52 protein-coding genes (2 of these 52 running past the window's edge) are annotated in these 57,671 nt (G+C 58.3%); 16 read left to right on the forward strand and 36 right to left on the reverse strand.

Annotated features, from left to right (window positions below; genetic code table 11):
• Window positions 1-183, reverse strand: the start of a protein-coding gene (locus BLV11_RS12335) for an HDOD domain-containing protein (protein WP_091814560.1). The gene continues 1,188 nt to the left of window position 1, outside the view; the window shows 183 of its 1,371 coding nt (coding positions 1-183); it begins with the start codon at window positions 181-183; the stop codon falls past the left edge of the window.
• 64 nt (window positions 184-247) lie between these two features.
• Window positions 248-2,893 (reverse strand): phosphoenolpyruvate carboxylase, encoded by a 2,646-nt coding sequence (gene ppc, locus BLV11_RS12340; protein ID WP_091814563.1) that lies wholly within the window; start codon window positions 2,891-2,893, stop codon window positions 248-250.
• An 84-nt stretch (window positions 2,894-2,977) separates the two neighbouring features.
• Between ppc and BLV11_RS12345 the strand changes: the two genes are divergently transcribed.
• Window positions 2,978-3,211, forward strand: a complete 234-nt coding sequence (locus tag BLV11_RS12345; RefSeq protein WP_091814566.1) for a hypothetical protein — start codon at window positions 2,978-2,980, stop codon at window positions 3,209-3,211.
• Window positions 3,212-3,381: 170 nt separating this feature from the next.
• Here the strand turns inward: BLV11_RS12345 and BLV11_RS12350 are convergent, their stop codons facing one another.
• The 5 genes from BLV11_RS12350 to cysM all read right to left on the reverse strand — a co-directional run bounded on the left by BLV11_RS12350 (window position 3,382) and on the right by cysM (window position 9,415).
• Window positions 3,382-3,726 (reverse strand): pilin assembly protein, encoded by a 345-nt coding sequence (locus BLV11_RS12350; protein ID WP_091814569.1) that lies wholly within the window; start codon window positions 3,724-3,726, stop codon window positions 3,382-3,384.
• Window positions 3,727-3,911: 185 nt separating this feature from the next.
• Complete coding sequence (mazG, locus tag BLV11_RS12355) at window positions 3,912-4,763, reverse strand: nucleoside triphosphate pyrophosphohydrolase (RefSeq protein ID WP_091814571.1); 852 nt, start codon at window positions 4,761-4,763, stop codon at window positions 3,912-3,914.
• Window positions 4,760-6,997 (reverse strand): GTP diphosphokinase, encoded by a 2,238-nt coding sequence (gene relA / locus BLV11_RS12360; RefSeq protein ID WP_091814574.1) that lies wholly within the window; start codon window positions 6,995-6,997, stop codon window positions 4,760-4,762. Before relA ends, mazG begins: the two co-directional genes overlap by 4 nt.
• A gap of 120 nt (window positions 6,998-7,117) precedes the next feature.
• Complete coding sequence (rlmD, locus tag BLV11_RS12365) at window positions 7,118-8,455, reverse strand: 23S rRNA (uracil(1939)-C(5))-methyltransferase RlmD (RefSeq protein ID WP_091814577.1); 1,338 nt, start codon at window positions 8,453-8,455, stop codon at window positions 7,118-7,120.
• 66 nt (window positions 8,456-8,521) lie between these two features.
• Complete coding sequence (cysM, locus tag BLV11_RS12370; RefSeq protein ID WP_091814581.1) at window positions 8,522-9,415, reverse strand: cysteine synthase CysM; 894 nt, start codon at window positions 9,413-9,415, stop codon at window positions 8,522-8,524.
• Window positions 9,416-9,677: 262 nt separating this feature from the next.
• Between cysM and BLV11_RS12375 the strand changes: the two genes are divergently transcribed.
• Complete coding sequence (locus BLV11_RS12375) at window positions 9,678-12,545, forward strand: ATP-binding protein (protein WP_091814583.1); 2,868 nt, start codon at window positions 9,678-9,680, stop codon at window positions 12,543-12,545.
• A gap of 22 nt (window positions 12,546-12,567) precedes the next feature.
• Here the strand turns inward: BLV11_RS12375 and pdxJ are convergent, their stop codons facing one another.
• The 13 genes from pdxJ to rpoE all read right to left on the reverse strand — a co-directional run bounded on the left by pdxJ (window position 12,568) and on the right by rpoE (window position 25,977).
• Complete coding sequence (gene pdxJ / locus BLV11_RS12380) at window positions 12,568-13,302, reverse strand: pyridoxine 5'-phosphate synthase (RefSeq protein WP_091814587.1); 735 nt, start codon at window positions 13,300-13,302, stop codon at window positions 12,568-12,570.
• A 10-nt stretch (window positions 13,303-13,312) separates the two neighbouring features.
• Window positions 13,313-14,020, reverse strand: coding sequence for a DNA repair protein RecO (gene recO / locus BLV11_RS12385; RefSeq protein ID WP_091814590.1), 708 nt, complete (start codon window positions 14,018-14,020; stop codon window positions 13,313-13,315).
• 7 nt (window positions 14,021-14,027) lie between these two features.
• Window positions 14,028-14,945, reverse strand: a complete 918-nt coding sequence (gene era / locus BLV11_RS12390; RefSeq protein ID WP_091814593.1) for a GTPase Era — start codon at window positions 14,943-14,945, stop codon at window positions 14,028-14,030.
• Window positions 14,945-15,634, reverse strand: coding sequence for a ribonuclease III (gene rnc, locus BLV11_RS12395; protein WP_091814597.1), 690 nt, complete (start codon window positions 15,632-15,634; stop codon window positions 14,945-14,947). Before rnc ends, era begins: the two co-directional genes overlap by 1 nt.
• The gene (locus tag BLV11_RS12400; protein WP_091814600.1) at window positions 15,631-16,020 is read right to left on the reverse strand and encodes a DUF4845 domain-containing protein; all 390 of its coding nucleotides are present in this window, start codon (window positions 16,018-16,020) and stop codon (window positions 15,631-15,633) included. The genes rnc and BLV11_RS12400 overlap by 4 nt, the downstream gene beginning before the upstream one ends.
• Before the next feature lie 27 nt (window positions 16,021-16,047).
• On the reverse strand, window positions 16,048-16,842 hold the full coding sequence (lepB, locus tag BLV11_RS12405; protein ID WP_091814603.1) for a signal peptidase I: 795 nt from the start codon (window positions 16,840-16,842) through the stop codon (window positions 16,048-16,050).
• A 7-nt stretch (window positions 16,843-16,849) separates the two neighbouring features.
• Window positions 16,850-18,652, reverse strand: a complete 1,803-nt coding sequence (lepA, locus tag BLV11_RS12410; RefSeq protein ID WP_091814891.1) for a translation elongation factor 4 — start codon at window positions 18,650-18,652, stop codon at window positions 16,850-16,852.
• A gap of 141 nt (window positions 18,653-18,793) precedes the next feature.
• The gene (locus BLV11_RS12415) at window positions 18,794-21,520 is read right to left on the reverse strand and encodes a bifunctional diguanylate cyclase/phosphodiesterase (RefSeq protein WP_091814606.1); all 2,727 of its coding nucleotides are present in this window, start codon (window positions 21,518-21,520) and stop codon (window positions 18,794-18,796) included.
• Window positions 21,521-21,661: 141 nt separating this feature from the next.
• Window positions 21,662-23,110, reverse strand: coding sequence for a DegQ family serine endoprotease (locus BLV11_RS12420; RefSeq protein ID WP_375176495.1), 1,449 nt, complete (start codon window positions 23,108-23,110; stop codon window positions 21,662-21,664).
• A gap of 63 nt (window positions 23,111-23,173) precedes the next feature.
• Complete coding sequence (locus BLV11_RS12425; RefSeq protein ID WP_091814612.1) at window positions 23,174-23,656, reverse strand: SoxR reducing system RseC family protein; 483 nt, start codon at window positions 23,654-23,656, stop codon at window positions 23,174-23,176.
• Window positions 23,653-24,651, reverse strand: coding sequence for a MucB/RseB C-terminal domain-containing protein (locus BLV11_RS12430; protein WP_245726021.1), 999 nt, complete (start codon window positions 24,649-24,651; stop codon window positions 23,653-23,655). Before BLV11_RS12430 ends, BLV11_RS12425 begins: the two co-directional genes overlap by 4 nt.
• A gap of 31 nt (window positions 24,652-24,682) precedes the next feature.
• Complete coding sequence (locus BLV11_RS12435) at window positions 24,683-25,255, reverse strand: sigma-E factor negative regulatory protein (RefSeq protein ID WP_091814615.1); 573 nt, start codon at window positions 25,253-25,255, stop codon at window positions 24,683-24,685.
• A gap of 41 nt (window positions 25,256-25,296) precedes the next feature.
• Window positions 25,297-25,977: an RNA polymerase sigma factor RpoE gene (gene rpoE, locus BLV11_RS12440; protein WP_091814618.1), complete on the reverse strand. Its 681-nt coding sequence runs from the start codon at window positions 25,975-25,977 to the stop codon at window positions 25,297-25,299.
• A 144-nt stretch (window positions 25,978-26,121) separates the two neighbouring features.
• Between rpoE and nadB the strand changes: the two genes are divergently transcribed.
• The 5 genes from nadB (at window position 26,122) to BLV11_RS12465 (ending at window position 30,431) form a co-directional block, all read left to right on the forward strand.
• Entirely contained in the window at window positions 26,122-27,726 is a 1,605-nt protein-coding gene (gene nadB / locus BLV11_RS12445) for an L-aspartate oxidase (RefSeq protein ID WP_175528349.1), read from the forward strand.
• Window positions 27,727-27,760: 34 nt separating this feature from the next.
• Window positions 27,761-28,015, forward strand: coding sequence for an FAD assembly factor SdhE (locus BLV11_RS12450; RefSeq protein WP_091814624.1), 255 nt, complete (start codon window positions 27,761-27,763; stop codon window positions 28,013-28,015).
• Window positions 27,999-28,445 (forward strand): hypothetical protein, encoded by a 447-nt coding sequence (locus BLV11_RS12455; RefSeq protein ID WP_091814627.1) that lies wholly within the window; start codon window positions 27,999-28,001, stop codon window positions 28,443-28,445. Before BLV11_RS12450 ends, BLV11_RS12455 begins: the two co-directional genes overlap by 17 nt.
• Before the next feature lie 60 nt (window positions 28,446-28,505).
• Entirely contained in the window at window positions 28,506-29,483 is a 978-nt protein-coding gene (gene ygfZ, locus BLV11_RS12460) for a CAF17-like 4Fe-4S cluster assembly/insertion protein YgfZ (protein WP_091814631.1), read from the forward strand.
• Window positions 29,484-29,597: 114 nt separating this feature from the next.
• The gene (locus tag BLV11_RS12465) at window positions 29,598-30,431 is read left to right on the forward strand and encodes an HDOD domain-containing protein (protein ID WP_091814636.1); all 834 of its coding nucleotides are present in this window, start codon (window positions 29,598-29,600) and stop codon (window positions 30,429-30,431) included.
• 18 nt (window positions 30,432-30,449) lie between these two features.
• Here BLV11_RS12465 and ung read toward each other — a convergent pair whose 3' ends face one another.
• The 13 genes from ung to ffh form a co-directional block, all read right to left on the reverse strand.
• Window positions 30,450-31,184, reverse strand: coding sequence for a uracil-DNA glycosylase (gene ung, locus BLV11_RS12470; RefSeq protein WP_091814639.1), 735 nt, complete (start codon window positions 31,182-31,184; stop codon window positions 30,450-30,452).
• Between the two features lie 2 nt (window positions 31,185-31,186).
• Window positions 31,187-32,725, reverse strand: a complete 1,539-nt coding sequence (lysS, locus tag BLV11_RS12475; RefSeq protein WP_091814643.1) for a lysine--tRNA ligase — start codon at window positions 32,723-32,725, stop codon at window positions 31,187-31,189.
• A gap of 41 nt (window positions 32,726-32,766) precedes the next feature.
• Window positions 32,767-33,862 (reverse strand): peptide chain release factor 2 gene (gene prfB / locus BLV11_RS12480; protein ID WP_139173236.1). Its coding sequence is split into 2 segments (ribosomal slippage): window positions 32,767-33,789 and window positions 33,791-33,862, totalling 1,095 coding nucleotides; the frame shifts between segments, so codons are not numbered across the junction.
• 168 nt (window positions 33,863-34,030) lie between these two features.
• Window positions 34,031-35,761: a single-stranded-DNA-specific exonuclease RecJ gene (gene recJ, locus BLV11_RS12485; protein WP_091814651.1), complete on the reverse strand. Its 1,731-nt coding sequence runs from the start codon at window positions 35,759-35,761 to the stop codon at window positions 34,031-34,033.
• A gap of 22 nt (window positions 35,762-35,783) precedes the next feature.
• A complete protein-coding gene (thrC, locus tag BLV11_RS12490; protein ID WP_091814655.1) occupies window positions 35,784-37,184 on the reverse strand; it encodes a threonine synthase in 1,401 nt (466 codons plus the stop codon).
• Window positions 37,185-37,196: 12 nt separating this feature from the next.
• Window positions 37,197-38,498, reverse strand: a complete 1,302-nt coding sequence (locus BLV11_RS12495) for a homoserine dehydrogenase (RefSeq protein ID WP_091814659.1) — start codon at window positions 38,496-38,498, stop codon at window positions 37,197-37,199.
• A 113-nt stretch (window positions 38,499-38,611) separates the two neighbouring features.
• Window positions 38,612-39,349 carry a DsbC family protein gene (locus BLV11_RS12500; protein WP_342707445.1) on the reverse strand — a complete coding sequence of 246 codons (738 nt, stop codon included), beginning with the start codon at window positions 39,347-39,349 and terminating at the stop codon, window positions 38,612-38,614.
• Between the two features lie 138 nt (window positions 39,350-39,487).
• Window positions 39,488-40,402, reverse strand: coding sequence for a site-specific tyrosine recombinase XerD (gene xerD / locus BLV11_RS12505; protein WP_375176486.1), 915 nt, complete (start codon window positions 40,400-40,402; stop codon window positions 39,488-39,490).
• Window positions 40,403-40,620: 218 nt separating this feature from the next.
• Window positions 40,621-40,977 (reverse strand): 50S ribosomal protein L19, encoded by a 357-nt coding sequence (gene rplS, locus BLV11_RS12510; protein ID WP_091814663.1) that lies wholly within the window; start codon window positions 40,975-40,977, stop codon window positions 40,621-40,623.
• Between the two features lie 37 nt (window positions 40,978-41,014).
• Entirely contained in the window at window positions 41,015-41,761 is a 747-nt protein-coding gene (trmD, locus tag BLV11_RS12515) for a tRNA (guanosine(37)-N1)-methyltransferase TrmD (protein WP_091814666.1), read from the reverse strand.
• Window positions 41,762-41,764: 3 nt separating this feature from the next.
• On the reverse strand, window positions 41,765-42,292 hold the full coding sequence (rimM, locus tag BLV11_RS12520; protein ID WP_091814669.1) for a ribosome maturation factor RimM: 528 nt from the start codon (window positions 42,290-42,292) through the stop codon (window positions 41,765-41,767).
• Window positions 42,293-42,320: 28 nt separating this feature from the next.
• A complete protein-coding gene (gene rpsP, locus BLV11_RS12525; protein WP_091814673.1) occupies window positions 42,321-42,560 on the reverse strand; it encodes a 30S ribosomal protein S16 in 240 nt (79 codons plus the stop codon).
• Window positions 42,561-42,702: 142 nt separating this feature from the next.
• Window positions 42,703-44,082, reverse strand: a complete 1,380-nt coding sequence (ffh, locus tag BLV11_RS12530) for a signal recognition particle protein (protein ID WP_091814676.1) — start codon at window positions 44,080-44,082, stop codon at window positions 42,703-42,705.
• A 164-nt stretch (window positions 44,083-44,246) separates the two neighbouring features.
• On the opposite strand from ffh, the gene BLV11_RS12535 reads away from it, so the two are divergent.
• The 5 genes from BLV11_RS12535 to BLV11_RS12555 all read left to right on the forward strand — a co-directional run bounded on the left by BLV11_RS12535 (window position 44,247) and on the right by BLV11_RS12555 (window position 50,374).
• Complete coding sequence (locus BLV11_RS12535; protein WP_091814679.1) at window positions 44,247-45,053, forward strand: cytochrome C assembly family protein; 807 nt, start codon at window positions 44,247-44,249, stop codon at window positions 45,051-45,053.
• Window positions 45,054-45,131: 78 nt separating this feature from the next.
• A complete protein-coding gene (locus BLV11_RS12540) occupies window positions 45,132-46,400 on the forward strand; it encodes an HlyC/CorC family transporter (protein ID WP_091814682.1) in 1,269 nt (422 codons plus the stop codon).
• A gap of 134 nt (window positions 46,401-46,534) precedes the next feature.
• Window positions 46,535-47,137 (forward strand): Yip1 family protein, encoded by a 603-nt coding sequence (locus tag BLV11_RS12545; RefSeq protein ID WP_091814686.1) that lies wholly within the window; start codon window positions 46,535-46,537, stop codon window positions 47,135-47,137.
• Window positions 47,138-47,342: 205 nt separating this feature from the next.
• Window positions 47,343-49,568 carry a DUF1631 domain-containing protein gene (locus tag BLV11_RS12550; protein WP_091814689.1) on the forward strand — a complete coding sequence of 742 codons (2,226 nt, stop codon included), beginning with the start codon at window positions 47,343-47,345 and terminating at the stop codon, window positions 49,566-49,568.
• 50 nt (window positions 49,569-49,618) lie between these two features.
• Window positions 49,619-50,374 (forward strand): energy transducer TonB family protein, encoded by a 756-nt coding sequence (locus BLV11_RS12555; RefSeq protein ID WP_091814692.1) that lies wholly within the window; start codon window positions 49,619-49,621, stop codon window positions 50,372-50,374.
• 43 nt (window positions 50,375-50,417) lie between these two features.
• On the opposite strand, the gene grxD is transcribed toward BLV11_RS12555, so the two are convergent.
• Window positions 50,418-50,744, reverse strand: coding sequence for a Grx4 family monothiol glutaredoxin (gene grxD, locus BLV11_RS12560; RefSeq protein WP_091814695.1), 327 nt, complete (start codon window positions 50,742-50,744; stop codon window positions 50,418-50,420).
• A 368-nt stretch (window positions 50,745-51,112) separates the two neighbouring features.
• Between grxD and argF the strand changes: the two genes are divergently transcribed.
• Complete coding sequence (gene argF / locus BLV11_RS12565; RefSeq protein WP_091814699.1) at window positions 51,113-52,027, forward strand: ornithine carbamoyltransferase; 915 nt, start codon at window positions 51,113-51,115, stop codon at window positions 52,025-52,027.
• Window positions 52,028-52,035: 8 nt separating this feature from the next.
• Window positions 52,036-53,103: an ABC transporter ATP-binding protein gene (locus tag BLV11_RS12570; protein WP_091814702.1), complete on the forward strand. Its 1,068-nt coding sequence runs from the start codon at window positions 52,036-52,038 to the stop codon at window positions 53,101-53,103.
• Between the two features lie 33 nt (window positions 53,104-53,136).
• Here BLV11_RS12570 and glpK read toward each other — a convergent pair whose 3' ends face one another.
• Complete coding sequence (glpK, locus tag BLV11_RS12575; RefSeq protein WP_091814707.1) at window positions 53,137-54,618, reverse strand: glycerol kinase GlpK; 1,482 nt, start codon at window positions 54,616-54,618, stop codon at window positions 53,137-53,139.
• Between the two features lie 164 nt (window positions 54,619-54,782).
• Between glpK and BLV11_RS12580 the strand changes: the two genes are divergently transcribed.
• Together BLV11_RS12580 and glpD are read left to right on the forward strand one after the other, a co-directional pair.
• Window positions 54,783-55,559, forward strand: coding sequence for a DeoR/GlpR family DNA-binding transcription regulator (locus tag BLV11_RS12580; protein ID WP_091814904.1), 777 nt, complete (start codon window positions 54,783-54,785; stop codon window positions 55,557-55,559).
• A gap of 101 nt (window positions 55,560-55,660) precedes the next feature.
• Complete coding sequence (glpD, locus tag BLV11_RS12585; RefSeq protein WP_091814711.1) at window positions 55,661-57,211, forward strand: glycerol-3-phosphate dehydrogenase; 1,551 nt, start codon at window positions 55,661-55,663, stop codon at window positions 57,209-57,211.
• 241 nt (window positions 57,212-57,452) lie between these two features.
• Here glpD and BLV11_RS12590 read toward each other — a convergent pair whose 3' ends face one another.
• On the reverse strand, window positions 57,453-57,671 hold the 3' end of the coding sequence (locus BLV11_RS12590) for an ATP-binding protein (protein ID WP_091814714.1). It continues 1,341 nt past the right edge of the window; the window shows 219 of its 1,560 coding nt (coding positions 1,342-1,560); the start codon falls outside the window, past its right edge; it ends in the stop codon at window positions 57,453-57,455.

Below are 57,671 nucleotides of genomic sequence, written 5' to 3' on the forward strand. Positions count from 1 at the left end.
GGTATGAACCACCATCAGGGCACCCTGCATATCGATCAGCAAGGTCGCCCGAAGAATCGCGCTCTGAGGCTCACCACAGGCAATCACCGCCGCATCAAAGCCAGACACCGGCTCCAGAGGCAGCTCGGTGTAGGCGATTCCCTTGTGATTGAAAAACTGCTGCAATCGTGGAGCCAGTGCCAAAGGCTATCTCCTGTTCAAAGATTGGCTGGGTTGCCTCGGATAGTACCAGTGACAACCTCCCTGTCTAGCCGGTGTTTCTCATTCCGGCGGCAATCCCCGCCATCGTAACCTTCAGAGCCTGCTCAACGGTTTCCGATACCTGTTCGCCCCGAGCCTCGCTCTCGCGATCGCGGCGCAGGAACTCGGCCTGCAGATAATGCAGCGGATCCGTGTAAGGGTTGCGGACCTTCATGGACTGCGCGAAGACCGGGGCACCGGCCAACAGTTCGTCTTCCTGCTTGAGCGCCTTCACCTGACGGATACAGACGGCCAGACGCTCGCGCAGATCCGCCCCCAGCACCCGCAGCGGCTCTTCCACCAGGGTCTGTTCGTAATACTCGGCAATGCGCAGATCGGCCTTCGCCAGCACCATTTCAAGCATATCGATGTAGGTCTTGAAAAATGGCCACTGCACCATCATTTCCCGAAGCCTTGGCAAAAGGCCGGACTCGGCCGCGTCTTCCAGCGCCACATCACTGCCCAGCCAGCTCGGCAGCATCAACCGCATCTGAGTCCAGGCAAATATCCAGGGAATCGCCCTCAGGCTTTCCACTCCGCCCGTGGCCTTACGCCGCGCCGGACGGCTGCCGAGGGCAAGCTTACCCAGCGCCTGCTCGGGAGTGGCCTGGCGAAAATAGGGCACAAAATCAGGATTTTCCCTCACCACATCACGGTAAGCTTTCAGCGAGCGACAGGTCAGCCAGTCCATTGCCTCCCGCCACTCCGGTTGCGCCGCAGGCGGTGGCGCCAGAGTCGCCTCGACGACGGCCGTGGTGTAGAGCGTCAAGCTTTGCTCCGCCAATCGCGGCAACCCGAATTTGAAACGGATCATTTCCCCCTGTTCGGTGATACGGAAACTGCCATTCACCGAACCGGGGGGCTGGGACAAAATTGCCCGGTTGGCCGGCCCACCGCCCCGACCAACGGTACCACCACGGCCATGGAACAGGGTCAGATGAACACCAAACTGCCCGGCGACCTCGGTCAACCGTTCCTGAGCCTGGTACTGTGCCCAGGCGGCCATCATCTGACCCGCATCCTTGGCGGAATCGGAGTAACCGATCATCACTTCCTGGCGGTCCTGGCAGTAATTGCGGTACCAGTCGATGGCAAACAGCGCGGACATACTGTCCGGCGCACCACTGAGGTCATCCAGTGTCTCGAACAGAGGCACGACCCGCATGGGGTCGGTCATACCGGCCTCACGCAACAGCAGGATGACGTTCAGCACATCCGAGGGCGTGCTGGCCATGGAAATGACATAGGAGCCGAGCGCTTCCGGGGTCTGCTGCGCCACCACTTCGCAGGTATCCAGCACCTCCCGAACCGCCTCCGAGGGCTGCCAATGCCGCGGCACCAACGGCCGTCGGCTCTGGAGTTCACGCAGCAGAAAGGCCTGACGTTCGTCCTCACTCCAGGACAGATAGTCCCCGAGGCCGAGGTAGTCCACCATTTCGGCCACCGCCTCAGCATGGCGACTGGCTTCCTGGCGAATATCGAGCCGAACCAGTGGCAAGCCCAGGGTATGGGCCCGGCGAATGGTGTCCAGCAACGGGCCGTTGGCGATGGTATCCAGACCACAGGACAGCAGGGAGCGATAACAGAGCTCCAGCGGCGCGGTCAGGTCATGGTTCTGAAACAGGATGCCTTCGGCATCAACAGGCTGACCGTTGATGCGGGCTTCGGCCCAGTCACGGGTTTTTTTCAGGCGATCGCGTAATTCCGCCAGCACCTGCCGGTAGGGTTCACGGCTGTCACCGGCAACGGCACGAAGCTCTTCGCTGGCGTCGCCCATGGAAAGCTCTGCCCGCAACGCCTTGATGTCCCGAAGATAGAGGTCCGCCGCCATCCACCGCCCCAGCAGAAACACCTGCTCGCTGACTTTGTGGGTGACGTTCGGGTTACCGTCCCGATCCCCTCCCATCCACGAGGCAATCCGGATCGGGCTGGCGTCCAGTGGCAGCCCCTGCCCGGTCGCGGACAACAGCGAACGGTCCAGACTGCGCAAGAATTTTGGCAGGGCTTCCCAAAGGCTGTTTTCGATCACCGCAAACCCCCACTTCGCCTCATCCACTGCGGTCGGGCGATGGTGGCGGATTTCGTCTGTGTTCCAGGCTTCAGCCACCAGCTGGCGCAATCGCTCAATGATGTCATCCCGTTCACTGGGCAACAGGTCGCTGTGGTCCAGTGCGCCCAGACAGGCAGAGATTTCATCGTATTTCATGATCAGCGTACGGCGCGCCACTTCGGTCGGGTGAGCCGTCAGGACGAACTCGATGCGCAGGTCAGAGACCCTCTGGTGCAACTCCGCCGGATCAACGCCCTGATGTTTCAGACGCTCGAACACCTCCCCCAGCGATTCCACGGCAAGATCCGAGTAATGTCCACGATTGCGCCGGATACCGTGGTACTGCTCGGCCAGATTGGCGAGGTTGAGAAACTGGTTGAACGCCCTGGTCACCGGTAGCAACTGGTGGTCGCCAAGCTCACTGAGCAGGCGAATCAGCCGCTGATCCGAACCACTCTCCTGGCGTCGATCCGCCTTGGCGGCGGCACGGATGGATTCAATCAGTTCGTAGACTTCCTGACCGGGATACTGGCGTATACTCTCTCCCAGCAACTCTCCCAGCAGACGGACATTTTCTCTCAGATCTGGGTGCAGCTCAGTCACAGCGACATCCTTTTAAAATTGACGTGGCCTCAAGGTTATACCGATACTAATAACGGTTAACGACAGTGGTCGCAAGGAGTATTCATGAAAGTAACCGAACTGCCCAAGCACTGGGAATCCAAGCCGGAAGCGGTCGAGCGGAGCCACGATTACAATCTGCGTCTGCCTCTGGAAGATGCCGCACGAATCGCCGCTTTGGCGGAGCTCTACCCGAATCGTAGTGAATCGGACATTCTCAACGACATGATTTCCGCAGCGCTCGATGACCTGGTGCGACAGACGCCGCTCAGAGACAAGCTGGCCAACAGGGATAAGTGATCAAGGCGTAACGGATCTGGCGGTGCCGGGACAGCCGGTCGCCGTCGGGCGAAGCGCGGAAGAGAAAGAAAATCAAGCGAGCGCGGGAAGACGCGCCAACGAATGACGCCAACCGGCAGGCTCTGAGTCCTGTCCGGCCAGCGAGTCTGGCTTGATATGCCGTTATCCGTTCAGGCGACTGATTCCAGTTGCCGGGCTTTCAGGCGCTGGATGTGCTTCTGGCTAAGGCTGACAAATTTTGGCGTCAGTCCCTGATCTTCGTAGATCTCGAAGCCATCTTCATCGAATGCCACCACTTTTGTTCCCTGCACATACGGGAAACTGGTTTCCATCTCATCCAGCGCAGCCGATATCAGGTCCCGTAGCAGGTCCTGGGGGGATTTCATCGGATAAAGCGCAGAGAGTTTTTCCAGTTGTTTGTGGTGTTGATCCGAAAGCGCCAGGAAATAGGCATCCCGGGTCAGTCGTCCCCGAGCATGCTTGTCCCAATAATTGACCAGATCTTTTATCTTCATAGTGCCGTAACTCCTGCATCCTCTTGGCCCGGATACGCCGCACCTGAACGGTGCACCCGATATCCAAAGTGTAGACGAAGCCGTTACTTACAGCGCGGGTAATTGACTACGGATTGTACCTATCGGCACACGTTGTGTTTCAACGTGTTGCCAAAGCCGACGGATCGCTCCTACCCACAGACGGACTAGCGGCGTTTTTCAACCCCCTTCACCGCCTGCCAAATCTGATCAAGGGCTTCGAGAGATTCCGAATCCATATCGCGGCCCTGCTGTTCCAGGTGCGACTCGATGGCACGGAAACGGGCCTCGAACTTGTGGTTGGTTCGGTGAAGAGCTTTCTCGGGGACAACTTTCATGAAACGTGCCAGGTTGACACACACGAACAGCAGATCCCCCAGCTCATCCTCAACAGCATCCTCCGGGCCCGCTCCCGACAGACTGTTGCTCCAGGCCTCTTTCAGCTCGTCAATTTCCTCGTGGAGCTTGTCGAACACGGGCCCGATATCCGGCCAGTCAAAGCCGTGATTCGCCGCGCGACGCTGGAGTTTTTCGGCCCGCGCCATGGCCGGAAGCGTACGGGCAATACCGTCCAGACGGCTTGCTGACAGTGCAGCGCTGCTCTGTTTTGGAGCAAGCGCCCGCTCTTCCGCCTTGATCCTTTCCCAGCTGGCACGGATTTCATCATCGCCGGGCCGGTTGTCCGGATCGACTTCGCTTTCGAGCGTTCCATCGGGAAACACATGGGGATGCCTGCGCAACAGTTTTCGAACAATGCCATCCACCACATCCGCAAACTCAAAACGCCCCTCTTCCGCCCCCAGCTGACTGTAAAAAATGACCTGGAACAGCAGGTCGCCCAGTTCATCCCTGATATCGCCATAGTCTTTCCGTTCGATGGCATCGGCCACCTCATAGGCTTCTTCAAGCGTGTGGGGCACGATGCTGTCGAAGGTCTGTTTCAGGTCCCAGGGGCAGCCGGTGTCCGGCTTGCGCAGCCGGGCCATCAGGAATTTCAGGTCTTCAAGGCTGTAGCTCATCCGCGTTTCCGTCTGACGTCCGCTATGTTGGGCAGGTTACGAATCTGGGCCAGCAACCGGGCCAACTGCTCCAGACTGCTGATTTCAACGGTCACCGACATGGTGGCGGTATTGTCATCCGTGTTGGATGCCGTGTGAAGCGCCAGCACGTTGGTCTTCGAGGAGCTCAGCACCAGGGTAATGTCCCGCAGCAGTCCGGTCCGGTCATAGGCATCGATCTCGATTTCAACCGGGTAGACCGCCTCCGGACTTGCGCCCCAGCTCACCTCAATGATCCGGTTGGGCTCGTACTCCCTCAGGTTGAGAAAGGTCAGGCAATCCTGCCGGTGCACCGTTACGCCACGTCCGACCGTAATGTAGCCACCAATCGGGTCCCCCGGCAGCGGCTTGCAACACTTGGCCACCTGGGTCTTGAGCTTGCCAACGCCCTGAATCTGGATGTCAGAATCGGTGTCGTAAGTCTTTTTGCGGTTACGAACCAGTTTCAGATTGAGCTGCTGGTTACGGGGCTCAATCATCTGCTGAGCAACATTCGCCACGTGGGTCGGTCGCAGATCGCCGGCACCGACCGCCGCAAACATGTCCTCGGCCGAGTGGTAATTCACCTTGCGCGCGAGCTCATTGAGCTCAACATCGTGAATCGACAGGCGGCGGAATTCGTCTTCCAGGATGGCGCGACCGTCAATCACATTGCGGTCATGGTCCTGCAGTTTGAACCAGTGCCCCACCTTGGCCCGCGCCCGTGAGGTCTGGATATAACCCAGACTGGGGTTCAGCCAGTCGCGGCTCGGTGCCGGATTATTGGACGTGAGGATAAAGACCTGCTCCCCGGTCTTGAGCGGGTATGTCAGCGGAACAATGCGCCCGTTAACCCGCGCACCGCGACAGGCGTGGCCGACTTCGGTATGAACCCGGTAAGCAAAGTCCACCGGGGTGGCGCCCTGAGGCAGATCGACCACATGCCCTTCCGGGGTAAAAACATACACCCGATCCGAGGCGACATCGGTTTTCAGGTGGTCAGCCAGACCAGACAGATCCCCCAGGTCTTCCTGCCAGTCAAGTACCTGGCGCAGCCAGTTGATTTTGGCTTCATAACCGGAAGACTTGTTGCTGTTATCCGTGCCCTTGTACAACCAGTGGGCACAAACCCCCAGTTCCGCTTCCTCATGCATCTGATGAGTCCGGATCTGGACCTCCATGACCTTGCCTTCCGGCCCCACGACCGCCGTGTGCAAGGACTGATACCCGTTTTCCTTGGGGTTGGCGATGTAGTCGTCGAATTCGTTGGGAATGTGCCGCCACAGGCTGTGCACAATCCCCAGAGCGGCGTAACAGTCCCTGACCTCGGGCACGAGAATGCGAACCGCACGTACATCATAAACCTGGGAGAAATCGATGCCCTTCCGGCGCATCTTCCGCCAGATACTGTAGATATGCTTGGCCCGACCAGAGAGTTCACCCTCAATGCCGCACGTCTTCAGCTCGCTCTGCAGACTGTCCAGCACCCGGTCGATGAAACTGTCCCGGGCCAGCCGCTTTTCATCCAGCAGCTTGGCGATTTTCTTGTAGGCGGATTCATGCAGGTAACGGAACGACAGATCTTCCAGCTCCCACTTGATGTGACCGATGCCCAGACGGTGTGCCAGCGGTGCGTAGATGTCGAACACTTCCCTCGCCACACGCATCCGTTTTTCCGGCGACACATCCTTCACCGCGCGAATGGCACAGGTGCGTTCTGCCAGCTTGATCAGCGCCACCCGGACGTCGTCAATCATGGTGACCAGCATCTTGCGGACGTTGTCGAGTTGCCCCTCGCTCTGACCCAGCACATTGCCCTTTAACGGGTGATGTATGGATGAGATGGCAGCCATCTGCTGGACACCATCAATCAGGTTGGCAACCTCGTCACCAAACTCATCACGGATTTCCTTGAGCGCTACCCGTTCTTCCCGTACCGCCCGGTAGAGGATGGCCGCAACCAGGCTTGCCTGATCAAGGTGAAGTTCGACCAGTACCTGGGCCATATCGATGCCGGTGCGGAAGCTGCTGGCTCCCGGCGCCCACACCCGGTCGTCCTGCACCGCCTTGAGATCAATCTCGGCAGCCTTTTCGCAGGCACGACGAAGCTGCACAACATCCTCAAGGTGAGTCTGAGAGGCAATCTGGTGAACCCAGCGCTCAATGTCGAGTTCACCATCCTGGTTAACTACGTAATCTTCGCGAACTTTTACCATGCCGTTCTTGTTGTACCTGTTCGGAGAGCCTGACCCCCGCCCGCGCCATCCCGCAAGAGACTCGGCGGCAATCAGCTCTTTGCTTTATCCGGTCATCCCTGACCAGCAGATGACGGAGTTCTACTTTACGTCGCGCTCAAACAGCGCGATGGATTCCACATGGGTGGTATGGGGGAACATGTCCATCACACCGGCACGGACCAGACGGTAGCCCTTGCTGACCATCACTCCGGCATCCCGCGCCAGGGTGGCAGGATTACAGGAGACATAGACAATGCGGTTGGCGCCAAAGGCGGTCAGATACTCACAGACCTCTTCTGCACCAGAACGGGGCGGATCAATGAGAATCTTGTCAAAGCCTTCGGCCGCCCAGGGCTCAGAGGTAAAATCACCCTGCAGGTTGGCACCGTGGAAGGTGACATTGTCGAGGCCATTGAGTTCCGCGTTCTCCCGCCCGCGAACCACCATGGCGTCATCCCCTTCAACACCGACAACCTGACCGGCCTTGCGGGCCAGCGGCAAGGTGAAGTTGCCCAGACCACAAAACAGGTCCAGCACCCGCTCGCCGGGCTGGATATCCAGCCATTCCACCGCTCGATGCACCATCTGGCGATTGATTCCGGCGTTGACCTGCGTGAAATCCATCGGATGGAATTTCATGGTCAGATCGAATTCTTCAAGACGGTATGACAACCGCTCCTCACCCTCGGACGGCCAGATCCGGTGCACGGTATCCGGGCCCTTCGGCTGCAGATAAATATGCAAATCGTGGGCCTGTCCGAAGCCGATCAGTTTTTCCTGATCGCCTTCGCTGAGCGCATCAAGGTTACGGAACACCATCGCAGCGACGTCGTCGCCACAGGCAACCTCCACCTGAGCAATGCGCTGATAGGCATCCAGCTCATGAATAATTTCACGCAGGGCGGTGATCCGCTCGCCGATACGGGCATCCATCACCACACAGCGATCAATGTCCGCCAGAAAGCCACTGCGTTTTTCGCGGAAGCCCACCAGCACTGACTCCCGCTTCTGCACAAAACGCACCCCGAGGCGCGCCTTGCGACGGTACGCCAGGGTATCCGCACGCATGGGGGCCACCCACTCTTCCGGCTCGATACCGCCAAAATGGGCGAAGTGCTCCCGCAGGGTATTTTCCTTGAAGTCGATTTGCGCTTCGGCATCCATGTGCTGGAGGCTGCATCCCCCACACAAGTCAGCGTAGTCACAGGGCGACACCCCACGCTCAGGCACCGACTGCAAAACCTCGACGGTTCTCAGCTCATCGAACTTGCTGCGGGTACTGACCACCTTTGCCATGACCGTTTCCCCGGGCAGGGCTCCGTCCACGAACTGGATCTTGCCGTCCTGATGCGCAATGCCCCGACCATCATGGCTCAGCTTTTCAATGTCACACCGAACCGGCTCGGTCGGCAGGGCCTTCCTGCGTCTTCTGCTCATACTGTTTTTCTCTAACGTTGCTAGGGGCCAGGATGGGCGGCCCCATTTGGGCGGACGAACCGATAATCAGGCGCCGGGAAAGACACCGGTAGACAGGTAACGGTCGCCCCGGTCACAGATAATGGCCACGATTACCGCGTTTTCAACCTGCGTTGACAGTTTCAGGGCACCGGCAATGGCTCCCCCGGAGGACACGCCACAGAAAATGCCTTCTTCACGGGCAAGGGCACGCATGGTGTCTTCTGCGTCCTGTTGGCCAATATCCATGACCTGATCGACCCGTGAGGCGTCAAAAATACTGGGCAGATAGGCTTCCGGCCAGCGACGGATTCCCGGGATGGAAGCCCCCTCCTGCGGTTGCAGACCGACAATTTGAATATCAGGATTACGCTCTTTGAGGTACTGAGAAACCCCCATGATGGTACCTGTCGTGCCCATGGAGCTGACAAAATGGCTGACCCGGCCCTGGGTCTGCTCCCAGATTTCCGGCCCGGTAGAACGATAGTGGGCCAGCGGGTTGTCGAGATTCGCAAACTGGTCCAGAACCCGGCCCTGCCCTTTCGCCTGCATGGCCTGAGCCAGGTCACGAGCGCCTTCCATACCCTCGTCCTTGCTCACCGTGATAATTTCGGCGCCGTAGGCACGCATGGAGGCCCGCCGCTCCTCGCTCATGTTTCCCGGCATGATCAGCACCATCCGGTACCCCTTGATGGCCGCCGCCATCGCAAGGGCAATACCGGTATTACCACTGGTGGCCTCGATCAGGGTATCACCGGGCCGGATATCACCCCGGCGCTCAGCCTCCTGAATCATACTCAGGGCTGGCCGGTCCTTGACCGAGCCCGCCGGATTATTACCTTCGAGCTTGGCGAGAATGACGTTACTGGTATCGCCTGGCAGACGCTGCAAGCGAACCAGCGGTGTATGCCCGACGTAATCTTCAATGGTTGGGAAATGCATCTTGGAATTGGCTCCTGTCTAGCCGTACCGACCCAAGACCGGAATCCAGAGACCGGCCTGTGGTACACTCAGGCTCGCATCATACGCGCTCATGCCACAGTCGCCCAATACAGCTTCTCGCTATAACCATGACTGTCGGCTATATAACCGGTGGCTATTCACAGTCTCTGCCGCTGGATTCATCTATTATTCTGACTGTAAAGGCTGCGGGAAAGCGGCTATCCACAAAGGGCCGATAAGGCAGGGAATTCAGGACGGGATCATGCGTCGGTGGGGAATCCGTAAAAAAGTTCTGGTGGTGACGCTCGTTCCCACCCTGCTCACAACCCTCATGCTGGGACTGTTTTTCTCACTGAGCTGGGTGAAGAACATTGAGCAACTGCTGCAGGACCGGGGCGACTCGCTGTCCAGACAACTGGGCGCTGGCGCCGAATATGGTCTGTTCACGGCCAACCGCAGCCTGCTGAACAGCCTGTCCAATGCGCTGCTGGAAGAACAGGATGTCCGCTCGATCACCTTTTATGATGCCACCCAGACCAGAGTCCTGCATACCGGCCCGGGGCACCGCCAGCCCCTCAACAAGGACGCCCTCAACCATACCCGTGCAAGTCGCCTGACCAACACCGACAGCACCGTCTTTGTGACCCCGGTTTACCTGCAGGACCTGATGATCGACACCCTGCTGGAGTTCGACATCCGCCCTAATGGCCAGACCGCCCCCATCGGCTGGGTGGCCGTTGAGATGTCCCACATCCGCACCGAAAAAGAGACCTATAAGGCGCTGCTGATCTCCCTGCTGCTGGTGCTGGCCGGGGTCATCTTCAGTTTACTGATTGCCGTCCGGCTGTCCCGGGCCTTTACCCATCCGGTCTTCCAGTTGAATGAAGCGGTTGCCCGGCTTAAGGAAGGCAAACTCGAGACCCGCGTGTATACGGAAGCGGGGCCCGAGTTCGAGCAACTGGAATCCGGTCTCAATGCCATGGCTGAAGAACTCAGTAAGGCCCAGGCCGAGATGCAACAGAATATCGACCAGGCCACCGAAGACCTGCGGGAGACCCTGGAGACCATCGAGATCCAGAACATTGAGCTGGATTTTGCCCGCAAGGAAGCGCTTGAGGCCAGCCGCATCAAGTCGGAATTCCTGGCCAATATGTCCCATGAAATCCGCACCCCGCTCAACGGCATCATCGGCTTTACCGAACTGCTGCTGAAAACCCCGATGCCAAGGCCGCAGAAGGACCACCTCAGCACCATCCGCAAGTCGTCCGAGATCCTGCTCACCATCATCAACGACATTCTCGATTTCTCCAAGATCGAAGCGGGCAAGCTGATGCTGGACCGGGTGCCATTCAAGCTGCGCGACATCATCGAAGAAGTCATGGTCATGCTGGCACCGGCGGCCCACAGCAAGAACCTGGACCTGGTTCCTTTGGTCTACAACGATGTTCCGGACAATGTCATGGGCGACCCGTTGCGGGTCAAACAGGTCATTACCAACCTGGTCAACAACGCCATCAAGTTCACCCAGACCGGCGAGGTGGTGCTGCGTGCCAGCCTGGACGATGAAGACACTGAGAATCACCGGGTTACCCTGCGGCTGAGCATTTCCGATTCCGGCGTAGGCCTGTCAAGGGCCCAGCAGCAGTCACTGTTTAACGCCTTTAGCCAGGCCGATGCCTCCACTGCACGGCAATACGGAGGCACAGGGCTTGGGCTTGCCATTTCAAAACGGCTGGTGGAAGAAATGGGGGGCACCATTGGCCTGGAAAGCGAACTCGGAAAAGGCTCAACATTCTGGTTCACGCTGACCAGTGACCTTTCTGCCAGCAAGGAAGCCGCGCCGCCACGGGATGCCCTCGCCGGTGAGAAGGTGATCTATCTCGAACACCAGAAAACCTCCGGGCTGGCCGTCGAACACCTGATGCGCGACTGGGGACTGGACGTAGACCGGGCCAACTCACCGGCGGAACTGCGGGAACGGGTTGAAGAAGCCCAGAAAAGCCAATCCGGATACGCCCTGGCGATCGTTGGCATCAACCGGCACCTGTTGCACTCCAGCCAATACTGCAGCCTGCTGCGGGACCTCGAAGTAGAACGGGACTGCCGCACCCTGCTGCTGACGCCGACCCTGGAGTCCCACGACGATCCGCTGTCCGGGCTGGCCAGCGGTCATATCAGCAAGCCGGTGTGCCGAGATGCCCTGTATGAGGAACTGCTGTACCTGATCCACGGCATCAACAAGGGGCTGGCCAACAGTCCCAGCGCGGAAGCAGCCCGGCCACCGGTCAACAGCGGCGTGCCGCGGGTACTGGCCGTAGACGACAATGAAGCGAACCTGAAACTGGTACTGACCCTGCTACGTGATAACCAGATTCAGGCCGAAGGTGCAGCCAGCGGATTCGAAGCGCTGAGCAAAGCCCGCCAACAGCATTTCGACCTGGTGTTCATGGACCTGCAAATGCCGGGTATGGATGGTGTTGAAACCACTGAACGGCTGCGCACCCTGGATGGTTACTCCGAGCGACTCCCCATCATTGCCCTGACCGCCCACGCCCTGGCGGATGAACAAGACCGGCTGGTACAGCAGGGGTTCGATGGCTACATGGCCAAGCCCATCAGCAGCCAGCAACTGATGGGAATCATTCACGAGTACACCGGCTATGGCGAACAGTTCTCAGCCCGTAGCGGCCCGCACCCGGTGACCGCCGTCCGCGATACCCGGCGCGGCATTCGTCCATCGACCCGCCAGAAACAGCGGGATTGCGTCAGTATTGAAGAGAGCATCCACCTGGCCGCCGGCAAGGCCGACCTTGCCGAGGAGCTGTTCAGCATGCTGCTGGAACAGCTCCATGGCGACCTCACCCGGATCAGGGACTATTGGGACAACGGCGACATGGACGGCTTACTGGAGTGTGTGCACAAGCTCCACGGAGCCGCACGCTACTGCGGAGTACCGGAACTGCGGGAAATGGCGAACCTGTTTGAAACTGCGCTCAAGCAGGAATCCGCGGACCGTGAAACCCTCAAGGAGCAGATGCTGGCCGCTATGGAGCGGCTGGACAACTGGGGGGAACAGACCGACTGGCAAGCCATGTTCCGGTCCCACCAGCCCCAGGCCTTTGTCGACTGACCAAGGCCGGGGTAGCCTCCCCTCAACGGCGGGCCCTTTCCAGAATTGCACGCATATCGCGTACCGCGTCCTTGAGCCCGGTGAACAATGCACGGGCGATGATGCTGTGGCCGATGTTCAGCTCGTTGATGCCAGGAATCGCCGCCACCCGCTCGGTATTGTGGTAATGCAGGCCATGGCCGGCATTGACCACGAGTCCTTTCTTGCGAGCATAGGCCACCGCCCGCTCAAGCTTGCCAAAGGCTGCGTCGGTTGCCTCTGCACCTTCGGCCTCCGCGTAATCCCCGGTATGCAACTCGATCACCGGCGCCCCACAGCGCACCGCAGCGTCTATCTGGGACTCATCCGGGTCGATAAACAGCGATACCTCCGCACCAATGGCCGCCAGCCGTTCACAGGCGCTGGCAACCCGGGCTTCCTGACCGACAACATCCAGCCCGCCCTCCGTCGTCAGCTCCTCTCGCTTCTCCGGCACCAGACAGACACAGTGCGGCCGAACCTGTTCGGCAAACTCCAGCATGGCGTCAGTGACGGCCATTTCCAGATTCATTTTGGTATTGAGCATCTGCCGCAGCAGTAGCACATCCCGGTCCTGAATATGGCGACGATCTTCCCGGGGGTGAATGGTAATCCCGTCAGCACCGGCTTCCTCTGCAATCAAGGCAGCCTGCACCGGGTCCGGATAACGGGTGCCACGGGCCTGCCGAAGGGTGGCAACATGATCAACATTTACACCAAGCAGTACTCTCTGGGTCATCGGGCTCTCCTCAGCCTTTCAGGAACAGGGACCGGCTGTGCAGCGGCTTGCCCTGCAACAGATAGTCAACCAATACTCTCATCACCCGCTTCGCCATTCTGCGGGCATCCGGGGACTCATAATCGCCACCGGCCAGCTGCAACAGGGTAGCACCGGATAACCCTCGCAGTCTGACCGTCGGCGCCGGAGCCAGCACAATCCCCTGCTCCGGCTCATAACAGTACACGCCAGCCGGATCGACATCCGCGCCGGTGTCCGTCGCCTTTCCCCAATCGAAGCCATAGCCAAGAGCCTCGGCAAAGGCCACCTCGAAACGGCGCAATACCGGCTCCACGTCGACGCTAAGGGACAGTTCAGCCAGGGTGTGGATGTAGGCGGCAAACAAGTGTGGATGGGCGTCACCAGCGGGCAGAACCCGCTGCAGCAATTCATTGATATACAGACCACTGTATAGATTGACGGTTCCCTTCAGGGCATCAGCCTGACGCACCTCAACCTGAACCAGGGTCTTGAGCTCAGACCGGCCCTGCCAGTCGACCAATACTGGCTGGAACGGCTGGAGCTGGGCTTTTAAAGGACTGCGGGACGAGTTGGCCCCCTTGGCAACAACGGTCAGACGACCGCCGTTGAGGGAAAACAGATCCACCAGGAGACTGGTCTCCCGGTAGGGACGGCGATGCAAAACGTAGGCGGGTTCACCCTGAACAGAGCCAGGCACGACAGCCTCAGAGGTCGTTCATGCCCAGGCTCTTGAGCGCCCGGTCGCTGTCGGCCCAGCCTCGTTTTACCTTGACCCAAAGCCGGAGCATAACCTTACAGTCAAACAGTCGCTCCATGTCCTGACGGGCTTCCTGGCCAATCAGCCTCAGACGCTCGCCCTTATCGCCTATAACGATTTTTTTCTGGCCTTCACGTTCCACCAGAATCAGCGCAGATACGTGCAGGGTCTTGCCCTGACGCTTGAACTCTTCGATCTCAACAGCGACGGAGTATGGCAACTCGGCACCGAGCTGACGGGTGATCTTTTCGCGCACCATTTCCGAAGCCAGAAAACGCTCACTGCGGTCGGTGATCTGATCGTCCGGGTAAAAATGCACGCTCTGCGGCAGGAATCGACCAACCGCCTCTTCGAGGGGCTGGAGGTTGGTTCCCCGCAGCGCCGACAGCGGGATGATTTCAGCGAAATCCCGCTTCTTCGACAGCATGTCCAGGTGCGGCAGCAGCATATCCCGCTTCTCGATCTTGTCGACCTTGTTGACCGCCAGAATCACCGGACAGGTCAGCTTTGACAACTTCTCGAGCACCATCTCGTCTGCGGTTGTCCAGGTCATCATGTCGATCACAAACACCACCACATCCACGTCAATCAGCGCGGAGGTGGCCGCCTTGTTCATGTACTTGTTGAGGGCTCGGGGCTCCTCTTCGTGCATTCCCGGCGTATCCACATAGATCGCCTGAACCGGCCCGTCGGTCTTGATCCCCAGCACCTGGTGGCGGGTCGTCTGGGGCTTGCGGGAGGTAATACTGAGCTTCTGCCCCAGAATGTGGTTCAGCAGCGTTGATTTGCCAACGTTGGGGCGGCCCACAATGGCCACGAAGCCACAACGACTGTTGGGATCCTCCGGGCGGGTAATATCCATCATCAGTCGTTCTCCACTCCAAGGGACTTCAGCGCGCTTCGCGCTGCCTGCTGCTCGGCAATCCGGCGACTGCTGCCAACCCCGGAGGTCTTGCGATCCAGCGAGGGCAGCACACAGGAAACGTGGAAGGTCTGGGCGTGAGCCTCACCATCCACGGAAATAACATCGTATCGGGGTAACGGATACTGCCGCGACTGCAGATATTCCTGCAGGCGGGTTTTCGGATCCTTTTGGGTGTCCTGCAGATTGAGGCTCTGCAGCCGCTCCTCAAACCAGCGCAGAACCTGCTGGCGACAGGTCTCAAAATCGCTGTCGAGGTAGATCGCACCAATGATCGACTCCACCGCATCGGCGAGAATCGACTCACGGCGGTAACCGCCGCTCTTCAGCTCGCCGGAACCCAGCCGCAGGTAACGCCCGAGATCGAATTCACGGCCGATTTCAGCCAGGGTCACGCCCTTGACCATACGGGCCCGCAAACGACTCAGCTGTCCTTCCCGCGCCTTCTCGAACTGGTGATACAGGTGCTCGGCGATGACCATGTTAACGATGGAGTCACCAAGAAACTCCAGACGCTCATTGTTCTGGTTGCCAAAACTGCGGTGGGTCAGCGCCAGCAGCAGGTGATCCGGTTGACGGAACTGATAGCCAATCCGGCGCTGAAGCTGATCGAGGTCGGGTTTTGAACTCACTTGCCCTTCATCTCGTACTCGTGGCTGAAGTAGACAACCGCATCGACGTTGTAAAACATTTCGGTACGGATTTCATAGTCAACCTTGATGATGACGAACTCGCCGTTCTTTTCGACGGCAATGTTCTGAGGGTTGAACCCTCGTACATTGTTTACGCTGAGCCGACGGTTAATCAGATCCATCACCCGCGCCGGGCCCATCTCGGACAAACCTTCTGAGCCATCAAGGCTTTCAATCGCTTCCTGGATGGTGACGTCATCCAGGTAAATCGGGCCCAGTTTAATGGCCATGGTGAGCAGGCCACCAAAAAACAGCACCATCACCAGCATGGTAATGGTTGAAGCCCCTCGGTGTTTTCTGATGCTGGACAGTCCGTCTCTTGTCATTACTCGTACGCCTTGTTCTTTTGGAGGTTATTCAATACCACCGACCCGATCAAAGGTCGGAAGGCTGGTGAAGGATTTCCAGTGCATCCAGATAGCGAAGGCCTTGCCTACAACCAATTCGTCCGGGACGGTGCCCCAGAAGCGACTGTCATTACTGTTATCGCGGTTGTCGCCCATCATGAAATAGTGCCCCTCAGGCACAACCCACTCGCCCTCACCGGCCCCGCTCTGGCGCCCCATGGTTAGATAGATATCGTGCGGCACATCGCCGAGAGTTTCCCGCCGGAGTTCAACCGGCGGCAGGCGGGCGACAAACTCGCTCAACACGACCTCACCGTTTACGTAGAGGGTCTTGTTACGGTAGCGGATGTGATCCCCCGGCAAACCGATCACCCGTTTAATATAGTTGGTTTTACCATCCAGAGGGACCTTGAACACCATCACGTCGCCGCGCTGAGGGTCGCCAATATCAACAATCTTGGTCCCAACCACCGGTAACCGCAATCCGTAGGCAAACTTGTTTACCAGGATGAAGTCATCGACTTCCAGCGTGGGCAGCATGGAACCGGATGGAATGGTGAAGGGCTCAACCAGGAACGAACGCAATACAAGGACAATCGCCAGTACCGGAAAAAACGAACGGCTCAGGTCGACCAGATACGGTTCCTTCTCGTCGTCTTCCGTCCCACCGCTCTGGGCGACCCCACCTTCCGCAGCCAGACGGGCAACCCGTCGGGGCTTCAGGTACACCAGGTCCAGCAACCAGATCAGGCCAGTCGCCAGGGTCAGTACGACCAGAATCAGCGGGAAATTGATATCCATAAAAGTCCTAGTTATCCACTTTCAGTACCGCAAGGAAGGCATCCTGCGGCACTTCCACATTACCCAACTGCTTCATGCGCTTCTTGCCTTCCTTCTGTTTCTGCAGCAGCTTCTTCTTACGGCTGACGTCGCCACCGTAACACTTGGCCGTTACATTCTTACGCAGCGCCTTGACCGTCACCCGGGAGACAACCTGGTTGCCGATCGCGGCCTGGATGGCAATATCGAACATCTGCCGCGGAATGAGTTCTTTCATTTTTTCAACCAACGCCCGACCACGGTAATGGGCCTGATCCTTGTGCAGGATCAACGCCAGAGCATCGACCCGCTCGCCGTTGATCAACACATCCAGGCGCACCAGGTTGGCCGGCTGAAAGCGGACGAAATGATAGTCCAGCGATGCGAAACCCCGGCTCGCGGACTTGATACGGTCGAAGAAGTCCATGACCACTTCCGCCATTGGCAGCTCATAGGTGAGCTGCACCTGGGTCGACAGGAAATGCATGTTTTTCTGGATGCCACGCTTATCTTCACACAGAGCAATGACATTACCCAGATGCTCCTGGGGCACCAGGATATTCGCCTCAACGATGGGCTCGCGCATTTCCTCAATGGAACCAATATCCGGCAACCGTGACGGGTTATCTACCGACACGGTCTCACCCCGAGTGGTCAGCACTTCATAGATGACCGTCGGCGCCGTCGTGATCAGCTCCAGGTTATATTCCCGCTCCAGCCGTTCCTGGATGATTTCCATGTGCAGCATGCCCAGGAAGCCACAGCGGAAGCCAAAACCGAGGGCATCGGAGTTTTCCGGTTCGTAGAACAGGGAAGCGTCATTTAGGGTGAGTTTTTCCAGGGCATCCCGGAAATCGTCATAATCGTCAGAACGGATCGGGAACAGCCCTGCGTAGACCTGCGGCTTGACCTTCTGGAAACCCGGCAATGCCTTGGCTTCCTCAGCACCTTTTTGGTGAACGATGGTATCCCCGACCGGTGCCCCGTGAATATCCTTGATGCCGGCCACGACAAAACCGACGTCCCCGGTACCCAGTACCCCGGTATCGGTCAGTTTGGGCGTAAAAATGCCCACCCTGTCCGCATTCCAGGCACGCCCGGTGGACTTGATCACAATCTTGTCGCCTTTCTTGAGCGAGCCCTGAGTAACCCGCACCAGCGACACCACACCCAGGTAGTTGTCGAACCAGGAATCGATGATCAATGCTTTCAGGGGGCCATCAACATCACCGGAAGGCGGAGGAATTCGCTTGATCAGATCCTCCAGCACGTCCTCAACACCAAGCCCGCTCTTGGCACTGCAGCGGACAGCGTCGGCCGCCTCGATTCCGATAATATCCTCGATTTCCTGGGCGACACGCTCAGGCTCGGCCTGAGGCAAATCCATCTTGTTGAGCACCGGGACCACTTCCAGCCCCTGCTCAATGGCGGTGTAACAGTTGGCAACCGACTGGGCTTCTACACCCTGACCGGCATCCACCACCAGCAGCGCCCCTTCACAGGCATAGAGAGAACGGGACACCTCGTAGGAGAAATCGACGTGGCCCGGAGTGTCGATAAAGTTCAGCTTGTACTCGATCCCATCTTTGGCCGTGTAGTTGAGGGTCACACTCTGGGCCTTGATGGTGATGCCGCGCTCCCGCTCCAGATCCATGGAGTCCAGCACCTGCTCCGCCATTTCCCGGTCACTGAGACCACCGCAAGTCTGGATAAAGCGGTCGGCCAGTGTGGATTTACCATGATCGATATGGGCAATGATTGAAAAATTACGGATTCGGCTAAGATCAGTCACAGACAATGGATACTCATAAAAGACGATAAACGCGCCCCGGGGTCGGATAAACAACAGGTTTCCGGGGCTGCCCGGAAACCGCTGACCTTCGGGTTCAGCAACGCGGTGATTCTACCGGTTACCGACTGGCAATGCCATGATTCAGGAGATCAATGAGCGCTCATACTGGCGCACCAGGAAGCCAATCAGCGCATCCTCATCCAGCGGGTAGCTGAACAGGTTCCCCTGACACTGGGCGCAACCCGCGCCCTTGAGGAAACTGAGCTGCTGGGGCGTTTCCACCCCCTCTGCAACGACGGTGAGATGCAGCTTTCTGGCCAGCGCTATGACGGCGGACGCTACGTCAGTGGCACTGACGTTATAGGGGATATCGCGGATGAAACAATGGTCAATCTTGACCGCATCCAGCGGCAGCTGTTGCAGCGTCGCCAGCGAACACGCCCCGGTACCGAAGTCATCGAGGATCAGGCAAACCCCCAGGTCGTGAAGTGCACCCAGCAGTTCCCGCAAGTGACGGGGGTCTTCGTTCAGCAACTCGGCCGGCATTTCCAGCTCAAGACGCTCGGGGTAAACGCCCGTTTCAGTGATCACCTGGCGGAACAGATCGAGGAAGCCTGCGTCCATCACCTGCTTCACCGATACATTGACGGCAACCTTCAGGTCTTCAAAACCGGCCCGTTCAAGCGCCTGAATCTGGATACAGGCCTGCCGAAGCGCCATTTCTCCCAGCCGGATAATCAACCCGGTTTCTTCTGCAAGGTGAATGAATTGCTGCGCCGATACCAACCCCTTTTCCGGATGCTGCCAGCGCACAAACGCCTCGACACCCAGCACCTTCTCGGTTTCCAGATCCACCTTGGGCTGGTAGTGCAGCACAAAGCGATCCGCATCCAGCGCCGCCGCCAGCTCTTCCTGCTGCAACAGCCGTCGGGCGGCCTTGATGTTCATTGCCGGGGTAAAGAACTGGTAGTTATTGCGACCGCTTTCCTTGGCCCGGTACATGGCCAGGTCGGCATACTTCATCAGGGTTCCGGGATCTTCGCTGTCGTAGGGAATCATGGTCACCCCGATACTGACCGTCACCCCGACTTCATGCTCGTTCAGACGAATGCGCTGGCACAACCGGCGCAAAATCGTTTCCGCAACTTTCGCAGCGGCTTCAGGACTGCTGATCCGCGACAGCAGCACCACAAACTCATCCCCCCCCAGCCGCGCCACTGAGTCATCCTCACGCACACAGCCGGTCAACCAGCGCGCCACCTGTTGCAGCAGCTCATCACCGGCGTCATGCCCCAGGGTGTCATTGATTCTCTTGAAGCCGTCCAGATCCAGGAACATCAGGGCCGCAGGCTCTTCCGTACGACGGCAGCGACGCACCACATGGGTCAGGCGGTCACGAAACAACTGGCGGTTGGCCAGACCGGTAAGCGGATCATAGAACGCCAGCCGGTGGAGTTCCGTTTGCGCCGCCTTGAGCTGGGTCAGGTCTCGGAGGCTGAGCACCACCCCATCAACCCCCGGCACATCCAGCATGGAGGTGTAGGTACCTTCCATATCCCGCCACTCATCGTTGGCATCACGAACCCTCGCCCGCACCACCGGAAGCTGTCGGCCAGGTTGCCCCTGAGCTTCTTCAAAACCGGTCTGAAGCTGAGCCCAGTCATCGGAATGCACCAGGCTTTCGAGGTCCATGCCTTTCAGGTCGTCGGCACTGAAACCGAGGATATCCTTACTGGATGGGCTGGCATAACGGGGCTCACCGGTACGATCTAGCACCAGAGTGATATTTGCCGCACCTTCCGTAATCGCGCGATAACGACCTGCACTAACCTGAGCCATAAGCCGGGAACGCAGCAGTATCAGCGCAATCAAAGCCAGCAAAAGACTGATGACAATGCCCGCCGCCAACACAATCGGTGGGCGAGGGTCTGACGCCAGGTAGTCAAAGGCCGGAGTGGAACGGGTCTGAAGCAGCCAGGTCCGGCCGCCATGGGAAATCTGCTGGGTTTTCTCAAAACTGAACTCGTTGTCCAGCGAACCCAGGTTGGAACCGTACATCAGGGACTCACGGTTCACCAGATCGCCGTCATAAATACGCACGTCCAGGAAAGGCGAAATCAGGCCGACAATACCGTCCATCAGGTTATTCATACGGAACGCACTGAACACAAAGCCTTTCAGCTGTAAATGACGCTCGGCCTCAGATTCCGGCGTCCAGCCACCGTCATAGAGCGGGAAGTACATAAGGAAACCAGCCTGATCATCCGCAACCGCTTCCTGAACCAGGACCAGTTTGCCGGTAACCGTGGGCCTGCCACTGTTCCTGGCCGCTTCCATTGCCACCCGGTGAACGCCTTCGTTAAAGGCATCGTAGCCGTATGCACGGCGGTTCTGACTGCTGTTCGGCTCCAGGAACACGATGGGAAAGTATTCATCGCGCTGACCAATGGGGCTGATGCGATAATCCGGCATACCCTGACCACGCGCCCAGCTGACATGCTCATCCATCTGCCAGTCAGCCACCCGCGCCGTGTAGCCAATCCCCTGAATACCCGGGTAGTAGCGTTCGATGTCCACACTTTCAATGTAGGTATGCCACCCCAGCCGGTCGAGTTCGGGACTGATGGCAAACAGCCCGGCGGCACCCGCCAGCACCTGCTCATAGTTCAGCAACCGTTCTTCAATGGCCGTTTTCAATTGCAGGGACTGGGAGCGGAAGCGTGCCTCCGTGCGATCCTCGACCAGTCTGACAGACAGGTGCCAAAGCACGGCGGTGGCAAGCAGGGAAGCGATCAGCAGAAGCCAGGCGATCCAGGCATTTCTGAACCGCAACAACTGCCGCAGTGGGACATCCTTCTTGTTCAACATGTGGGTCGATCCAGTCCTTGGCTCTGTCTTGTTGTTCGACTAATCAGCAAACTATAACAAACAACCCCGCGAACTGTCGTCCTTTGAAACAGTTCGCGGGGTTGTCATTCAGCAACGTGATTTCAGGTCAGCCCGGCGGTCTCAGGGGCGCATCACCAGGTAGGTTGCACGGCCCTGACGGATGACCCGCACGGAGACCACACTGTCGTCCGGCAGCGACTGCACAGCCGCCCTGAAATCCTCAATTGAATCAATCTGGTGACGATTGATCTCAGTGATCACGTCCTTCGGACGGATGCCCGCGTCCAGCGCCGGGCCCCGGCCTACGTCTACCACCATCACACCACCGCGAATGCCCAAAGTACCCTGCAGCTTCGGCGGAAGCTCCTCCACCACCAGACCAAGCGGTGCGGCGTTTGACTCCGGCGATTGTCCCACTTCAACCGGCTCGCTTTGGCCCTCTTCCGGCAACTGGCCAATCACCACATCCAGGTTAAGCCGCTCACCCGCGCGAATCACTTTCATACGCGCAGTGCCTCCGACCGGAGTGCGACCAACCATCGGTGGCAATTCCGAAGACAGACCAATCTCGTCGCCCTCATATTCGAGGATGATGTCCCCAGCCTGCAGACCAGCATCCTCGGCCGGAGAACCGTCCATAACCTCGGCAACCAGCGCACCACGGGGCCGGTTCAGGCCAAACGACTCGGCCAGGTCACGATTAACCTCCTGAATCAGCACGCCCAGCCAGCCGCGGGCAACACTGCCGGTATCGCGGATCTGGCGAAACACGTTCATGGCATCGTCAATGGGAATGGCAAACGAGACCCCCATAAAGCCCCCGGAACGGGTATAGATCTGAGAGTTGATACCCACCACCTCGCCATCGAGGTTAAACAGCGGGCCGCCGGAGTTACCCGGATTTATGGCAACGTCGGTCTGAATAAACGGCACATAGTTTTCCGAAGGCAATGACCGCCCGAGCGCGCTGACGATGCCAGCGGTCACGGTGTAGTCAAAACCGAACGGAGAGCCGATCGCCAGCACCCACTCACCGGCTTGCAGGTCGTCGGAACGACCGACGCGAACAACCGGCAGGTCATCGCCATCTTCGATTTTCAACACCGCCACATCCGAGCGGGGGTCCGTCCCCACCAGCGTGGCCGGTAACTCGCGCCGGTCACTCAGGCGGACGATAATTTCTTCCGCGCCTTCCACAACATGGTTGTTGGTGAGTACATAGCCGTCACTGGACACAATAAACCCGGAGCCCATGGAATGCTCAGGCTGAGGCTGAGGACGTCCACCGGGGGCACGACGGCGACCAAAGAAGTCCTGAAAAAACTCCGGCAACTGTTCGAGCTGGCGCTCATCGAAGGGCAGTCCACGGGCGTTTTCAGTCGCAGCCTGAGTCGTGCTGATGTTAACGACCGCACTGCTGTTTTCTTCAACAAGATCGGTAAAGTCCGGCAGGCCGCGAGCGGCCAACGCCTGCCCTCCCGAAAGCGAGGTGACCAGAAACAGTAACACAGCAGAAAGTACAACCATCCTTGAACCGCCTCTGGCAGGCTCGCACGCAGATCTTGGCATTTCAAACTCCTAATGGGTCGTCTTCTTTGCGTTCATTGTGTGGTCGCCTCCGGAATTTTCAACTTACGAATCTGTAGGGTTCCGCGCCATACCCTCAACGGCCAAGGTCGCTTCCGCAGTGGCACGTACGCTCAGCAACCGCGGTACATACTCGCTTCCGTGACGGCCATGAAGCAACCTCGCTACACCAAAGCCGGCAGCCAACCCGATCACCGAACCAATAATGGCGGCGCCCTCGGTTCCGGAGCCGGCATAATGCCCGGCAACCGCCCCAAGCACGAACAGCAGCAACGGCACGGCATAGGCCAATAGTGAGGCGCCAAGCAACGCAGATTCTGCGATGGCCAGCGTAACCTCGTCCCCAACCCGCGCGCCCAGGTGATTAACAACCTGGACCTGATTCGCCCGCCCGCCTGTGGCGCCAGCCAGCACTTTCTGACCACACCCCTGACGGGCCTTACAGCTGTTGCAAGCACTCAGACGGATTGTCTGAACCCAGATATTCTCGCCTTTGACGGCTATCACCCGCCCCGTTTCAGTAATCATGGCTGCACCACTCCGACTGAGGCGGTGTCGCCAACGGTGACCGACTGGGCAACCTGCATTGCGGTTTCAGGTGGGATCTCCCCCACCACCGTGACGAGATAAACCTCGTCATTCGCCACCAACCGGTGCATGTAGGCGGTGGTCGCACCAATCCGCGAAGCGCCAGTCGGCATATTCAGCCCTCCTACCGGCTCCACAAAGACGGAAAACGCGGACAGCCCATCAGAAAAGGCCATGGCCGGGCCTCGCCCCACCCGCGGCACGGCCGCAGGCACAAAGCCTTCCGGCATCCAGCCCAGCTGCCAGCCGCTTGGCATGGGTTTTACGGCGGGCTCTCCGGACTCCGACGCCAGTAACGCGGCGATCTCACGGCCATTGCCGCGCACCTCAAATTCGCTGTCGGGGAGCGTGTCGGTAATTTCCAGGTCGGTAAACTGAAAACTTTCCAGAACCTCTCCACTGGCCGAACGAACATGGCTCTTGAGCAACAGTCCGGACTGGTACTCCAGCCATAGGCGATAACTGTAGCGACGACTGTCGCGAGCATTCAGTGCCAACACCTTGGCCGGGTAACCGGCCACCCGGTCATCCCCCAGCAATTCCGGGCGGTACCAAGGGTTGTCCGGAACCAGCCGGTTGGCGAACGCTTCCGCAAACGGACCGGATGGCATCACCGGCTCAAGCTGCACCCGCCCCCGGTCCGGCAGCACGCAAATCACCTCCGCACCCTTGCGGACAAATTCACCACTGGCGCCGTCCAACTGAACCAGTCGCTCCTCCACATGGCCGTTCTGATAACGATGAGCGACCCGCATTGCACTGACCTGATCGCCACGGGTATAGGCCATGACGCCCCGATAGGTGGTCATATTCAGCGCCGGGCCCAACCTTGCCAGCCACTCTTCTGCGGTTTCCTCGGCACGGACAGGGCCGGCCATGGCCAGCAGCCAGACCACCAACGCGGTAACCGTAAACTTTCGTGCTGGCCACTTCACCGGGCTATGCTCCTCATCTACACCAACCTGCCTAGTAAGCTGCAGCGGAAACACTGGCCAAGCGTGCATAGCCGACGGCCCCACGCCCGGCAGCCACACTGTTGTGCTGGGCATGTTCCAGCAGGTAATGACTGAGATGTTCCCACTGCTGCTGATCCAATCCCTGCAAAGCCACCTCCGGCACCGGAGCAACGTCCGCAGACTCAAGCACGTCGCTGGCGCCCTTCACCGTGGATTCCGCCAGCATCGGTGTGCCGTCACGACCGGACTCCCAGCCGGAGCCCACCCCGAATCCAACCAGCAGTCCGGCAAACACCATCGCTGCCGCTGACCAGTACCAGCGCCGCTCAGCCCCACGCCGGACCGGCGCGGGATTCACCAACGATGGCGAATGCACGCCCGAAAGCGACTGCCGGACCCCGACACTGACATCGATGTGATCGACAGCGACGCTATCATGCATCAGGTCACGAACGGCCTGCCAGCGTTGCCACTGGCTCCGCACTTTATCCTGCTCGGGATGGGACAGGACCCGCCGAACAGAGAGTTCGTCCGCCTGGTCATCCAGCATCGCCGAAAGCGTTTCCTTGAGACGATCATCCATGGGATGCTACCTCACCTATGTTTTTTACAACCCGCATCAAATCAGCCAATCCCCAACAGGGGCCCCAGCCGACGGTCAACCGCATCCCGGGCCCGAAATATCCGTGACCGGACAGTACCGATAGGGCACTCCAGGATGCGGGCAATATCGTCGTAACTCAGCCCATCGTATTCCCTGAGCAAAAACGCCGAGCGTAGCTCTTCCGGCAAGTCGGCGATGGCCTGCTGCAATGCGCGTTGCAGCTGTTCTTTTTGCAACATCCGCTCCGGGGATGACCCGTCCCGGAGACGGACACCCTCGTCAAAGTTTTCCGCCTCTGCCACGTCAGCGCTGCCCTGGGGGCGGCGCCCCCGGGCTTCAAGAAAATTTTTCGCTGTGTTTACCGCGATACGGTAGAGCCAGGTATAGAAGGCACTGTCTCCCCGGAAACGTTCAATAGCCCGATAGGCTTTGACGAAGGTCTCCTGAGTCAGATCCATGACTTCCTGGCTGTCGTAGACATACCGGCTAATGATTGATGCCACCCGAGACTGGTATTTGATCACCAAAAGATCAAAGGCCGAGCGATCGCCATTACGCACCTTTCGAACCAGTTGCTGATCAGTCTGGCTCTCAGGGGCATCATCGCCGCGCTTGTCAGTATCCGGGGTCATGGAGTGGGTGCCGGGCTCTACTCGGTTAATGGCCTCAGGGCCAAGGAGTTGTTCTCTGGAAAGTGTCATCCTGATGTCTTATCCGGCAAAACTGACTGGTCAAACAGACCGTTTACGGCGGCAACAACCACCGTTCCCCATTTGGCCAAATAGACAGCAAGCGTAAAGTTTAGTTCAATACACCTCCACATTATGGCCCCTGATCTCATCCCGATGCCACAATCCTACGAATATGATGTCCTAATTGTCGGCAGCGGAGCTGCCGGCCTGACCGTCGCCCTCAACCTGCCAAAGCATCTGAAGGTCGCTGTTATCAGCAAGGCCGATATCAGCAGCGGGGCAACACTATGGGCCCAGGGCGGCATTGCCGCGGTCCTGGACACCGACGATTCGGTCGAAAATCACATCAAGGACACTCTCGATGCGGGTGCAGGCCTCTGCCACGAAGATGCGGTGCGCTTTACCGTTGAGCATGCCAAGGAAAGCATCCACTGGCTGATTGATAGCGGGGTCAAGTTTACCCGTGACAAAAACGCCGAATTGCATCTGACCCGGGAAGGCGGTCACAGCCATCGGCGGATCATTCACGCCGCCGATGCCACCGGCCATGCGGTTTCAACCACGCTGGCCGAACAGGCGGCAGCTCGCAAGAACATTCAGCTGATGTCCAACCGCGTTGCGGTGGATCTGATTACCAACCGCAAGCTGGCACTGCCGGGTAACCGCTGTATCGGGGCCTACATCCTCAACCTCGACAGCAATCATGTGGAACTGTTCCGCGCCCGATTTACCGTGATTGCAACCGGAGGTGCCAGCAAGGCCTATCGCTACACCACCAACCCTGACGGCGCCTCGGGGGATGGCATCGCCATGGCCTGGCGGGCCGGTTGCCGTGTTGCCAATATGGAGTTCAACCAGTTCCATCCAACCTGCCTGTATCACCCCCACGCCAAATCGTTCCTGATTACCGAAGCGGTTCGGGGGGAAGGCGGGCACCTGCTGTTGCCGGACGGTTCGCGTTTCATGGATCGGTTCGACAGCCGGGCAGAACTCGCTCCCCGAGACATCGTTGCCCGCGCCATCGACCATGAAATGAAACGCCTTGGTGCCGATCATCTGTTGCTGGACATCAGCCACAAGCCAGCAGACTTCATCAAGCACCATTTCCCCACCATCTACGAACGGTGCCTGGGATTTGGCATCGACATTACCCGGGACCCCATTCCGGTCGTGCCTGCCGCCCACTACACCTGCGGTGGCATTGTCACCGATGAACGGGCACGGTCCGATATCAACCAGCTCTATGTGGTGGGCGAAGCCGCTTTCACCGGCTTGCACGGAGCCAACCGCATGGCCAGCAATTCGCTTCTGGAGTGCCTGGTCTATGGCCAGGCGGCGGCGGCGGACATTACCCGTCGTGAAGCGGACATTCCACCACCGCCGGAAGTACCCGACTGGGATGAATCCCAGGTAAGGGACTCCGACGAGGACGTGGTCATCTCCCACAACTGGGACGAATTGCGCCATTTCATGTGGGACTACGTGGGCATTGTGCGCACCACCAAGCGCCTGCAGCGGGCCAAACACCGGGTCGACCTGCTGGCCAGCGAGATCGGCGAGTTTTACAGCAACTACCGGGTGACCAATGACCTGCTGGAACTGCGCAACCTGGTGACGGTTTCCGACCTGATCATCTGCTCTGCCCTCCAGCGCAAGGAGAGCCGGGGCCTGCATTACACCCTGGATTACCCGAGCCTGCTGCCGGAGGTCAAGGACACTGTACTGGTGCCAACGACCTACCGGACGCTCACGCCCTGACGCGTTCACCTATCGACAACCTGCGAGTATTCCAATGTCAGACAATACCGAATTCAACCGTCTCTTCTGGCACAGCCGTCGCGGCATGCTGGAACTGGACGTGCTTTTACTGCCGTTCCTGAACGAGGCCTATCGCGATCTTCCACAAGAGGATCAGGCCCGGTACCGCAAGCTGCTGGAGTGTGAAGACACCGACATGTTCGAGTGGTTCATGCAACGCAGCCGTCCAGAGGACCCGGATCTCCAGCGCATCGTGGACATGATCCTCACCCGTGTCCAACCGGACTGATATCTGCCTGAGGCCCTCGCTGAGCGCCGGGGCTATCGCCGGCCTGCCCTGGCTCACCGTACTGATTGCAACGCTGGTACTGGGAAGCAACGGACTCTGGCAGGCCTGGTACCTGAGCCCTCTGGCCCTGCTCGGCCTGACCTGGCAGGTACGGAATTCAGGGCTATTGCGGGGAAAATCCGCCGTTACGGCTCTGCAACTCCGGGGTGATGAGCTCTGGGCACAGCTGGGAAGCGGCGACCACGTCCTTGCCAAACCGGCCGCAGACAGCCGACTGGGTGCCGGCGTCACCCTCTTGAAACTCGCGTTGCCGACCTCACCTTATAGTCCCAGAACTGTCGTTTTGCTGGCCGGGGACTGGTTACCCAGCAACGTCCAGCGAGAGCCATTCCGTCAATTGCGGGTCTGGCTGCGCTTACGCAGCAGCTGAATCACGCTCTGACCGAGCCAAACGACCACCAACCGACACCATCGAGCCACGGGAGCCTCCATGCCGGATACCGCATACGCAGTTACACCACGGCCAACCTCAGCCTACGCGATATTGGACAACCAGGTTGTGGTACGGGTATCGGGCCCCAGCGCCGATCAGTTCCTGCATGGCCAGTTCAGTCAGAAGCTGGAGGATGTCACCGCTGACTACTCGCCCCGTGCCGCCGCATGTACACCAAAAGGGCGCGCCTACTGCCTCTCCCGCCTGGTGCGTCAGGGTGATGATGTACTGTTGGCACTGCCTGCGGCATTAGCCGATGAGATCCTTGCCCGGCTGCAAAAATACCTCATGCTGTTCCGCGGAACGACCATGACCATCGACCCGACAGCCCGCCTGGTCGGCATTCTGGGCAAGGCTCTGGCGGACCAGCTAAGTACCGAAGCCAGCCAACAGCTAAGCAGCCCCGGAGACACCCTTGTCCTGGACGAACACCGACTGATACGCACCGAACCTACGGCCGAAGGCCTTGACCGTTTTGAGCTCTGGCAGATCGGTGACTTGTCCGGCAGTCTGCAGCGGATTCTTGATCAGAACCAGCGAACCGGCGTGGGCAACTGGCAGGCATCAGAGATTGCAGCCGGCATTGCGGAGCTGACATCAGCAAGTCAGGAAGCCTTCGTACCCCAAATGCTGAATTGGCAGCACCTGAATGGCGTGCACTTCAAGAAGGGCTGCTATACCGGCCAGGAAGTGATCGCCCGCATGCATTTCCTCGGGCAACTCAAGAAAAGCCTGTTCCGCCTTGGCGTTGAGGCTGGCCCCGCCGCCCCGGAGAGCGGTGCACCGATATACAACGGAGAACGAACCGTTGGCGAGGTGGTTAATGGGATCCGCTACACGGATGGCCACGGTGAACTGCTGGCGGTGATTCGCCACGATGCGGACTTCCAAACCCTGACCCTGGCGCAGTCCGGGCCCAACCTTACTCTGCTGGCCCTGCCCTACGATGTTCCCGAGCAGAAAAGAGATACATAAGTTGACAGGAAGCGCCGCCAGAATTTGCTATAACTTAGAAGGTCTGTTTATTGAACCGGCCGGATGGCGGTTCAACACCTACGCTCACCTTTAGCGCATGGATTCCAACACATTATGTCAACCATTGTTGAAACCATTAAGAACGACCTGACCGACGCCATCGAAAACGACAAGCTGGTGTTACCAACGCTGCCGGAAGCGGCGCTTCAGGTACGCGAGATCGCAGAATCCGACGATTCCTCCATTGCCGACCTGGTCAAGGTCATCAGTAACGATACCGCGCTGTCTGCCCGGTTGATCCGTGTGTGCAATAGCCCGCTGTTTCGCGGCTCCCGCGCCATTGAAAACCTAAACATGGCGGTCAGCCGCTTAGGCATGGCCTACACCAGCAACCTGGCCATGGGCCTGGCCATGGAGCAGATGTTCCAGGCCACCTCCGACATGATCGACAAGCGCCTGCGGGCCACCTGGCAGACCAGCACCGAAGTAGCCGGCATCTGTCACGTCCTGGCCCAGCACTACACCCGGCTAAAGCCCGATCAGGCAACCCTGGCGGGACTGGTGCACCTGATCGGCGTACTGCCTATTCTGCGCTACGTCGAAGACAGTGATGTCCAGGTAACCAGCATTATGCTGGACAACATCATCGAGGAACTGCACCCCCGTATTGGCAGCCTGATTCTCAAAAAATGGGATTTCCCGGCCGAACTGCAGTCGGTACCGGAGGAATACATTAACTTCCAGCGTCAGGCGCCGTCGGCCGACTACGCCGATCTGGTGATGGTCGCCAATCTGCAACTGGTTGCCGGCAGTGAACACCCCTGGACGGAGTTGGACTGGAAGACAATATCCGCCTTTGACCGCCTAGGCCTGGATCCGGATATCGACATGAGTGAAGAAGAAGATCTGAATGCGGAGATGGAAGCCGCGATGGCGCTGCTTCAGTAATCAAAGCCAGTGAGACCGCTACGATTTAAGGTAGCGGTCCAGCAGCTCACGTCTGGAGGGCAGTGACCATTCAATTGGTCGCTGCCCTTTTTGTTGCAGCCATTGGTTGGCACGGGAGAAATGCTTACAGCCAAAGAACCCCCGGTAGGCGCTCAGCGGCGAAGGGTGCGGCCCTTCGAGCACCAGGTGGCGCTGACGGTCAATCTTCGCACCTTTCTTGCGGGCGTAGCTGCCCCACAACAAAAACACGACACCATTCCGCTCGCGGTTAATCAGTTCGATCACCCGATCGGTAAACGTCTCCCAACCACGCCCCTGATGAGCTCCGGCCTGCCCCTGCACCACCGTGAGCACACTGTTCAGCAGCAACACCCCCTGATCGGCCCAGGGCTGAAGACAACCATGTTCCGGCAACGCTATGCCAACGTCTTCCTTCAGTTCCTTGAAGATATTGACCAGAGAAGGTGGTGGCGGAACATCCGGGCGCACGCTGAAACAGAGTCCGTGAGCCTGCCCGGGACCGTGGTAGGGATCCTGCCCCAGAATCACCACCGACACCTGATCCAGCGGCGTACTGTTCAGCGCATTGAAACAATGCTGGCTCGCCGGAAACAGGATCTTGCCAGCCTCCTCCTCGGAGGCCAGGAACCCGGAAAGCTCCTGCATGTAGGGCTGCTGAAATTCAAGGGCCAGGTGTTCCGACCAGCCCCGGCCGGGACGGAGCTGGTTTGCCAGAGCCTCGACCGGAGTCATGATCAGTCCTTTGCGCCAGCCGGCTGTTCAGCCTTGTGTTCCGGACGCATGTGCGGGAACAGAATGACGTCGCGAATCGACGGAGAATTGGTCAACAGCATCGCCAGGCGGTCGATCCCGATACCCTCACCGGCGGTCGGTGGCAGACCATATTCCAGCGCCATGACGTAATCTTCGTCGTAGAACATGGCTTCATCATCACCGGCATCCTTTTCCGCAACCTGGGCACGGAAACGCTCAGCCTGGTCTTCAGCATCATTAAGCTCGGAGAAGCCGTTGGCCAGCTCACGACCACCCACGAAGAACTCGAAACGCTCAGTGACGAACGGATCGCTATCCTTGCAGCGTGCCAGCGGCGACACTTCCTTCGGGTAATCGGTGATGAACGTCGGCTGAATCAGCAGATGTTCAGCTGTGGCCTCGAAGATTTCCAGCTGCACCTTGCCCAGGCCCCAGGAGTCTTTCAACGATATCCCCAGCTTCTCGGCCGCATGACGGGCACTGGCCTCGTCGCCCAGCTGACCGGCCTGGAGCGCCGGATTGTGCCGGAGAATCGCCTCTACCACAGTCATCCGCTCAAACGGCTTGCCAAAATCGTACTCGACCGATTCCACTTCGCCGCTCGCCAGTTCGCGGGTATTGACCACGGTGGTGGTACCCAGTACATCCTGCGCAATCTTGCGCAGCATGTCTTCGGTGAGATCCATCAGGTCATTGTAATCCGCGTACGCCTGGTAGAATTCCACCATGGTGAATTCCGGATTATGGCGAGTGGACAAACCTTCGTTACGGAAGTTGCGGTTGATCTCAAAAACCCGCTCAAAGCCGCCGACAACCAGACGCTTCAGATACAACTCTGGCGCAATGCGCAGATACATGTCGATGCTCAGGGCGTTGTGGTGGGTCACAAACGGACGCGCGGTCGCACCACCCGGTATCACCTGCAGCATCGGGGTCTCCACTTCCATGAAGCCGCGCTCGGTAAAGTAATTACGCATGCTGCTGATCAGACGGGAACGCATCTGGAACACCTTGCGGGTGTCTTCGTTCACCATCAGATCGACATAGCGGTGACGATACCGGGCCTCCATGTCCGTCAGCCCCTTGTGCTTTTCAGGCAACGGACGCAGCGACTTGGTGAGCAGCACATACTCTTCCATGGTGACGTAAAGATCGCCCTTGCCGGACTTGGCCAGGGTGCCACGGACACCAATGACATCCCCCAGGTCCCAGTGACGGGTTTCCTGCTGGACTTCCTTGGCGGCGTAGATCTGGATACGCCCGGACATGTCCTGAAGCACCTTGAATGCCTTGCGATCCAGCATGAGACGACCGGCGATGGCGACTTTGACGCCCATCGACTCCAGCTCTTCCTTGCTCTTGTCGCCGTAGGTCGCCTGAAGGTCAGCGGCCAAGGCATCGCGACGGAAGTCATTGGGAAACGGTGAGCCTTGCTCTCGCAGCTCCGCCAGTTTGGCACGACGCTCAGCAATCAGTCGGTTGTCTTCGTGCTGGGCGGCGTTCGGCGTTTGGTCAGTCATGGTGTCTCACTAGCTGTCAGGGGTTCAAAGGGAAAATCGGATTACAGGGCCATTTTCAGGCTGGCTTCGATGAACTTGTCGATATCGCCATCCAGCACGGCCTGGGTATTGCTGGTTTCAACCTTGGTACGCAGATCTTTGACCCGACTGTCGTCGAGGACATAGGAACGGATCTGGCTACCCCAGCCGATATCGGCCTTGGAGTCTTCCAGCTTCTGTTTCTCGGCGTTGCGCTTCTGCATCTCAAACTCGAACAGTTTGGCCTTGAGCTGCTTCATGGCCTGATCCTTGTTCTGGTGCTGACTGCGCCCAGCCTGACAGGCCACCACAATACCGGTCGGATTGTGAGTCAGTCGAACCGCAGATTCGGTCCGGTTAACGTGCTGACCACCGGCGCCGGATGCCCGGTAAACGTCTACCCGGAGATCAGCCGGATTAATCTCGATCTCGAAACTGTCATCCACCTCCGGCGATACAAACACCGATGAGAAGGAGGTGTGGCGACGGTTGCCAGAGTCAAACGGCGACTTACGCACCAAACGGTGAACACCGGTCTCGGTCCGCAGCCAGCCGTAGGCGTATTCGCCCTGGAAATGCACCGTGGCGCTCTTGATGCCGGCAACTTCGCCGTCCTGGGCCTCGACAATCTCGGTTTTGAAACCGTGGCGCTCGCCCCAGCGCAGGAACATACGAAGCAGCATGTTGGCCCAGTCCTGGGCTTCGGTGCCGCCAGAACCGGCCTGGATATCCAGGTAGGCGTTGTTGGCGTCCATTTCACCGGAGAACATGCGGCGGAACTCAAGTTTCTGCAGGTCGCCGTCCAGTTCTTCCAGGTCGGCGGTAATTTCCCCGACGGTACCCTCATCGTCCTCTTCCACCGCAATTTCCAGCAACCCCTCGGCATCTTCCAGGCCGGAGGTCAGGTTATTGATGGTGTTGACGATCAGTTCCAGGTCAGAGCGCTCCTTACCCAGTGCCTGGGCACGGTCGGGCTCATCCCAGACCTTCGGATCTTCCAGTTCGCGCTCTACTTCGACCAGCCGTTCACTACGGTGATCGTAGTCAAAGATACCCCCTAAGCGCATCAGTGCGCTCACGAAGCTCTTTGATCTTCGTCACTATGGGATTGATTTCCATGAAACCGTTTCTCACCTTGCAGATAGCACAATTGCCCGCGACCGACGCAGGAAAGACGGTCGTCACAGGCACATAAAATCAGACGCGGCATTTTACCGGAAAACCGGGGGTAAATCAGCCTGAGTGGCGCGGGGTAGGTAAAGTTTCTGACAGCAGGGAGAAGCGCCGCTAGAGCGGCTCCAGATAGTCCACCAGCAACTGCAGACTGGTGCGACCACGAAAGGTGTTGGCGTCGGGCTTGTAAACGACCCGGGCACCACAGCGGGTGTAGTCCGGCACCTCAGCCCCGGTATTGAAGGCGATGGCATCAACGATGTCGCCACCGCTGCGCGGGCGCAGCACCATTTTCAGATGATTCTCACCGACGACACGCTGACTGATCACATCGAATTCACCATCGAACAGCGGTTCCGGAAAATGCTGCCCCCAGGGGCCCGCACGCCGCAGCAAGGCTGCAGTTTCCAGGCTCAGCTCCTCAGGTGCCAGCGGGCCATCCGTCGTAATGACGGCCTCCAGATCCGCCGCTGAAATCGTCGTGCGTACGGCCTCGTCGAACGCCGCGGCAAAGGCATCCAGATCGCGGCGGGCAATGGTCATGCCCGCAGCCATGGCGTGGCCACCGTACTTCTTCAGCATGCCCGGGTTACGGGCGTCGACCACCGCAAGCACATCACGAATGTGCAATCCGGGGATGGAGCGCGCAGAACCCTTGAGTTCCTCCCCCGCCTCATCCGGCGCAAAGGCAATGACCGGGCGGTGGGTTTGCTCACGTAGCCGGGCTGCCAGGATACCGATAACCCCCTGATGCCAGTCGGGATCAAAAAGCGCCAAACCCCAGGGCAATCCCTCAATATCCAGCGACATGGAGGCTAGCAGGTCCTGAGCCTGATGTTTCATGTCCTTCTCGATGGTGCGCCGCTCGCGATTGAAGGTATCGAGTTCCTTCGCCAGCCGTAACGCCTCATCCCGACCATCGGCCAGCAAGCAGGCGATACCTACACTCATATCATCCAGGCGCCCGGCCGCATTAAGCCGGGGCCCAACCACAAAGCCCAGATCCATCGCACTGATCCGTCGGTAATCGCGCCCGGCAACTTCGAGCAACGCCAGAATGCCAGGACGCGCTTCGCCCTGGCGAATCCGCCGCAGTCCCTGTTCGACAAAAATCCGGTTGTTGTGATCAAGCGGCACGACATCCGCCACGGTGCCCAGCGCCACCAGGTCCAGCAAAGTACCAAGATTTGGCTGTGGCTCCGGTAGTTCGCCCCGCTCCCGCAGGTAACGCCGCAGCGCCGTCAGCACATAGAACATGACACCCACACCCGCCGCGTTCTTGCTCAGGAACTCACAACCGGGCTGATTCGGATTCACGATCGCATCGGCGTCAGGAAGTGACTCTCCCGCCAGGTGATGGTCAGTGACCACAACCTTTACGCCCATTTCCCGGGCTACCCTGACGCCGTCGAGCGCAGAGATACCGTTATCAACCGTCACCAAAAGGTCCGGCAGCGCGTTCTCTTCCTGCAAACGGTAGAGAATACCCGGCGTTAATCCATAACCGTCGGCGAAGCGACTGGGAACCCGAAAATCGATGTCCCCCACCCCCAACATCGTCAGTCCAAGTACGGCTACTGCGGTACTGGTGGCGCCGTCGGCATCAAAGTCGCCGAGCACCAGAACCCGCCGCCCTTCGCGGATGGCCTCGGCCAGCAATTCGACCGCCCGATCAATCCCCCGCAGCTGAAACGGCGACGCCAGATGTTTGAGCGCATAGTCCAGCTGCACGTCGGACGATACGCCACGGGCACCATAGAGCCGACGAAGCAAGGGAGGGAGTTCGAGTCCCCATTCCGGAACAGTATCCGGAACGGGGCGACGGAGGATTTTCTTGGTGGTCATAGAAACGCAGAGGGGGTCGCGATCAGGCGAGCTTCCAGTGACTTGCAATGAATGACTGCACTGAAGACAGATCGTTATCGAGCACCGTACAACGCTCCTCACGCTCAAACAGATCCGCCATGTGAGGCGGCAACTGCGGCTTGACGCTCAGCCCTGCCTCGGCGATGGCATCCGGGAACTTCGCCGGGTGCGCGGTGCCCAGGGTTACCATGGGTACGCTGGCATCGCGACGACAGTTCCTGGCCGCACGAACACCGATGGCCGTATGGGGATCAAGCAGATATTCATTGCGCTCAAAGATTTCGCGAATCGTCTCGCAGGTGCCCTTGTCGTCCACCGCATCGCTGTCAAACAGTTTGCGGGCGTGACGCCAGCGGTAATCCTCGATGCTGACCGGTCCCTTCTGGGCACGTTCCAACAGGTCTTTCACCAGACCGCCATCACGACCGTGCAGGTCAAACAGCAGGCGCTCGAAGTTACTGGACACCATGATATCCATACTTGGCGAGAGCGTGTGCTCAAGCTGATGTTGCTCGTAGCGGTTGCCGCTCATGAAACGATGCAGGATGTCATTGCGATTGGTGGCAATCACCAACTGGGAAATTGGCAGCCCCATTTTCTTGGCCAGATAACCGGCAAAGATATCACCGAAATTCCCTGTCGGTACTGAGAACGCCAAGCTGCGATCAGGACCGCCCAGCGCCAGCGAGGCCTGGAAGTAGTAAACAATCTGGGCCATGATCCGCGCCCAGTTGATGGAGTTGACCGCCGCCAGCTGGGTTTTGCCACCCAGGAACGACTGGTCACCAAAGCTCTCCTTGACCATGCGCTGGCAATCGTCGAAGTTGCCGCGAACCGCAATGTTGTGGATGTTGTCACCCAGCACGGTGGTCATCTGACGACGCTGCACCTCAGACACCCGCTCATGGGGGTGCAGGATAAAAATATCCACGTGTTCGCAGTGACGACAGCCTTCGATGGCCGCAGAACCGGTGTCACCAGAGGTTGCCCCCATAATGACCACGTGCTGCTTGCGCTTCTCGAGTACGTAATCAAGCAAACGACCCAGCAATTGCAGAGCGAAGTCCTTGAACGCCAGGGTTGGACCACGGAACAGCTCCATCACCCATTCGTTGCTGTCCAGCTGAACCAGCGGGGCAACGGCATCGTGACTGAAGCCCTTGTAGGTTTCATTCAGCATTTCCCGGAAATCATCCGCCGGGATGGCATCGTCAACAAACGGATGCATAACGTTGAAAGCAAGTTCGCTGTAGGACAGACCACGCCAGCTACGAATTTCCTCAACGCTGAAATGAGGCAGGGATTCCGGTACGTACAGCCCGCCATCGCTGGCCAGACCGGCCAGCAGGACGTCCTCAAAACCCAACGCGGGCGCCTCGCCCCGTGTACTGATGTATCTCACGTTATCTTCCTGTTAACTGAAATTTTCTGCTCGGATTCGAACCACTGGGCCATCAATGTCATCCAGGGCTTCCAGATCGGCAATCGCCTGATTCATCTGCCGTTCCTGCACGGTGTGCGTCAGCATGATGACCGGAATCTTGCCATTATCGAGCTCGGACTCTTTCTGGACAACGGATTCGATATTGATGCCGTGCTCACTGAGCACCGAGGAAATCTTGGCCAGCACACCCGGATGATCCTCCGCGTGCACTCGCAGATAGTAGGCAGAATGGATTTCTTCCACCGGCAACACCGGCAGCTCCTCCATCGCGCCCGGCTCAAAGCCCAGGTAGGGAACCTTCTGGGCACTGCCATGGGAAACCGTACGGGCCACATCAACCACATCGGCAATGACCGCAGAGGCCGTGGCTTCAGCCCCGGCTCCGGCGCCGTAGTACATGGTCTGACCAACCGCGTCACCATCGACCAGCACGGCATTAAGCACGCCATCCACCTGGGCGATCAGCAGATCTTTTGGCACCAGGGTCGGGTGTACCCGCAGCTCGATCCCGTCTTCACGGCGGCGGGCAATCCCCAGGTGCTTGATGCGATAACCCAGCAACTCGGCGTGTTCGATATCGTAGGGAGTCACCTTTGAAATGCCTTCGGTGTAGGCCCGCTCGAACTGCAGCGGCACACCGAACCCGGTCGATGCCAGGATGGTCAGCTTGTGAGCCGCGTCAATACCTTCAACGTCGAAGGTTGGATCGGCCTCAGCATAACCCAACGCCTGAGCTTCCTTGAGTACATCAGCAAACTCCCGGCCAGCGCGCATTTCAGTCAGTATAAAGTTGCCGGTACCGTTGATAATGCCTGCAAGCCAGTCGATCCGGTTCGCCACCAGACCTTCCCGCAGCGCCTTGATCACTGGAATACCACCAGCAACACCTGCCTCAAAGGCCACGATGACGCCTTTCGCCTCAGCAGCCTCAAAAATCTCATTGCCATGAACCGCAATCAGAGCCTTGTTGGCCGTAACCACGTGCTTGCCGTTAGCGATAGCCGCCATGACCAGCTCGCGGGCCACGTCATAACCACCAATCAGCTCCACCACGATATCAATATCAGGATCGTTGACGACGTCAAAAATATCCTGGCTGAACGGAATATCGCCCAATTCGATACTTTCGTTCTGCCTGCGGCTGGCCACACGGCCAATCCGGATCGAACAACCTGCTCGCCCCGCAATCAGGCTGGCGTTCCGGCTCAGTACACTAAAGGTACCTCCGCCGACTGTCCCCAGCCCACAGATTCCGACTCTGACGTCTTTCAAACTCTCACCTCTGATCGTGATGGATTCCTGTGCGACGGCATAGTATACCGACTAACACCGCCCATGTGTTAAGTAGCCAGACTCAAGGAGCCCCGGATTAATACCGAAAGACGTTAAAGGAGACCCATGCCCTGGGCCAGCTGGTCAGCGGGCATATAACCGCGAACCATCTTGCCATCCTCCAGTATGATGGCTGGCGTTCCGGTCACACCAACTTCATGCCCCAAGCGATACTGGGCCTCGACCGGGTTTTCACAACTGAGAGTTTCCACAGCGCGCCCGCCCTTGGCGGCATCCATCGCGGCCATCGAGTCGTCGGCGCACCAGACCGACTCATACTTGACAAAGGAAGGCGTTCCCGGCCCTGAACGAGGGAAACCGTAGTAGTGGACGGTAATGCCAAGTTCATTGAGGCGAGGCACCTCGTTGTGCAGCTTGCGGCAGTAGGGGCAATCAATATCGGTAAACACCGAAATCACCGCTTTCTGCTCACCGTTGGCCGGGAAACTGATCACCCCATCGGCACCAAACTCGTCCAGCAGGCTTACCCGTTCGGCAGACCGGGCGGCTTCAGTGACATTGACCAGACCGCCTGAAGTCAGCTGCAGCATATCGCCGGTGAGCAGGAAATCACCGCCCTCCGTCGTGTAGACCCGCTCCCCCTTGGCCGTGACCACTTCATAAAGACCGGACGCCGCTGTTGGGCGAACGGTCACATCGCCCAGCGCCGGCAGACTCCGGGACAGCTTTTCAGCGATCGCATCTTCGGTTTCCCCCGCCAGGGCCAACCCCGAAACCGGGAGCAATGACATCACTGCCAGCGAAACAAACCCGCGAGTCATTTTTTTCATTCTCGACATATCCATTCCTATTGTGTTCCGACGGCTCTGAAAGCTGCGTCCGGGAATGCCGGAAATCCCGAACGGCCGAAATTCCTGCGACCGCAGTCGCGACCAAAAGTTCAATGTACCAAGGCGAGCCACACTTTCCTAACCCCGCGGATGATGCTCCAGATGCAGCGACTTCAGGCGCTGTCGAGCCACGTGGGTATAGATCTGTGTCGTCGACAGATCGGAATGCCCCAACAACATCTGTACGACCCGCAGATCAGCACCATGATTCAGCAAATGAGTGGCAAAAGCGTGACGCAGGGTGTGCGGCGACAAATGCTTGTGAATACCGGCACGGCCGGCATAATGCTTGATCCGGTGCCAGAAAGTCTGACGGGTCATTGCCTTGGGCTCACGCCCCGGAAACAGGGCATCGCTCACACGCCCCTTAAGCAATACCCCGCGCCCGTCACGCACGTAGCGCAACAACCAGTCCACAGCCTCTTCGCCCAGTGGCACCAGCCGGTCCTTACCACCCTTGCCTGTGACCCGCACCACACCCTGCCGACTGTTCACCTGATCGACCCGCAGGTTAACCAGCTCAGATACCCGCAGACCGCAGCCATAGAGAATTTCCAGCATCGCCTTGTCGCGAAGCTCGATAGGCTCATCGACGTCCGGTTCAGACAGCAAACGTTCGACATCATCTTCCGACAGAGAGTCTGGCAGTTTCCGAGGCTGCCGAGGGCTGTCAATGCGCAGGGTCGGATCCTCACCAATTACCCCTTCCCGCAGCAGGTAGCGATAAAACCGTCGCAGACAGGAAAGCCGGCGCGCCGCAGTTGAGCTGGCCCGCCCTTCAGCCAGCCCCCGCGCCATCCAGTCCAGCACGTCTAACCGACTTGCGCCGGACAACAGTCGCCCGTAACGATGCTCCGACAGCCACGCCGCCAGGCGCTCAAGATCACTACGGTAGGCGGCCCGGGTATTTTCGCCAAGCCCGTCTTCCAGCCAGAGCGCATCACAGAAGCGACCAATCAGTTCGGCGTTTTCCGCCTCCAATGCAGCTTGCACAGCTCCCCCGATACCTTCACGACAGCCCACAAACTGCCACCATACTGACTAAGCGCACCTCTGCCAATCGCCCGCGACGGCAAAACGCAAACACCGGCTCAACCCAACCCAGAAGCAATTCACGGACACAAAAAAAGGCAGCCATTGGCTGCCTCTTTTTTCTGACCCGAAACCGGGCCAGCCATTCTGCCTGCTGCAGACTCCCCGAGGGAGAGCTATCAGCCCAGCTTCTCTTTGATACGAGCAGCCTTACCAGACAGGTCACGCAGGTAGTACAGCTTGGCCTGGCGAACGTCACCGCGACGCTTGACGGTGATGCTGTCGATCAGCTTGGAGAAAGTCTGGAAAGTACGCTCAACGCCCACGCCGTAAGAAATCTTACGAACAGTGAAGGAAGAGTTCAGGCCGCGGTTACGCTTACCGATAACCACACCTTCGAACGCCTGCAGACGCTCACGGTTGCCCTCTGTTACACGAACCTGAACAACCACAGTGTCACCCGGCGCAAAGGCAGGGATTTCCTTGGTCATCTGTTCTGCTTCAATCTGACTGATGATGTTGTTCTTGCCGCTCATCGTATGCTCCTGATACCCAATCTCTCAATGCCCTGATTTATTCAGTGGCACCCGGTTCATTTAAAATTTCATCCAGCAGCTCACGCTCTTCGTCCGTAAACACCCGCTGTTCCAGCAGGTCGGGGCGTCGCTCCCGGGTTCGCCTCAGCGACTGTTTCAGCCGCCAACGCCGGATCTGATCATGGTGACCGCTCAACAGTACATCCGGCACCGCCTGACCTTCGTATACTTCCGGCCGGGTGTAGTGCGGACAATCCAGCAAACCGTCGGCAAACGAATCCTGCTCTGCCGACTGCGCATGACCCAGCGCTCCGGGGATGAGGCGTGTAACCGCATCAATGACAGCCATGGCTGCCAACTCGCCACCGGACAAAACAAAGTCCCCCAGTGACACTTCCCGATCAATTTCCGATGCTATCAGGCGCTCATCGACACCCTCATAACGACCGGCAACCAGGATCAGGTTCTCTGTCGCTGCCAGCGACTCGACAACCCCCTGGCTCAATGGTTCTCCCTGCGGCGAGAGATATACAACGCAGGCTTTGCCTGGCGCAGCCTCCCGGGCAGCGTGGATGGCATCCCGGAGTGGCTGAATTTTCATCAGCATTCCGGGACCACCGCCATAAGGGCGATCATCCACAGTACGGTGACGGTCATGGGTGAAATCCCGAGGATTCCAGCACTGGAACGTCAGCAGCCCATCACGAACCGCCCGACCAGTAACCCCAACATCCGTTACCGCTGGAAACATTTCCGGAAAAAGACTGACGGCACCAATCCACACCCGTCAGAACTCCGGATCCCAATCCACCACCAGCTTGCCCGAAGCAAGATCGATCTCCCGGACCACCTGATCGGGGAGATAAGGAAGCAAGCGCTCCCTCTGGTCAATGGACTCGGACGACGGCCTAACGACCAGAACATCATTAGAACCCGTTTCCATCAGGTGATGGACGACTCCCAGACATTCGCCCTGGACCGTCAACACCACCAGTCCTTCCAACTGATGCCAGTAAAATTCACCCGCAGGCAAATCCGGCAGATCAGCGGTCGGAACGACAATTTCAGCACCACAGTAGGTACGGGCAACCTCGCGATCGCTCACACCATCAATCTGGACTACGATACCAGCACCATGACGCCGGCCCTCGGTCATCTTGACCGGTCGCCGCTTACCATCCTGAACCAGTGTCCAGTTACGGTAACCGAGAATGCCGTCGATAGGATCGGTATAGGAATACACCTTTACCCATCCTTTCACCCCATACACCGAGGTTATCCGGCCTATCACAGTATCCTGTGAACGCTGTGTCATGCCGTCTTACCCCGGATCAGAGTCAAACTTACTCTGCGCCCTTCAGCAGCTGAGCAACGCGATCGCTGGCCTGAGCGCCTTGCGCCAGCCAGTGGTTCACGCGATCACGATCAACGCGCAGACGCTCTTCCTGACCACGGGCAACCGGGTTAAAGAAACCAACACGCTCAATGAAACGACCGTCACGGGAGTTACGGCTGTCAGTGACTGTCAGATGGTAGAACGGGCGCTTCTTAGAGCCGCCACGAGCCAAACGGATTGTTACCATTTCGACCAATATCCTGTTCAGTTGTACGAACTTTGTACGATTCGAGCCAGAATTCTAGTTTCTGACACGAAGCCCCATACTCGAAAGGGGCGCTATTCTATGCTAAAAAACCGCCAAAGAAAACAGCTAATGCTTACGGCTTTTACATACGACCAAATGGCGGTGTACCGCCACCGGGCGGCATCATACCACCCATGCCGCGCATCATATTAGCAACAGCGCCTTTCTTGCTGAATTTTTTCATCATTTTCTGCATCTGCTTGTGCTGCTTGAGCAGACGGTTAACATCCTGGATCTGGGTTCCGGAACCTGTGGCAATACGCCGCTTGCGGGCATTGTTGATGGTATCCGGGTAACGCCGCTCCTTTGGCGTCATCGAACAGATGATCGCTTCCATCTGCCCGATACTCTTGTCGTTGACCTGCTGCTGCGCCATCTGGGCCATCTGCCCCATACCCGGCAACTTATCCAGCAGGCCGCCGATACCGCCCATATTCTTCATCTGCTGGATCTGGTCACGAAAGTCCTCAAGATCAAAACTCTTGCCTTTCTTGATCTTGTTGGTGAGCTTCTCTGCCTTCTTTTGATCAAGCTTGCGCTCCGCTTCCTCTATTAAGGAAAGCACATCCCCCATTCCGAGAATCCGAGAGGCAACCCGATCCGGGTGAAAGGGCTCCAGCGCGTCGCTTTTCTCACCCACACCGAGGAACTTGATGGGCTTACCAGTGATATGGCGAACAGACAGCGCGGCACCGCCACGGGCGTCACCATCCGTCTTGGTCAGCACAACCCCGGTGAGCGGCAGCGCATCATTGAATGCCTTCGCCGTGTTGGCAGCATCCTGACCGGTCATGGAATCGACCACAAACAGGGTCTCAATCGGATTGACCGCCTGATGCAGGCGCTTGATCTCACCCATCATCTGCTCATCCACATGCAGACGACCGGCGGTATCGAGAATCACCACATCAACGTGCTTCTTGCGGGCGGCATCAATTGCGCCTTCCGCAATCACCACCGGATCCTGGTCGGCGCTGCTGGGATGGAATTCGACACCCACTTCGGCGGCCAGGGTTTCCAGCTGCTTGATCGCAGCCGGGCGATAGACGTCGGCGCTCACCACCAGAACCGATTTCTTTTCCCGCTCCTTGAGCAGGCGTGCAAGCTTGGCAACCGTGGTTGTCTTACCCGCCCCCTGCAAACCTGCCATCATCACAACGGCCGGCGGCTGGGCAGCCAGGTTCAGGGCCTCATTACTCTGGCCCATGACCCCTTCCAGCTCCTGCTGCACCACCTTGACGAAAACCTGGCCCGGCGTGAGGCTGCGGCGAACTTCCTGACCGACAGCCCGCTTACGCACACTCTCGATAAAGGCCTTGACCACAGGCAGAGCCACATCAGCTTCGAGCAGCGCCTTGCGAACTTCCCTCAGGGTATCCTTGATGTTGTCGTCAGTTAGGCGCGCCTGGCCGGATATCTTGCGCAGACTGCCAGAAAGTCGTTCGGTAAGGTTTTCAAACATAAGCTAATCCGTACCCTTGGAAATTGGGGGCATGAAAACAGGGAACCGGTTGATTCCGGTTGCACAATCGCGACATTATAACCAGACTATCGCGCTGAAACGACCAACGCGGTCAAATCAATGCATCACCACCTTCGGACCGACCAGACAATCTTAAGGACAACATGGGAACGCTGATTCTCGCGGTAACCTCTCTTTTTCTCTACAGCGTCGGTACCGCCCTGCAGGCCCTGAGCTTCCGCGGCAAAATTCAGCCCCACGTTGTGGTCACGAATGTACTCGGAGCCCTCGCTCTGATCAGCCATGGCCTGCTGATCGCCGAGTCCACCCTCAACGAGGACGGGCTTGATGTCGGCTTTTTCCAGAGCGCCGTATTGATCTCCTGGCTGATTGTCGCGCTCCAGCTTGCCTTCAATCTCCGCAAGCCGGTACAAACGCTGACCCTCGGCACATACCCGCTGGCCGGCCTGACCATCCTGCTGTCCCTGGCGACACCCACACCTTCCCATGTCATTGCCGAGGATAACTACGGCGTACTGTCACATATTGTGCTGTCCATTACGGCCTACAGTCTGTTTACCCTGGCAGCCGCTCAGGCAGGCATACTCTATTTCCAGAACCGACAGCTCAAGCACAACTACAACAGTCTGTTCGTGCGCAACCTGCCGCCATTGCAGACCATGGAATCGGTGCTGTTTGAAATGGTCTGGGCCGGCGTGGTCCTGCTGGTTCTGGCCATCGTGACCGGCGCGGTCTTTGTCGACGACCTGTTTGCCCAGAAACTGGCCCACAAAACTGTTTTTTCACTGATTTCACTGGCCGTTTTTGTCGCGCTTCTGGTTGGTCGCTACACCAGGGGCTGGCGTGGAATCACCGCCAGCCGGTGGACCCTCGCGGGCTGCGCCCTGCTTATGCTCGGCTTCTATGGCAGCAAGTTCGTCGTCGAACTGCTATTCCATCAGGCTGGCTAATCACCCGCCCTGGCACTTGACACCCGACTCCTTGCCCCCTATTTTCGCAGCTTATCCGCAACCAAAGGACACCCCCACTTGAACGAGGCATCGCTTTCAGCGCTGTTTTCAATCCTCGCGGGCCTGATATTACTTTCGGCTTTCTTCTCCAGTTCCGAAACCGGCATGATGTCCCTCAACCGGTATCGGCTGAAGCATCTGGCAAAAACCGGCCACAAGGGCGCAAAACGGGCAGAACGCCTGCTGCAGCGTACTGATCAGCTGATCGGTGTCATCCTGATTGGCAATAATTTCGTCAACATCCTGGCCTCTTCGATCGCCACGGTTATCGCCATTCGAATCTGGGGCGATGCAGGCATTGCCATTGCGACACTCCTGCTGACGATCGTTATCCTGATTTTTGCCGAGGTCACCCCCAAGACCCTGGCTGCCCTATTCCCGGAAAAAATCGCCTTCCCGGCCAGCCACGCCCTCGGCCCACTGCTCAAGGCGCTGTACCCGATGGTCTGGCTGGTCAACCTGTTTACCAGCGCCATCCTCAAACTACTTCGCATTTCCGCCAAGGATGCCGCCAACGACCACCTCAGCCGGGAAGAACTGCGCACCCTGGTCAATGAAGCCGGAGCGCTGATTCCAGCCAAGCACAAAGACATGCTGGTGGGCATTCTCGACCTGGAGAACGTCACCGTTAATGACATTTTTGTGCCGCGCAACGAAGTAGTCGGGATCGACCTCGAAGACGACATTGAAACCATCCTGCGCCAGTTACGCAGCAGCCAGCACACACGCCTGCCGGTCTATTCCGGCGACATCAACAACATTCGGGGAGTCCTGCACCTGCGCAACATCTCCAAGCTGTTGCTGGAGGAAGATGTCAACAAGGCCATGCTGATGCAACTGAGCCGGGAACCCTACTTCATCCCGGAAAGCACTCCGCTGAATACCCAGCTCATTAACTTCCAGAAAGCCAAACGGCGCTTCGGCATTGTGGTCGATGAATACGGTGACGTACTTGGGATCGCCACTCTGGAGGACATTCTCGAAGAGATCGTTGGCGAGTTCACCACCGACTACGCAGCCACCAGCCCGGACATCATCCCCCAGGACGATGGCACCTATATCATCGATGGCACCGCCGCGATCCGCTCCATCAACAAGACCTTGTCCTGGAAGCTTCCCCAGGACGGCCCCAAAACCCTTAACGGCCTCATTACCGAGACCCTGGAAACGATTCCCGAAACCAACGTGTGCCTGAAGGTCAAAGGTCATCGTGTTGAGGTTCTGCAAATCAAGGACAACGTGGTCAAGGCCGCCATTGTCCACCCCCTCAAGCGGCGCGGGCGATAACACCGATATACGAATCCGTTATAGCCCACACCGCTTTAGGAAGATCATAATTTAACCACTTTCTTGACCTGGCTCACCCCACCCCCAAAACTGATCCTGTGGTTCTTTATAAAATAACAACAGGAGTAGTTTTCATGAGCCTAGGTCACACACTTGGATTACTTGCCCACCCCGACCAGGAGTGGGAAGCCATTCGCAAGGACTCTGAAAGCGTTAGCAAACTGTATTTCGGGCATATTTTCTTGCTGGCACTGATACCTGCCGCCGCCGGTTATTACGGCAGCACCCAGGTGGGCTGGCAAATCGGCGATGGCCAGATTATCCGACTGACCTCTGGGAGCGCATTGCAGCTATGCGTACTGTTTTACGCTGCAATACTTGCGGGGATCTACATCCTTGGCAGATTCATTGACTTCTTCGCGGCAACTTACGAGGTGAAGGAAAACCAGCCTCACGGCGTCACTCTTGCCGCCTATACCGCTACCCCAGTGTTCCTGCTGGGCGTTATCGCGGCCTACCCGAATATCTGGGTAAACATGGCCGTTGGTTTTGTCGCCATCGCCTACGCAGTCTACCTGCTCTACGAGGGACTGCCGATTCTCATGAAAATTCCGGAAGACCGGGGGTTCATGTTTGCCTCGTCAGTCCTGACTGTCGGGTTGGTTATGTTTGTTGCGTTGCTGGCTGCCAGTGTTGTGATCTGGAGTCTGGGCATTGGACCGGTTTATGTGAGCTGAACCAACGCCGGACCCGTGATGACTGCATGCCTTAAAGGGTCGGCCAGTGCCGACCCGGTCACGTTTTGAAGAAGGTATTACTGTAACGGTAAAGTTTCAGTCATTTTACCCAGCGTAAAATTGCGGTAGATTACACACATAACCATAACTTTAGATGAATTAGCTCGGTTACATGTATCCGGTTGAGGCGTAACAGGAGTCGGCCATGAATAAGCAGTCCGGCATACATTATCTCCGTGAGCACAGGGATGCCGGTGATAAATTCGCGCTGCCCGCAGAAATTGTCCGTATTCGCGATACGGTGTCTGCCGGGTTAGGGGATTTATTGCAGGGAGCTTTCGACGCAGTAGACGACTCATTGTTCGAGCTGGCCAACAATGCCCGCAGCAACAATGAGCAGAACCGCTACTTCGAAGCTATGCGGGAGATCCGGATTAAGCGCAAAGGCATTGAAAAGCACTTCCAGAGTGCGATTGCGCAGCTATTCAATCATCCCCCCAGAAGCAACAGCAGCCAGCACCCGGACCAGGAGGGCCAACAGCCCACCGCCGACAGTCTCGCGCTGGTACAACACGATGAACTGGAAGAACAGGTCGCGCTCAATGCGATGGTCAGCAAGTCCCGGGCCCACTTCCAGGGACCGCTGATCCAGCTGCAAACCCGCTTCTCAGCAGTCTACCCCGGCGCCAGTGAAGATGACCCGGTTAACCCGCTGGCCCCCGAACATTTATGCACCGCCTTTGTCGAAGCAGCCCAGGCCCTCGAAATCCAGATCAGGGAACGACTGATCGTCCTGAAGCAGTTTGATCGCTATGTGGTGTCCAATCTGGGCATGCTCCTGGACGAGGCCAACCGTATCCTGATCCAGGCCGGCGTCATTCCGAACTTCCGCTATCACGGCAAGACGAGCCCTCAGACAGGGACCGACCAGCCTGCACCGTCAGCCGCACCGGAACGCTCGATGTCTGCAGAAGAACGGGAGGCCGTCAGTCAACAGGATGAAGCCCTGTTTGAGCAGATTCGCCAGCTGCTGAACCAGCAGCGGACCAGTAGCGGACAACCCCCCCGTTCCGCCGACCCTTCGCTGCATGTCATCGGCGGCAACGAACTGGCGCAAATGCTCAGTGCCCTGCCGCAATCGCCACAAAACTTCCAGTACGGTGACCTGAGCGGCGGGGAGCCCATGGTCGTCGACCTGCGCCAAGTGGTCGAGAGCCTGCTCAGCCAGACCACCACAGCTGACGGCAAGACACCGGCACTCAACGAAATGGATGAAGACCTGATCAACCTGGTCTCCATGCTGTTCGAGTTCATCCTGGACGACTATAACCTCTCAGCGCCCATTCAGGTGCTGATCAGCCGCCTCCAGATCCCTATTCTGAAGGTGGTTATCAAGGACAAGGCATTTTTCAGCAAGGCCGGCCATCCAGCACGACGCCTGCTGAACTCCCTGGCCAGAGCCGGTATTGGCTGGAGCAAGAGCGACGAGAAAACCCGCGACAAGCTCTATGACCAGATTCACACCATCGTGGCACGGATTCTTGAGGAGTTTGACGGCGACATCGCGCTGTTTGAACAACTGGGAGATGAGTTTGAACAGTTCCTCGCCCGCGAGAACCGCAAGGCTTCACTGGTGGAGCAGCGCACCCGCGAGGCAGAACGAGGTCGCATCAAGTCCCAGAAAGCCCAGGAAACCGTCGACGCCCTGCTGCAGAAAAAACTGTTTAAACAGAATATCCCAGAGAGCATTCGCGACATCCTGCTCAATGGCTGGAGTCGGGTCATGTTCCTGGCTTACCTGCGCAACGACGTCGAGAATCGCTGGAACAACTCGGTGCGGGTGGTCGACGACCTGCTGTGGTGCCTGCACCCTCACCTCGACGACACGGAACGTGATCAGTGGGTTCGCGTGGTACCCGGCTTGCTGAAATCCCTCCGCGCCGGGCTGGAGGAAGTGTCCTACAACTCCAGCAGACTCGATGAAATGATGGCGGAACTCAAGCACGAGCTGACCGAAGCCTTCCGCGCCCACGCGCTGGCCGAAGCCCAGGAGCCCCTCGACCGCGAGCCGGAGCCGGAACCCGAAGAGGAAGATCTGCCACAGCATCCGTCAGCCATCGAAAAGCAACAGAAGCTGGAAGACGCGGCGGTGGCTGAATACGTGGCTCAGATCGACGCCATCGACATCGGTACCTGGGTGGAATTTGGCCTGGTTAACGGCGCCAGCTTCCGCTGCAAGCTGACAGCCATCATCGACGAAGCCGACTGCTTTGTGTTCGTAAATCGCATGGGCCTCAAGGTGGTTGAGAAGACCCGCACTGAACTCGCCCACGAAATGCGCCGCGGCCGCCTGACCGTACTTGAGCAAGGCGCCCTGATCGACAGGGCAATGGATGCCGTCGTTGGTACACTGCGAGGTAAAACAGGGTAATCCCGCCCTGTTTTACCTCCGCCCTGCCGTACCGGAGAGCTTTCCCGCCAATGACTGCACCTGGCAGCCAACAACCGCTCCCGGCAAGCTACCGGATTGCAGTCGCTGTCCCTCTTGCCCTGCTCATTCACGTCATCATCTTCATTGTCGCCGGACTTGACCCCGTCGCCGATGAGCCTGAACCGGACCTGATCAGGGTAACCCTGTCCCGTGTCGGCGATGTTGCTTCTCCTGCCAGCACCCAGCTCACGGCCGATGCACTGGTAATCCCGGCGCCAGAACTGCCAGCCCGCACCAATGCGCCCGAGGTTATCACCAGCGAAGACAGTCCGCGCCCCGGATTCAGACCCAGAGACATCACACCAGAGCCGATACAGCCAGAGCCGCAACCAATGCCAGCAGTCGCCACCCCTGCGATTGAGCAGGCTGCCACAGCAGAAGACAGCGAAGGTGAACGCGGGCAGACGGACAATATTGAAGAAATCACCCAGATCAGCGAGCCCGCGCAAGAGACGTCCTATATCGACTTGTTGGCGGCACGCATCGTGCGCTACGCCACACCCTACTTCGCCGACACGGGTCGTGCGGAACTGACTGGGGTCATGGCCGTTGAGGTGGAACTGCAATTGATGAATAACGGCGCCCTGATCGGAGCGTCCATCACCCAACCTTCCGGCGATGTCATTCTGGACCGTGCCGCCTATCGGGGAGCGTTAGGAGCAAGCCCTTACCCAGAGCCGCCTGCGGGAAACAAGGAGGGAAATCGGTTCCGGGTAACCATCAAGTTTGCCCCGGAACGGATATAAGGCAGGCAACCGGGTCGCCCGCCTCACAGCATCACGGACGAAATCAGGCTTCGGCTTGCTTTGCAGCCGCCTTGACCATCTCCGCCAGCTCACCGCTCTCGGACATTTCCATAACGATATCGCAGCCACCAACGAGCTCACCGTTGATGTAAAGCTGCGGATAGGTCGGCCAGCTCGAGTATGCCTTCAGCGCTTCGCGAAGCTCCTGATTATCCAGGATATTGACGAAGGCAAAACGCTCTCCACAGGCCATCAGAGCCTGAACTGTGCGCGCAGAGAAGCCACACTGGGGCGACTGGGGGCTGCCCTTCATGTACAGAATGATCGGGTTTTCCGACAGCTGGCTCTTGATGGTTTCGTTAATATCCATGAACTTTACCTCTTCGTTGCAAATCGGGCCTCCGCAGAGGCTTGTATGAAGCTATTGTACACACCCATGGGAACCGGCACCAAGCACAGCGATTGACCTGGGGCCGTCATTGTCATCCCTGTCCCGACCCGCTAAACTCGGAGCTTCGCCGAATCGCTGGCGTATGATACGCAATCCCATCGCCCAATCCGTGCTGGAGCGGACATCCGCTGCCAGGCAGAACTATTTTTCTCGGATAACAGGCCCTGTCCGGATTGCTCCGGTATTTGCGCCGCAGGGGCGCACCATGGCAGAGCTGGCGCTTCAACCACCGTTTTGAGTAGGTGTCCTACCCAACCGACCCAAGGAACTGATAAAAGGCCGCTACCATGGCAGCAAGACATTTTCTGACTCTCCAAGACCTCTCCCCGAGTGAACTGGGCCTGCTGCTGGACCATGCCAGCAAATTGCGGGAAAGCTGGCGTCGGGGTGAAACCCGGGACTCCCTGAAGAACCGGGTACTGGCGATGATTTTTGAAAAGTCCTCGACACGCACCCGAGTCTCGTTTGAAGCCGGCATGGCCCAGCTGGGGGGCTCGGCACTGTTCCTGTCGCCCAGGGACACTCAGCTTGGCCGCGGAGAACCTATCGAAGATTCGGCACGGGTAATCTCAAGCATGGTCGATGGCGTGATGATCCGCACCTTCGCCCATGACACCGTTACCACCTTTGCAGAGGCATCCCGGGTTCCGGTTATTAACGCCCTGACCGATGATTTCCACCCCTGCCAGCTGCTTGCCGACATGCAGACCTACCGTGAGCATCGCGGCAACATTCAGGGTGCGACTGTCACCTGGGTGGGTGATGGCAATAATATGTGCAACTCGTACATCAACGCCGCTATCCAGTTCGATTTCCATCTGCGGGTTGCCTGCCCCAAGGGCTACGAACCGGATGCAAACCTGGTGGCCAAGGCGGGCGACCGGGTGACCGTGCTTACCGATCCGGCCGAAGCGGCCAGAGACTCCAATCTGCTGGTCACCGATGTCTGGGCCTCCATGGGCCAGGAAGAAGAGCAGAAAGTCCGCGAAGCGGCCTTCAGGGACTATCAGGTCAACCCTGAACTCATGAAACTGGCCGCCCCCGACGCCCTGTTCATGCATTGCCTGCCAGCCCACCGCGGTGAGGAAATCTCGGCAGACATGCTCGACCACCCGGGCTCGGTCGTTTGGGACGAGGCGGAAAACCGGCTCCACGCCCAAAAGGCACTGCTGGAGTTCCTGATGCTCGGCCAACTGGATTGAAACCCGACATGAATACAGGTTCCCCGACTGAATCCCGATGGTTGCTGGAAGTCAGCAACCTGGCCTGCGGCTACGGAGAAGGCGCCGTCGTCAGCGACATCGACTTTGCCCTTGGCCATGGTGACATAGGTTGCCTGTTGGGCCCCAGTGGTTGCGGAAAAAGCACCATACTGAGGGCCCTGGCCGGATTCCTTCCCCTATCGAACGGGGAGATTCAGCTCGATTCGCGCACCATCAGTCTGGCGGGGCGCACCCTGCCACCAGAAAAGCGCCGTATCGGCATGGTCTTTCAGGACTATGCCCTGTTTCCGCACCTGACGGTCGCGAGGAACATCGCGTTTGGACTGCGCAACCTCGGCCGCGAGGAGTGTGACCAGAAAGTCGAGCAACTTCTCGATCTTGTGCACCTTCAGGGGCTGGCCAACCAATACCCCCACGAGCTGTCCGGCGGACAGCAACAGCGGGTGGCACTGGCGAGAGCCCTCGCGCCGGAACCTACACTGATTCTGCTGGACGAACCGTTTTCCAACCTTGACGCGGATTTGCGGCGCCGACTCAGCCTGGATGTAAGGGAGATTCTCAAGAGCCTGGGTATCAGTGCGATCCTGGTGACGCATGATCAGCAGGAAGCCTTTGCCATGTGCGACCAGGTCGCCGTGCTTAAGGAGGGGAATATCCAGCAGTGGGACGAACCCTACAACCTCTACCACGAGCCGGCCAACCGCTTTGTCGCCGGCTTCGTGGGACAAGGCGGGTTCATTCCAGGCAAGGCCCTCGGTCCCGACGCCATCGAATGCGAGCTCGGCACAATCCGCGGAAATCGCGCCTACCGCTGGCCGGAAGGCACCTTGGTGGACATTCTCATCCGTCCGGACGACATCGTCTTTGATGATGCATCCGAACTGAAAGCCAGGGTGATCGAGAAAACCTTTGCCGGCACCTCAACCCTGTATCGCTTCCATTTGTCCGAAGAAACCGAGTTTGAAGCCCTGTTCCGCAGCCACCTCGACTTCCATCTGGGAGAAATGGTGCCATTGCGGGTCGAGGCAGACCACCTTATTGCCTTTGAGCGCTAGGGAGCCGCAAGGACTCCCCGGCACAGCACACACTCAGCTGTGCCGAATGCGCTCAATGGCATCTTCCCAGCCAGCATAGAGAGACTCGCGCAGCCCCGGCGCCATATCCGGCACAAACCGGTGCTCCCGCTCCCACATTGCGGAAATATCGTCCAGCCCCTGGTATACCCCGGTCTGCAGCCCGGCCAGGTAAGCCACCCCCAGAGCGGTGGTTTCGGTCACCCGGGGACGATCCACCGGTACATTCAGAATGTCCGCCAGGAATTGCATGACCCAGTCGTTGACCACCATGCCACCGTCCACCCGCAACTCCTGAAGACGGGCACCGTCGTTACGGATGGCCCGGATCAGATCCTTGGTCTGATAGCACACCGACTGCAACGCCGCCGTAACAATCTCTGCGATTCCGGTATCCCTGGTCAGCCCTAGAATCGCGCCACGGGCATCAGGATCCCAGTGCGGCGCTCCCAAACCGGTAAACGCCGGCACCATATAGACCGAGTTCTCAGCACCTACCCGTTCGGCATGGGACGTGGATTCCGACGCATGGGAAATCAACTGCAAGCCATCACGCAGCCACTGCATAGCGGCTCCGGCAACAAAAATACTGCCTTCAACCGCGTAGTGAGTCACCCCATCAAGCCGGTAGCCAACGGTCGTCAGTAAACGATTCTCTGAGCGAAGCGGCTCGGTACCGGTGTTCATCATCAGAAAACAACCGGTGCCGTAAGTGCTCTTGGCCATCCCCCGCTCAAAACACGCCTGCCCGACCAATGCTGCCTGCTGGTCACCGGCAATCCCCGCCACCTGAACAGCCCCTCCCAGCAGATCCGAAGCCGTAACACCGAAATCCGCTGCCGAATCTTTCACCTCCGGCAGCAGCGCCCCGGGTACCCGGAACAGCGCCAGCAAGTCATCATCCCAACGCTGGGTGTGGATATTGAACAGTGAGGTACGGGAAGCATTGGTCGCGTCGGTCAGGTGCGAGCGACCCTCGGTCAGCTGCCACAGCAACCAGCTATCCACGGTCCCAAATGCCAGCTCTCCCGCCTCGGCACGGGCACGGGCGCCATCGACCTCATCCAGGATCCAGGCAATCTTGGTGGCGGAAAAGTAGGGGTCAATCAACAGCCCGGTACGCTCAACCACCAGACTTTCCTTTCCGCGGGAGCGCAACTGGCTGCATACTGCAGCCGTGCGGCGATCCTGCCATACAATGGCCGGATGAATGGGCTGGCCCGAGGCCCGGTCCCAGATGACCGTGGTTTCACGCTGGTTGGTGATACCGGCACCCGCGAGATCCGCGCCGGTGAGCCCTGCCTTCTCCAGAGCCTGGCGACAGACATTGAGTGTACTCTGCCAGATCTCCATGGCATCGTGCTCAACCCAGCCGTCACGGGGGAAGTACTGGCGAAATTCCTGTTGTGCCACAGCGACAATGTCACCGCACTTCTCAAACACTATCGCTCTGGAACTGGTAGTTCCCTGATCAATCGCCAGTAAATAGGTCGGCATCCGGGTTGTCCTTTATTATCTAATCCGGCAGATTCCAAGGGTTCATCAACGTTCCCCAACGCAGCCGGTTTATCATTGGATTTTCGTAAACGAAAATTATAATGGACTCACCGGCCGTGGCAAACCCAAACTGTACCACCGGCTTCACACATTGGATCCATCAGATGACCATCAACACACGTCATGAAAACATCGTCGAACTGGTCAGCGAGCGGGGCTTCATGACCATCGAAGCGCTGGCCGAGCACTTCGAGGTTACCCCCCAGACCATCCGGCGCGACATCAACACCCTTGATGAAGCTGGCCGGCTGCGGCGCTACCATGGCGGCGCAGGTCTGGCCACCAGTACCAGCAACATGGCCTATGCCGAACGCAGTATCCGCAACCTTGAGGAAAAACAGCGCATCGCGCAGACCATTGCCGCCCGGGTACCGGACAACAGTTCCCTGTTTATCAACATTGGCACCACCACCGAGACCATTGCGAAAGCCCTGCTGGCGCGCAGAGGCCTGACCGTGATCACCAACAACCTGCATGTGGCGAGCATTCTCTGCAGCAAGGACGATTTCACGGTCATTATCGCCGGGGGTATGGTCCGAAACCGGGACGGCGGCATTATTGGAGAGGCCACGGAAGAGTTCATTCGTCAGTTCAAGGTCGACATCGCCATCATCGGCATCAGCGGCATCGACAGCGATGGTGACCTGCTCGACTTCGACTATCAGGAAGTCCGGGTTGCCCAGGCGATTATTGAACACAGCCGACAGGTCTTCCTCGCCGCCGACCATACCAAGTTTGGCCGCAACGCCATGATCCGTCTGGGCCACATCTCTCAAGCCACCCACCTGTTCACCGACTGCCAGCCCAGCAAACGCCTCAGCACCTGCATCACGGAATCCGGCGTTAATCTGGTCATTGCGACAGACTCCGAACAGGAATGAACATAAAATATTCGTAAATGAAAATTTAACTTGGTTTGCCCTTCGACTTTCCGCTAATATTTCACCATTGAATTTTCACATACGAACATTTGGTGGTAATCATGACATCGCAGGGAACGGCACCCGCCGGCAAATCCTCCTACATCATTTCCAATACGTATGACGTTGTGGTGATTGGCGGCGGCATCAACGGCTGCGGCATCGCTGCCGACGCCGCCGGACGGGGACTGAGCGTCATGCTGTGCGAGAAAGGCGACCTTGGCTCTGCCACGTCGTCCGCAAGCAGCAAGCTGGTACACGGCGGATTGCGCTATCTGGAGCACTACGAATTCCGTCTGGTGCGGGAAGCGCTGGCGGAGCGGGAAGTGTTACTCAGGGTTGCGCCCCACCTGGTTAGCCCCATGCGCTTTACCTTGCCTCACCAACCCCATCTGCGACCGGGCTGGATGATTCGCTGCGGGCTGTTTCTCTACGATCACCTGGCACCCAGAGAAACCCTGCCAGGCTCCAAGAGCCGCCGCTTTGATAGCTCAGGACCGCTCAACCCCGCCATCAGGAAAGGTTACAGCTATTCCGATTGCTGGGTTGACGATGCCAGACTCGTGATCGCCAACGCTCAGGCCGCACGCAACCAAGGCGCCCGCATTGAGAGGGACACACTCTGTGTGCGAGCCAGACGCCTGATTGACCAATCGCTCTGGGCAGTAGAAACCGAAAACACCCAAACCGGTCAGCGCAACACCGTCTATGCCAGGACGCTGGTCAACGCGAGCGGCCCCTGGGCCGCAAAGATCTTCGATGATGCACTCGACCTGCCGTCACCCCACAACGTCCGACTGATCAAGGGCAGCCATATTGTGGTGCCCCGTATCGTCGATAAGGAAGGGGCATTTATCCTGCAGAACAGCGATGGACGCATTGTGTTTGTGCTGCCGTACGAGGAAAATTTCAGCCTGATCGGCACCACTGACAAGGAGTATCGCGGTAACCCCAACGAGGCTCATATTGATGACGATGAAATCCAGTACCTGCTGGATGTGGTCAACCGGCACTTTATCCACCAGATAGACCGCAGCGACATTGTGCACACCTACTCCGGAGTTCGCCCCCTGCTGGACGATGAATCCAGCGATCCATCGGCCATCACCCGGGATTACACACTGGAGCTTCAGGGCAACGCCCAGCAAGCCCCCCTGCTGAGCATTTTCGGGGGTAAGATCACCACCTATCGCAAGCTGGCTGAAGCCGCCGTAGAGAAGCTCAGGGGGCATTTCCCCCAGATGCCGGCCTCGCAGACCCGCCTGCACCCGCTACCGGGCGCCACCGAAGAAATTCATACCCGCTCGGCCATTCGCGACTGCCTGAGCACGCTTTACCCGAAGCTGCCGCAGGCACTGATTGACCGCTACAGCCGAAGCTATGGCCTGATGGCCGTTCGTTTTCTGGGCACCTGTCAGACGGTTGAAGAGTTGGGCGAGTGTTTCGGCGACACCCTGTATCAGAAGGAAGTGTCTTACCTGATGACCGATGAGTGGGCCCGCACAACCGATGACATCCTCTGGCGGCGAACCAAGCTCGGACTGAGAGTGGAGCCGGAACACGTCGAAAGGCTGGCACAATGGATGGCAAGTCAGAACGCAAACGCGGCGTAGAGAAAAAGACAAAAAAAAGGGCCGGAAATTCCGGCCCTCAAATGACGAATGAAACAAGGAAAGTTCGTAAGAACTACAACCTCAAAAGTCATCCCTTACACGACCAAGTATCGGCTCCCAGCCCCACATCGTCAGTGGAGGTTGTGTATAACTTTGTTACATTCAGTGACTTGGCGAGACCTGCGTCACAGTTCAGTTCCGCAAACCATCCCTTTGAGCCTTTTAACCCCGAAAACCAGCTTCAGACAACCGCCTTCTTGCGGGGCCAGACCAAACTGAAACGGGCGCCACCCAGGTCATCGCTGCGACAGACAAACGCCTGCCCGCCATGCCAATAAAGGATCCTGCGAACAATGGACAGCCCCAGGCCATAGCCTCCCGAATTACGGGTACGGCTGTCATCCAGCCGGGCAAATGCCGTAAAGACCTTTTCCCAATCTTCTTCCGGCACGCCGGGGCC

Origin of the sequence: Marinobacter mobilis, assembly GCF_900106945.1 — a bacterium.
GTDB lineage: Bacteria > Pseudomonadota > Gammaproteobacteria > Pseudomonadales > Oleiphilaceae > Marinobacter > Marinobacter mobilis.

Coding starts and splice junctions, on each gene's coding strand:
- cysM (WP_091814581.1), bottom strand. CDS start 9,415: ATGCATTTCCCAACCATTGAAGATTACGTCGGGCATACACCGCTGGTT.
- BLV11_RS12350 (WP_091814569.1), bottom strand. CDS start 3,726: ATGAAGATAAAAGATCTGGTCAATTATTGGGACAAGCATGCTCGGGGA.
- recJ (WP_091814651.1), bottom strand. CDS start 35,761: ATGACCACCAAGAAAATCCTCCGTCGCCCCGTTCCGGATACTGTTCCG.
- BLV11_RS12570 (WP_091814702.1), top strand. CDS start 52,036: ATGAATACAGGTTCCCCGACTGAATCCCGATGGTTGCTGGAAGTCAGC.
- rlmD (WP_091814577.1), bottom strand. CDS start 8,455: ATGAGCAGAAGACGCAGGAAGGCCCTGCCGACCGAGCCGGTTCGGTGT.
- argF (WP_091814699.1), top strand. CDS start 51,113: ATGGCAGCAAGACATTTTCTGACTCTCCAAGACCTCTCCCCGAGTGAA.
- ygfZ (WP_091814631.1), top strand. CDS start 28,506: ATGCCGGATACCGCATACGCAGTTACACCACGGCCAACCTCAGCCTAC.
- BLV11_RS12435 (WP_091814615.1), bottom strand. CDS start 25,255: ATGGATGATCGTCTCAAGGAAACGCTTTCGGCGATGCTGGATGACCAG.
- BLV11_RS12450 (WP_091814624.1), top strand. CDS start 27,761: ATGTCAGACAATACCGAATTCAACCGTCTCTTCTGGCACAGCCGTCGC.
- relA (WP_091814574.1), bottom strand. CDS start 6,997: ATGGTAAAAGTTCGCGAAGATTACGTAGTTAACCAGGATGGTGAACTC.
- BLV11_RS12345 (WP_091814566.1), top strand. CDS start 2,978: ATGAAAGTAACCGAACTGCCCAAGCACTGGGAATCCAAGCCGGAAGCG.
- BLV11_RS12415 (WP_091814606.1), bottom strand. CDS start 21,520: ATGTTGAACAAGAAGGATGTCCCACTGCGGCAGTTGTTGCGGTTCAGA.
- BLV11_RS12400 (WP_091814600.1), bottom strand. CDS start 16,020: ATGACAAGAGACGGACTGTCCAGCATCAGAAAACACCGAGGGGCTTCA.
- era (WP_091814593.1), bottom strand. CDS start 14,945: ATGATGGATATTACCCGCCCGGAGGATCCCAACAGTCGTTGTGGCTTC.
- pdxJ (WP_091814587.1), bottom strand. CDS start 13,302: ATGACCCAGAGAGTACTGCTTGGTGTAAATGTTGATCATGTTGCCACC.
- BLV11_RS12550 (WP_091814689.1), top strand. CDS start 47,343: ATGAATAAGCAGTCCGGCATACATTATCTCCGTGAGCACAGGGATGCC.
- rpoE (WP_091814618.1), bottom strand. CDS start 25,977: ATGACACTTTCCAGAGAACAACTCCTTGGCCCTGAGGCCATTAACCGA.
- BLV11_RS12375 (WP_091814583.1), top strand. CDS start 9,678: ATGCGTCGGTGGGGAATCCGTAAAAAAGTTCTGGTGGTGACGCTCGTT.
- BLV11_RS12545 (WP_091814686.1), top strand. CDS start 46,535: ATGAGCCTAGGTCACACACTTGGATTACTTGCCCACCCCGACCAGGAG.
- lysS (WP_091814643.1), bottom strand. CDS start 32,725: ATGACTGACCAAACGCCGAACGCCGCCCAGCACGAAGACAACCGACTG.
- ffh (WP_091814676.1), bottom strand. CDS start 44,082: ATGTTTGAAAACCTTACCGAACGACTTTCTGGCAGTCTGCGCAAGATA.
- lepB (WP_091814603.1), bottom strand. CDS start 16,842: ATGGATATCAATTTCCCGCTGATTCTGGTCGTACTGACCCTGGCGACT.
- rplS (WP_091814663.1), bottom strand. CDS start 40,977: ATGAGCGGCAAGAACAACATCATCAGTCAGATTGAAGCAGAACAGATG.
- ung (WP_091814639.1), bottom strand. CDS start 31,184: ATGACTCCGGTCGAGGCTCTGGCAAACCAGCTCCGTCCCGGCCGGGGC.
- glpK (WP_091814707.1), bottom strand. CDS start 54,618: ATGCCGACCTATTTACTGGCGATTGATCAGGGAACTACCAGTTCCAGA.
- grxD (WP_091814695.1), bottom strand. CDS start 50,744: ATGGATATTAACGAAACCATCAAGAGCCAGCTGTCGGAAAACCCGATC.
- mazG (WP_091814571.1), bottom strand. CDS start 4,763: ATGAGCTACAGCCTTGAAGACCTGAAATTCCTGATGGCCCGGCTGCGC.
- BLV11_RS12555 (WP_091814692.1), top strand. CDS start 49,619: ATGACTGCACCTGGCAGCCAACAACCGCTCCCGGCAAGCTACCGGATT.
- BLV11_RS12425 (WP_091814612.1), bottom strand. CDS start 23,656: ATGATTACTGAAACGGGGCGGGTGATAGCCGTCAAAGGCGAGAATATC.
- glpD (WP_091814711.1), top strand. CDS start 55,661: ATGACATCGCAGGGAACGGCACCCGCCGGCAAATCCTCCTACATCATT.
- rpsP (WP_091814673.1), bottom strand. CDS start 42,560: ATGGTAACAATCCGTTTGGCTCGTGGCGGCTCTAAGAAGCGCCCGTTC.
- nadB (WP_175528349.1), top strand. CDS start 26,122: ATGCCACAATCCTACGAATATGATGTCCTAATTGTCGGCAGCGGAGCT.
- BLV11_RS12420 (WP_375176495.1), bottom strand. CDS start 23,110: ATGCCAAGATCTGCGTGCGAGCCTGCCAGAGGCGGTTCAAGGATGGTT.
- BLV11_RS12500 (WP_342707445.1), bottom strand. CDS start 39,349: ATGAAAAAAATGACTCGCGGGTTTGTTTCGCTGGCAGTGATGTCATTG.
- BLV11_RS12535 (WP_091814679.1), top strand. CDS start 44,247: ATGGGAACGCTGATTCTCGCGGTAACCTCTCTTTTTCTCTACAGCGTC.
- BLV11_RS12580 (WP_091814904.1), top strand. CDS start 54,783: ATGACCATCAACACACGTCATGAAAACATCGTCGAACTGGTCAGCGAG.
- rimM (WP_091814669.1), bottom strand. CDS start 42,292: ATGACACAGCGTTCACAGGATACTGTGATAGGCCGGATAACCTCGGTG.
- BLV11_RS12465 (WP_091814636.1), top strand. CDS start 29,598: ATGTCAACCATTGTTGAAACCATTAAGAACGACCTGACCGACGCCATC.